Source organism: Streptomyces sp. NPDC048514, from assembly GCF_043199955.1.
Lineage (GTDB): Bacteria > Actinomycetota > Actinomycetes > Streptomycetales > Streptomycetaceae > Streptomyces.
Window position 1 is genome coordinate 381,984 of record NZ_JBICWT010000003.1, and the last position, 57,671, is coordinate 439,654.

Annotated in this window: 44 protein-coding genes and 1 riboswitch (2 of these 45 cut by a window edge); of the genes, 22 read left to right on the forward strand and 22 right to left on the reverse strand. The window is 73.2% G+C overall.

Annotation, left to right across the window (positions count from 1 at the left end; genetic code table 11):
- From ACGFT2_RS07690 to ACGFT2_RS07710, 5 genes are all read left to right on the forward strand, one after another.
- Positions 1-313, forward strand: partial view of a winged helix-turn-helix transcriptional regulator gene (locus tag ACGFT2_RS07690; RefSeq protein WP_393274546.1) — the 3' portion only. The gene continues 158 nt to the left of window position 1, outside the view; the window shows 313 of its 471 coding nt (coding positions 159-471); its start codon lies beyond the left edge, outside the window; the stop codon is at positions 311-313.
- Between the two features lie 229 nt (positions 314-542).
- Positions 543-636, forward strand: a riboswitch (TPP riboswitch).
- Positions 626-2,026, forward strand: a complete 1,401-nt coding sequence (locus ACGFT2_RS07695; RefSeq protein ID WP_393274548.1) for a purine-cytosine permease family protein — start codon at positions 626-628, stop codon at positions 2,024-2,026. (Overlaps the previous riboswitch by 11 nt.)
- A gap of 409 nt (positions 2,027-2,435) precedes the next feature.
- The gene (locus ACGFT2_RS07700; RefSeq protein WP_393274550.1) at positions 2,436-3,101 is read left to right on the forward strand and encodes a response regulator; all 666 of its coding nucleotides are present in this window, start codon (positions 2,436-2,438) and stop codon (positions 3,099-3,101) included.
- Between the two features lie 14 nt (positions 3,102-3,115).
- Positions 3,116-4,231, forward strand: coding sequence for a sensor histidine kinase (locus ACGFT2_RS07705; RefSeq protein ID WP_393274941.1), 1,116 nt, complete (start codon positions 3,116-3,118; stop codon positions 4,229-4,231).
- A gap of 101 nt (positions 4,232-4,332) precedes the next feature.
- On the forward strand, positions 4,333-6,768 hold the full coding sequence (locus ACGFT2_RS07710; protein WP_393274552.1) for a SpoIIE family protein phosphatase: 2,436 nt from the start codon (positions 4,333-4,335) through the stop codon (positions 6,766-6,768).
- A 228-nt stretch (positions 6,769-6,996) separates the two neighbouring features.
- Here the strand turns inward: ACGFT2_RS07710 and ACGFT2_RS07715 are convergent, their stop codons facing one another.
- Positions 6,997-7,254 carry a hypothetical protein gene (locus ACGFT2_RS07715; protein ID WP_393274554.1) on the reverse strand — a complete coding sequence of 86 codons (258 nt, stop codon included), beginning with the start codon at positions 7,252-7,254 and terminating at the stop codon, positions 6,997-6,999.
- Complete coding sequence (locus ACGFT2_RS07720) at positions 7,241-7,498, reverse strand: DUF6400 family protein (RefSeq protein ID WP_393274556.1); 258 nt, start codon at positions 7,496-7,498, stop codon at positions 7,241-7,243. Before ACGFT2_RS07720 ends, ACGFT2_RS07715 begins: the two co-directional genes overlap by 14 nt.
- Positions 7,499-7,776: 278 nt before the next feature.
- On the opposite strand from ACGFT2_RS07720, the gene ACGFT2_RS07725 reads away from it, so the two are divergent.
- Positions 7,777-7,980, forward strand: a complete 204-nt coding sequence (locus tag ACGFT2_RS07725) for a hypothetical protein (protein WP_393274558.1) — start codon at positions 7,777-7,779, stop codon at positions 7,978-7,980.
- A gap of 176 nt (positions 7,981-8,156) precedes the next feature.
- A complete protein-coding gene (locus ACGFT2_RS07730; RefSeq protein ID WP_393274560.1) occupies positions 8,157-8,504 on the forward strand; it encodes a DUF1330 domain-containing protein in 348 nt (115 codons plus the stop codon).
- A gap of 341 nt (positions 8,505-8,845) precedes the next feature.
- Here the strand turns inward: ACGFT2_RS07730 and ACGFT2_RS07735 are convergent, their stop codons facing one another.
- The 6 genes from ACGFT2_RS07735 to ACGFT2_RS07760 form a co-directional block, all read right to left on the reverse strand.
- On the reverse strand, positions 8,846-10,057 hold the full coding sequence (locus ACGFT2_RS07735; RefSeq protein ID WP_393274562.1) for a S8 family serine peptidase: 1,212 nt from the start codon (positions 10,055-10,057) through the stop codon (positions 8,846-8,848).
- Positions 10,058-10,323: 266 nt separating this feature from the next.
- On the reverse strand, positions 10,324-11,118 hold the full coding sequence (locus ACGFT2_RS07740; RefSeq protein ID WP_393274564.1) for an SDR family NAD(P)-dependent oxidoreductase: 795 nt from the start codon (positions 11,116-11,118) through the stop codon (positions 10,324-10,326).
- Between the two features lie 139 nt (positions 11,119-11,257).
- The gene (locus tag ACGFT2_RS07745; protein ID WP_393274566.1) at positions 11,258-12,298 is read right to left on the reverse strand and encodes a LacI family DNA-binding transcriptional regulator; all 1,041 of its coding nucleotides are present in this window, start codon (positions 12,296-12,298) and stop codon (positions 11,258-11,260) included.
- A gap of 63 nt (positions 12,299-12,361) precedes the next feature.
- Positions 12,362-14,803: a glycoside hydrolase family 3 C-terminal domain-containing protein gene (locus ACGFT2_RS07750; RefSeq protein ID WP_393274568.1), complete on the reverse strand. Its 2,442-nt coding sequence runs from the start codon at positions 14,801-14,803 to the stop codon at positions 12,362-12,364.
- A 31-nt stretch (positions 14,804-14,834) separates the two neighbouring features.
- Positions 14,835-16,589, reverse strand: coding sequence for a discoidin domain-containing protein (locus ACGFT2_RS07755; protein ID WP_393274570.1), 1,755 nt, complete (start codon positions 16,587-16,589; stop codon positions 14,835-14,837).
- Between the two features lie 105 nt (positions 16,590-16,694).
- The gene (locus ACGFT2_RS07760; protein WP_393274572.1) at positions 16,695-17,768 is read right to left on the reverse strand and encodes a DUF1996 domain-containing protein; all 1,074 of its coding nucleotides are present in this window, start codon (positions 17,766-17,768) and stop codon (positions 16,695-16,697) included.
- A gap of 292 nt (positions 17,769-18,060) precedes the next feature.
- Here ACGFT2_RS07760 and ACGFT2_RS07765 point away from each other — a divergent pair, with 292 nt between their 5' ends.
- Entirely contained in the window at positions 18,061-19,911 is a 1,851-nt protein-coding gene (locus ACGFT2_RS07765; RefSeq protein WP_393274574.1) for a coagulation factor 5/8 type domain-containing protein, read from the forward strand.
- Here the strand turns inward: ACGFT2_RS07765 and ACGFT2_RS07770 are convergent.
- The 4 genes from ACGFT2_RS07770 to ACGFT2_RS07785 are packed head-to-tail and all read right to left on the reverse strand — an operon-like array spanning position 19,844 to position 24,936.
- Complete coding sequence (locus ACGFT2_RS07770) at positions 19,844-21,136, reverse strand: XdhC family protein (RefSeq protein WP_393274576.1); 1,293 nt, start codon at positions 21,134-21,136, stop codon at positions 19,844-19,846. The two genes, ACGFT2_RS07765 and ACGFT2_RS07770, sit on opposite strands and share 68 nt — an antisense overlap.
- Positions 21,129-23,303: a xanthine dehydrogenase family protein molybdopterin-binding subunit gene (locus ACGFT2_RS07775; protein WP_393274578.1), complete on the reverse strand. Its 2,175-nt coding sequence runs from the start codon at positions 23,301-23,303 to the stop codon at positions 21,129-21,131. Before ACGFT2_RS07775 ends, ACGFT2_RS07770 begins: the two co-directional genes overlap by 8 nt.
- A complete protein-coding gene (locus ACGFT2_RS07780; RefSeq protein ID WP_393274580.1) occupies positions 23,300-24,292 on the reverse strand; it encodes an FAD binding domain-containing protein in 993 nt (330 codons plus the stop codon). The genes ACGFT2_RS07775 and ACGFT2_RS07780 overlap by 4 nt, the downstream gene beginning before the upstream one ends.
- Complete coding sequence (locus tag ACGFT2_RS07785) at positions 24,289-24,936, reverse strand: (2Fe-2S)-binding protein (RefSeq protein WP_393274582.1); 648 nt, start codon at positions 24,934-24,936, stop codon at positions 24,289-24,291. Before ACGFT2_RS07785 ends, ACGFT2_RS07780 begins: the two co-directional genes overlap by 4 nt.
- Before the next feature lie 276 nt (positions 24,937-25,212).
- Between ACGFT2_RS07785 and ACGFT2_RS07790 the strand changes: the two genes are divergently transcribed.
- Complete coding sequence (locus ACGFT2_RS07790; protein WP_393274584.1) at positions 25,213-25,788, forward strand: TetR/AcrR family transcriptional regulator; 576 nt, start codon at positions 25,213-25,215, stop codon at positions 25,786-25,788.
- Positions 25,789-25,905: 117 nt separating this feature from the next.
- On the opposite strand, the gene ACGFT2_RS07795 is transcribed toward ACGFT2_RS07790, so the two are convergent.
- Complete coding sequence (locus tag ACGFT2_RS07795) at positions 25,906-26,463, reverse strand: DoxX family protein (protein ID WP_393274586.1); 558 nt, start codon at positions 26,461-26,463, stop codon at positions 25,906-25,908.
- 124 nt (positions 26,464-26,587) lie between these two features.
- On the opposite strand from ACGFT2_RS07795, the gene ACGFT2_RS07800 reads away from it, so the two are divergent.
- Together ACGFT2_RS07800 and ACGFT2_RS07805 are read left to right on the forward strand one after the other, a co-directional pair.
- The gene (locus tag ACGFT2_RS07800) at positions 26,588-30,010 is read left to right on the forward strand and encodes a BTAD domain-containing putative transcriptional regulator (RefSeq protein WP_393274588.1); all 3,423 of its coding nucleotides are present in this window, start codon (positions 26,588-26,590) and stop codon (positions 30,008-30,010) included.
- 87 nt (positions 30,011-30,097) lie between these two features.
- On the forward strand, positions 30,098-31,510 hold the full coding sequence (locus ACGFT2_RS07805) for an FAD-binding oxidoreductase (RefSeq protein ID WP_393274590.1): 1,413 nt from the start codon (positions 30,098-30,100) through the stop codon (positions 31,508-31,510).
- A gap of 38 nt (positions 31,511-31,548) precedes the next feature.
- Here ACGFT2_RS07805 and ACGFT2_RS07810 read toward each other — a convergent pair whose 3' ends face one another.
- Positions 31,549-34,335, reverse strand: a complete 2,787-nt coding sequence (locus tag ACGFT2_RS07810) for a SpoIIE family protein phosphatase (protein WP_393274592.1) — start codon at positions 34,333-34,335, stop codon at positions 31,549-31,551.
- Positions 34,336-34,471: 136 nt separating this feature from the next.
- Between ACGFT2_RS07810 and ACGFT2_RS07815 the strand changes: the two genes are divergently transcribed.
- On the forward strand, positions 34,472-35,473 hold the full coding sequence (locus ACGFT2_RS07815; RefSeq protein WP_393274594.1) for an NAD-dependent epimerase/dehydratase family protein: 1,002 nt from the start codon (positions 34,472-34,474) through the stop codon (positions 35,471-35,473).
- 1 nt (position 35,474) lies between these two features.
- Here the strand turns inward: ACGFT2_RS07815 and ACGFT2_RS07820 are convergent, their stop codons facing one another.
- Both ACGFT2_RS07820 and ACGFT2_RS07825 read right to left on the reverse strand, forming a co-directional pair.
- Entirely contained in the window at positions 35,475-36,584 is a 1,110-nt protein-coding gene (locus ACGFT2_RS07820; RefSeq protein ID WP_393274596.1) for a sensor histidine kinase, read from the reverse strand.
- Between the two features lie 2 nt (positions 36,585-36,586).
- Positions 36,587-37,318 (reverse strand): response regulator transcription factor, encoded by a 732-nt coding sequence (locus ACGFT2_RS07825; protein WP_393274598.1) that lies wholly within the window; start codon positions 37,316-37,318, stop codon positions 36,587-36,589.
- Positions 37,319-37,430: 112 nt separating this feature from the next.
- Between ACGFT2_RS07825 and ACGFT2_RS07830 the strand changes: the two genes are divergently transcribed.
- The 3 genes from ACGFT2_RS07830 to ACGFT2_RS07840 are packed head-to-tail and all read left to right on the forward strand — an operon-like array spanning position 37,431 to position 39,561.
- A complete protein-coding gene (locus ACGFT2_RS07830; protein ID WP_393274600.1) occupies positions 37,431-38,138 on the forward strand; it encodes a glycosyltransferase family 2 protein in 708 nt (235 codons plus the stop codon).
- A complete protein-coding gene (locus tag ACGFT2_RS07835; protein WP_393274602.1) occupies positions 38,135-38,752 on the forward strand; it encodes a DUF2064 domain-containing protein in 618 nt (205 codons plus the stop codon). The genes ACGFT2_RS07830 and ACGFT2_RS07835 overlap by 4 nt, the downstream gene beginning before the upstream one ends.
- Complete coding sequence (locus tag ACGFT2_RS07840; RefSeq protein ID WP_393274604.1) at positions 38,749-39,561, forward strand: class I SAM-dependent methyltransferase; 813 nt, start codon at positions 38,749-38,751, stop codon at positions 39,559-39,561. The genes ACGFT2_RS07835 and ACGFT2_RS07840 overlap by 4 nt, the downstream gene beginning before the upstream one ends.
- Before the next feature lie 316 nt (positions 39,562-39,877).
- Here ACGFT2_RS07840 and ACGFT2_RS07845 read toward each other — a convergent pair whose 3' ends face one another.
- Entirely contained in the window at positions 39,878-41,164 is a 1,287-nt protein-coding gene (locus ACGFT2_RS07845) for a molybdopterin-dependent oxidoreductase (protein WP_393274606.1), read from the reverse strand.
- Positions 41,165-41,277: 113 nt separating this feature from the next.
- Between ACGFT2_RS07845 and ACGFT2_RS07850 the strand changes: the two genes are divergently transcribed.
- From ACGFT2_RS07850 to ACGFT2_RS07860, 3 genes are all read left to right on the forward strand, one after another.
- Positions 41,278-42,804: a hypothetical protein gene (locus tag ACGFT2_RS07850; RefSeq protein ID WP_393274608.1), complete on the forward strand. Its 1,527-nt coding sequence runs from the start codon at positions 41,278-41,280 to the stop codon at positions 42,802-42,804.
- Between the two features lie 146 nt (positions 42,805-42,950).
- Positions 42,951-44,690 (forward strand): cytochrome c oxidase subunit I, encoded by a 1,740-nt coding sequence (ctaD, locus tag ACGFT2_RS07855; protein WP_393274609.1) that lies wholly within the window; start codon positions 42,951-42,953, stop codon positions 44,688-44,690.
- A complete protein-coding gene (locus ACGFT2_RS07860) occupies positions 44,687-45,064 on the forward strand; it encodes a hypothetical protein (protein WP_393274611.1) in 378 nt (125 codons plus the stop codon). Before ctaD ends, ACGFT2_RS07860 begins: the two co-directional genes overlap by 4 nt.
- Positions 45,065-45,128: 64 nt before the next feature.
- Here ACGFT2_RS07860 and ACGFT2_RS07865 read toward each other — a convergent pair whose 3' ends face one another.
- Positions 45,129-46,415, reverse strand: coding sequence for a helix-turn-helix transcriptional regulator (locus tag ACGFT2_RS07865; protein ID WP_393274613.1), 1,287 nt, complete (start codon positions 46,413-46,415; stop codon positions 45,129-45,131).
- 289 nt (positions 46,416-46,704) lie between these two features.
- Here ACGFT2_RS07865 and ACGFT2_RS07870 point away from each other — a divergent pair, with 289 nt between their 5' ends.
- The 3 genes from ACGFT2_RS07870 to ACGFT2_RS07880 are packed head-to-tail and all read left to right on the forward strand — an operon-like array spanning position 46,705 to position 51,499.
- A complete protein-coding gene (locus ACGFT2_RS07870; protein WP_393274615.1) occupies positions 46,705-48,129 on the forward strand; it encodes an acetyl-CoA carboxylase biotin carboxylase subunit family protein in 1,425 nt (474 codons plus the stop codon).
- The gene (locus tag ACGFT2_RS07875) at positions 48,126-50,138 is read left to right on the forward strand and encodes a PEP/pyruvate-binding domain-containing protein (RefSeq protein WP_393274617.1); all 2,013 of its coding nucleotides are present in this window, start codon (positions 48,126-48,128) and stop codon (positions 50,136-50,138) included. The genes ACGFT2_RS07870 and ACGFT2_RS07875 overlap by 4 nt, the downstream gene beginning before the upstream one ends.
- Positions 50,139-50,146: 8 nt before the next feature.
- Positions 50,147-51,499 (forward strand): MFS transporter, encoded by a 1,353-nt coding sequence (locus ACGFT2_RS07880; protein WP_393274619.1) that lies wholly within the window; start codon positions 50,147-50,149, stop codon positions 51,497-51,499.
- Between the two features lie 154 nt (positions 51,500-51,653).
- Here ACGFT2_RS07880 and msrA read toward each other — a convergent pair whose 3' ends face one another.
- From msrA to ACGFT2_RS07895, 3 genes are all read right to left on the reverse strand, one after another.
- Positions 51,654-52,175, reverse strand: coding sequence for a peptide-methionine (S)-S-oxide reductase MsrA (gene msrA, locus ACGFT2_RS07885; protein ID WP_393274621.1), 522 nt, complete (start codon positions 52,173-52,175; stop codon positions 51,654-51,656).
- Between the two features lie 179 nt (positions 52,176-52,354).
- The gene (locus ACGFT2_RS07890) at positions 52,355-53,077 is read right to left on the reverse strand and encodes an LmeA family phospholipid-binding protein (protein WP_393274623.1); all 723 of its coding nucleotides are present in this window, start codon (positions 53,075-53,077) and stop codon (positions 52,355-52,357) included.
- 53 nt (positions 53,078-53,130) lie between these two features.
- Positions 53,131-55,260 carry an MMPL family transporter gene (locus ACGFT2_RS07895; RefSeq protein ID WP_393274624.1) on the reverse strand — a complete coding sequence of 710 codons (2,130 nt, stop codon included), beginning with the start codon at positions 55,258-55,260 and terminating at the stop codon, positions 53,131-53,133.
- A 235-nt stretch (positions 55,261-55,495) separates the two neighbouring features.
- On the opposite strand from ACGFT2_RS07895, the gene ACGFT2_RS07900 reads away from it, so the two are divergent.
- A complete protein-coding gene (locus ACGFT2_RS07900) occupies positions 55,496-56,128 on the forward strand; it encodes a TetR/AcrR family transcriptional regulator (RefSeq protein ID WP_393274626.1) in 633 nt (210 codons plus the stop codon).
- A gap of 187 nt (positions 56,129-56,315) precedes the next feature.
- Here ACGFT2_RS07900 and ACGFT2_RS07905 read toward each other — a convergent pair whose 3' ends face one another.
- Positions 56,316-57,671, reverse strand: the 3' portion of a protein-coding gene (locus ACGFT2_RS07905) for an NAD-binding lipoprotein (RefSeq protein WP_393274628.1). 834 nt of this gene lie beyond the right edge of the window; the window shows 1,356 of its 2,190 coding nt (coding positions 835-2,190); its start codon lies beyond the right edge, outside the window; it ends in the stop codon at positions 56,316-56,318.

The following is a 57,671-nucleotide window of genomic DNA, read 5'->3' on the forward strand; positions in this document are numbered from 1 at the left end:
CGCCGACCGGCTCCGCAAGCTGCTGGGCGCCGGCATCCTGCGGACCGTGCCGTACCGGGAGGAGGGCAGCAGGACCCGTCAGGAGTACCGCCTCACCCGCAAGGGCCGGGACCTGTGGCCCGTTCTCGTGGCGCTGCGGCAGTGGGGCGAGTCGTACGTCGCCGACCCCGAGGGGCCGGTCCTGGACATCCGGCACAGCGACTGCGGGGCGCCCGTCCGGGTCGTGGTCGAGTGCTCGGGCGACCACCGCGAGGCGCTCGCCCCGGCCGACGTCACGGTGCTGCCGGGACCCGGGGCCCGCCCGCTGGCCTGAGTCCACGGCGCACAACGCCCCGCCGGGGCCCGGGGGTCGGCGACCGTGACGCCGCCGGGGGCCGCGGGCACACCGAGCGGACGAGACGCCGCCGTACCACCGTCACCGGCCGGCCGCCGCCGTACCGGCTCCCGGGTCAGGCAGCGTGCGCGGTGCGGGCCGTGCAGCGCCCGCGGCGCTCTTCCCCCCCGGCCCGTGCCGGTGTCCGGGCCAGCTATCCTTGCCGCCGTACCTGGACACGGGGTGCCCCACGAGGGGCTGAGATCACACCCGTCGAACCTGAACCAGTTAGGACTGGCGGAGGGATGTCACATGTCATTGCCGCATGCCCATGACGCGGCGGCGGTCGCCGAGCCGGAGCACGTCTTCGACGGGCGGATGCCGGCGGCTTCCGGTGATCTGCGGATGGAGGCGCGAGGCATAACGCCGGTGCCGGAGGACGCCCGCTACGGCAGCCCCGGGCGGTTGTTCACCGTCTGGTTCGCCCCCAACCTGACCATGACCGGCGTGTTCACCGGCACCGTCGGCGCGGCCCTCGGGCTGGACTTCGCCACCGCGCTCCTCGCCGTGGTGCTCGGCACCGTGCTGGGCGCGATACCCACCGCCTACCTCGGCACCTGGGGCAGTCAGACCGGTGCGGGGCAGCTGCCCCTGGCCCAACTGGCCTTCGGCCGGGGCGTCACCCTGCCGGGCACGCTGCAGTGGCTGTCGTCCATCGCCTGGGACGCGCTGATCGGCCTGTTCGGCGGGGACGCGCTGGCCCAACTGTGCGGCCTGCCCTTCTGGGTGGGCGTCCTGCTGATGATGGCGGCACAAGGGGTGCTCGGGGTGCTCGGGTACGAGGCGATCCACCGGCTGCAGACGGTGATGACCTTCGCGCTCGCCGCGTCGTTCGCGGCCTTGGCGGTGAAGCTCCTGAAGGGCGCCCAGCCCGCGACGGCGGCGACGGTGCACGGCGCCGACCGGGCCGGTGCGTTCGTGCTGACCTGCACCGTCGCGCTGAGCCTCGCCCTGTCCTGGGCCCCGTACGCCAGCGACTTCAGCCGTTATCTGCCCCGGTCCGCGTCCCGTCCGCGCATGTTCTGGTACACCCTGCTCGGCGTCGCCGTGTCCTTCGTCGCGGTGCAGGCGCTGGGCCTGTGGGGTGCCGCGCGGTTCACCGACCAGACCGCCCGTGGCGTCGACGACCTGCTCGGCGGCGGCGCACTCGGCGCGTTCGGGCTGCTCGCCGTCGCTCTCGCGGCCCTGTGCAGCAACGCCATGAACGACTACAGCGGCTCGCTGGCGCTCCAGACCATGGGGGTGCGGCTGCCGCGGCCGGTGGCCGCCGCCCTCGCCGCGGTCCTCGGGTTCCCGCTGGTGCTGTGGATGCACGCGGCCGACACGACGGCCCGCTTCCAGAACGTGCTGCTGTTCGTCGGCTACTGGATCCCCGCGTTCGTCGCGATCGTGATCGTCGACTGGGTGGTGCGCGCCCGGGCCCGTGGTGGCCGCCCGGTCGACCTGACGGCGGAGACCTCCCGGCCGCAGCCGTGGTGGCCGGCTCTCACCGCGTTCGTCGTCGCCTTCGCCGTGGCGGTGCCGTTCATGAGCACCAGCCTGTACGTGGGCCCGGTCGCCAAGGCCCTGCACGGCGCCGACCTCGCCTACCCGGTGGCGTTCGCCGCGGCACTGGCCGTGTACGCGCCGCTGCGCGCCCGGCGCCGCCCCTGACCCCGCCCCTGACCCCGTCGGAGACGGTGAGGTGAGCCGGCGGGTCGGCGCCGGCGTCCGCCCGGTTACCGGCCTCGGCGGACTGCCGTATCGTGAGAAGAGCCTGCGAAAGGATCAGCGCGATCCGGCCGCGGCGACGAGGGCCGGAGTCGCGGCCCGCAGCCGTCACCCGTTCCCGGGACCTGGGCGGCCGGTGATGATGATCAGTGAGAAACCCGCGAACAGCGCGGAGACCGGCGCGGCTCACCGGTCCCCCTTCCCGACGCACCCCGCCGGCCGGCCGGAGTCTCCGCCGCCGCCGGTCGGCCGGGACCGTACGGCCGATCGGCGGAAACACCCCGGGCATGTTCGCGGAGGGCTCCCCGGGTGGTACGCATCGAACCGCGGACGTGCGAGGAGCGGAGCGCAGGTGATCCGGGTACTGGTGGTCGACGACGAGGCCCTGATCCGGGGCGGCTTCACCCACATCCTCAGCTCGGCGGACGACATCGAGGTGGTTGCGGCGGTTCCCGGCGGTCAGGCCCTCCCGGCGGTGCACGAAGCGCACCCGGACGTCGTCCTGCTGGACATCCGGATGCCGGACGTGGACGGGCTCACCGTCCTGGGCGAGATCCGGCGTATGACCGACCCCCCGGTGGTGGCCATGCTCACGACGTTCGACGCCGACGAGTACGTGGCTGCCGCACTGCGCTCGGGTGCCGCCGGGTTCCTGCTGAAGGACACCGACCCGGAGCAACTCCCGCACCTGGTCCGGGCCCTCGCCGAGGGCGGGACGGTGCTGTCGTCGAAGGTCACCCGCACGGTGGTGGACGGCTATCTCGACCAGGGTGCGCGGGAACCCGCCACCCGCCTCACCGCCCGGCTGACCGATCGCGAGCGGGCGGTCCTCGTGCTGATGGCCACGGGGCTCGGCAACACGGACATCGGCCGGCGGATGCACCTGAGCACCGGCACGGTCAAGGGTCACGTCAGCGCCGTGCTCAACAAGCTGGAGGTCGGCAGCCGCGTGCAGGCCGCCCTGATCGCAGAGCGCGCGGGCCTGCTGGGGCCGGCGCGCGACGAGGACGCCCCATGACATCCCTGCGCCCCATGCCGGCCAGACGACCGCCCTCGCTGCTCCTGGACGCCGCCCTCGTCTGCGCGGCGCTGATCGACACCTGGGTCCACGTCGGTCTCCAGGACCCGCCGGTGGCCCCGATATGCGCGCTGCTCGCGGCGTTCGCCCTCTTCCTGCGGCACCGGCTGCCGTTCGTGACCTTCCTGCTCACGCTCCCGGCCGCCATGGTCTCGGACGCGGTCGTCGCCCCCGTGGCGGCGCTCTACACGCTCTCCTCCCTCAGCCGCCATCGCGTCCTGCTGGCCGGCTGCGCCCTGGTCTACGCGATCAGCGACTTCCTGCCCTGGCCCTGGACCCGCCTGCGGGCGGACGAACTGGCCGACACCCGCAACGTCGTCCACTTCGGCTACAGCCTGGCGACGGCGGCCGCCCCCGTCTTCCTCGGCCAGCTCGTCCAGGCCCGGCGCGAGCTGTCGCTGCGGCTCGCCGAGATCACCGCGGCCCGCGAGTCCGAACGGCTGCTGACCGCGCAGAGCGTCCTGGCGAAGGAGCGCGCGCAGCTCGCCCGGGAGATGCACGACGTGGTGTCCCACCAGGTCAGCCTCATCGCCGTACAGGCCGGGGCGCTCCAGGTCGGCAGCCGGGACGAGGACACCAAGCAGGCGGCGGCCTCCATCCGGCGGCTCAGTGTGCAGACGCTGGACGAGTTGCGGCACATGGTCAGCGTGCTGCGCGCCTCCGGGAGCCGCCCCACGGAGCTGACCCCGCAGCCGTCCCTCGCCGACCTGCAGCGGCTCGTGACCGGCAGCGGCATCGAAGCGGAACTGAAGACGGACCTGCCTCAGGACCTTCCCCCCACCGTCCAGCGCGCCGTCTACCGCACCGTCCAGGAGGCGCTGACCAACGTCCGTAAACACGCCCCTGGCGCGACCGCCACCGTCCGGCTCGTGGACCGGAACGGTGCCGTGCACGCCACGATCACCAACACCGCTGCCACGCGCCCCGCACTGCCGCTGCCCAGCGCCCACCACGGCCTGGCGGGTCTGGGCCAGCGTGCCGAACTGCTCGGCGGCACCGTCAGCTGGGGCCCCACGGCCGACGGCGGCTGGGAACTCCGTCTGGAGATGCCTGTCGAGCGCAACCGCTGACCACGAGGGGGGCTGCGGCGGGGGCTCCGGGCGCGAAGACACACGAGAGGCCATGTGAGACCGTGGTGCAAGGAAACCCGCCCGTGGATGGGGCCGACAGCATGGGTCTCAGCGATACGGTGAACGATCGGCGAGGCGATCCGTTCGACATCACGTCGGCCGCGGTCGCCCTGGTGGACGTGCACGGCACGATCCGGTTCTGGAGCGAACGAGCGGAGGCGCTGCTCGGCCATCCGGCGGCCGAGGTGCTGGGGCGGCCCGTGACGTCCGTCCTGGCGAACCGGGACTCACCGGCGTCCGCGCTCTCCGGAGCCCGCCGCGTCAGGGACGGCTGGGAGGGTCTGGTCGCCCTGCGCCACCGTGCCGGTCACCGCGTGCAGCTCGCCGTGCGGGCCTGCCCGGTGCGCGCTGAGCAGGGCTCCGGCTGGCTCGCCGTGGCCTGTGACGTCGCCGCGTCCCGCCAGTGGGAGCTGGACCAGGCGGTCGTGCGCGGCCTGCTGGAGGAGTCCCCGATCGGCATCGGTGTCCTCGACACGGAACTGCGGTTCCAGTGGGTGAACCGGGTGCTGGCGGCGATGGAGGGCCTGGCGCACACCAACGGTTCCGTCGCCACGGACGGCGCCCGTGGACCGGGCGAGGTGCCGGCGGCCGTGGACCGGCAGGCACGCCAGGCACTCATGTGGGGCCGGGCCACCCCGGCCCTGGAGCGTGTGACGCCCCCGCCCGGCGTGGCCCGGCGCAACACGCGGGACCACCTCAGGCTCCGCTCGTCGTTCCCCCTGCGGGATGTCGCGGGCAAGACCCTGGGGGTGTGCCACACCGCCGTCGAGGTGGACGCCCGGGACCGTGCCCACGAGCGGCTCACCCTGGTCAACGAGGCGGCGCAGCGTATCGGTACCACCCTGGACCTCGACCGCACCGTGCAGGAACTCGCCGAGGTCCTCGTGCCGCAGCTCGCCGACTTCGTCGCGATCGACCTGTTCCGCGGCGTCCTCGCGGTCAAGGACCTGGCTCCCGGCCCCGTCGGCCACGGCACACTGCAGCGGGCGGCACACCTGTCGATCCACGAGGACCTGCCGGAGGCGGTCATCCCGATCGGGGAGCCCAGCGGGTATCCGCCCAAGTCCCCGCAACGCCGTTGCCTGGCCACCGGCCGGTCGATCCGTGATCCGGTGCTGGACAGGACGACGTGGTGGCTCGCCGGCGATCCGGAGCGTCTGGCCAAACTCGGCCAGCTCGGCGTGCACACCCACCTGGTGGTACCGCTGCGGGCGCGGGGCGAGACGATGGGAGTGGTCACGCTGCTGCGCTGGGAGAACCGCGAACCGATCGACGAGGACGACGTGCTGCTCGTCGAGGAGCTGGTGGCACGTGCGGCGGTGTGCGTGGACAACGCCCGGCGTTTCGTCCGCGAGCACAACGCCGCCCTCGCCCTGCAGACCAGCCTGCTGCCACCCGACCTGCCCGATCACTGCGCCGTCGACGTCGCCTACCGCTATCTGCCGACCGACGCCGAGGCGGGCGTGGGCGGCGACTGGTTCGACGTCATCCCGCTGTCCGGCGCCCGTGTCGCCCTGGTCGTGGGGGACGTCGTCGGCCACGGCATCCACGCCGCCGCCAGCATGGGGCGGCTGCGGGCCGCCGTGCAGACCCTCGCCGACCTCGACCTGCCGCCCGACGAGCTGCTCGCGCACCTCGACGACCTCGTCCTGCGCCTGGCGGACGAGGCCGAAGCGGCCACGGACAACCCGATGGTGATCGGCGCGACCTGCGTCTACGCCGTCTACGACCCGATCTCGCGGAAACTCAACGTGGCCCGCGCCGGGCATCCCACGCCCGCCATCGCCCACCTCAGCGAACCGGTCGAACTGCCCGACATTCCCGCCGGCCCCCCGCTGGGCCTGGGCGGTCTGCCCTTCGAGTCGGCGGAGATCGAGCTGGAGGAGGGCAGTGTGGTCGCGCTCTACACCGACGGCCTGATCGAGGCCTCGGACCGCGACGTCGACATCGGTTTCGAGCGGCTGTGCTTCGCCCTGGCCCACCCCGACCGGCCGCTGGAGGAGATCTGCGACACGATGGTCCGCATCCTGCTGCCGGACCACCCACGCGACGACGTCGCCTTCCTCGTCGCCCGCACCCGCGCATTGGCCCCCGACCGGGTGGTCTCGTGGGAGGTGCCCGCCGAGCCGCGGGCGGTGCACGAGGCGCGCGAGCGGACCGCGCGCCAGCTGGCCGCGTGGGGGCTGGAGGACGTCGCCTTCACCGCCGAGCTGATCGTGAGCGAGCTGGTCACGAACGCCATCACGCATGCGTCCGGACCGATCGGGGTTCGGCTGATCCACGAACGGACCCTCATCTGCGAGGTGTCGGACGCCAGCAACACCTCCCCACGCCTTCGCCGGGCACGGAGCACGGACGAGGGTGGGCGCGGCCTGTTCCTGGTCGCGCAGATCGCCCAGCGCTGGGGCACGCGGTACACGGCCACGGGCAAGACCATCTGGACGGAACAGCAGCTACCCGAAAGCCCCCTTGACTGAGACCCGTGGACTCGGCTGGCCCGTGGGCTCGGCTGGCTCGTGGGCTCGGCTGGCCCGTGGGCACGTGGGCTCACATACTCGGGGGCACGTGGGCTCACATAGACGCACGCACACGCACACGCACACGGCGGGGCATCGCCACGGGCAGCCCCTCGGACGGCGGTGCGCATCGCCACGGACAGGGCACACGCGCCGCACCCGTTCACGCCGGGTGGTGGAAGCCCGTGGTCAGCGTCGTCGCAGGCCGCTCGTCGTGCGTGTCCAGCGGGTGCGCGTGGCACCGAAGCCCGTCTCGTGGTCCCAGATGTGGGTGCACGTGGGGCACTGCAGGTGCAGGAGGCTGCCCGTGTTGGAGAGCAGATAGCGCCAGTGGTCCGTGCACCTGCGCCGCTGCTCGCACGTGGGGCAGCCGCGGTGGTCCTGGCAGTTCGGGCAGGTCACCCAGGCGCGGCGCCCGATGTCCGCCTGCGGATCAAGCGGAAGCACGGCCGTCCCCGCGCTGCGGGAGGACACCGGCCGAGACGAGGGCGTCGTAGACCCGCTGCTGTTCCTCGTCGAGTCCGGAGTACAGCAGGTCGTACGCCGCCTCCTCGCGACGCAGCATCTCGACGGGGTCCCAGCCGGGGCCGAGCGCCTCCATGACGTGGGCCCGCCGGACCATCTCGTGCTCGGTGAGGTCGACGGCGAAGTCGACCGGCTCGCTGGGAGGGGTGTGGTCATGGGGGGACATACGACCGAACTTAGGTACGCCTTCCCCGTGACGACAAGAGCAGGTGGGGCACATCACAGCGGACCGGCGGTCGCCGCAGGGGCCGGGGCAGGGCAAGTCCGGCACCGTGTCCCGGTGCTTCTGCGGCCTCGACGCAGGGCATAGGTCATGTCTGCCGCGGACCCGGCGCAGTGCGTAGGTCATGTCCGTCGCGGGCCCGGCGCAGGGCGTGAGGTCAGGCCACCCGGTCGGCCCAGCGGCGGGCGTTTCCCACCCGGGCCTCGGTCGTTAGGCCGAACATGATCAAGAAACTCGCATGTGTCACCGTCCTCGCCGCCTCCCTCCTGGCCACCGCGCCCGCCGCCGAGGCCGCCCAGGCCCCCGCGCCCTCCACCGGGGCTCCCGGAGCGTCCCTCCTGAACGGTCTCCTGGGCACACTGGAGATCGGGCACCCCGCCACCTCGCTCCAGACGCTCCTGCCCACGGGCCTCGTGGGCAAGTGAAGGGTCGGAACGGCGTCCGGACGTCCCCCGCGCGCCGGGGACGGCGTTCCACGATCCGGGTCGCGCCGTTCCCCCATTACCTGACCCCCATTACCTGACAGGTCATCGACCCGGCGCCGCCCCGGTGACAGAGTCGTGGACATCGACACCAGCCGACCAAGGTTCCGGAGGATGCCATGTCCGCCTACGCGATAGCCCACCTGCGGGAAGCCGCACCGCACGCCGACCTCGCCGAGTACATGGCGCGCATCACGGGGACCTTCGCACCGTACGGTGGCCGCTTCCTCGTGCACGGCAGTACGCACGAGGTGAGGGAGGGCAGCTGGCCCGGACACGTCGTCGTGATCGGCTTCCCGTCGATCGAGCGGGCCCGGGCCTGGTGGGACTCCGCCGCCTACCAGGAGATCGCCCCCTTGCGCTCGCGGCACATCGCGGGCGACATCATCCTCGTGCCCGGGGTGAGCGAGGACTACGACGCGGCCGCAACCGCCAAGGCGATGCTGGACGGCATGGCGGCCCGCTGAGGCCCACGCCCCGTCACGCACCGCCCGGCGCCATGCCCGCCGCCACCCACGCACCGGCCCCACCGGCTGCCTGCATGCCCCGCCGACACCCACGGACCGGCCCCACCGGGTGACGGCATGCCCCGCCGACACCCACGGACCGGCCCCACCGGGTGACGGCATGCCCCGCCGACACCCACGGACCGGCCCCACCGGCTGCCGGTATGCCGCCGGCGGGGCCGTCGGCCCCCTGTGGGAGCGCCGAGGAGCGCGAACCCCGCGGCTCGGTGGTGGTGCCGCCGCGCCGGGCGGGGTTGGCCACCGGGCCGCGGGGTTCGCGCGATGCCGGGCGGGGCGCAGCCCTACTCGGTCACCTTCAGCAGCTTGTTGGGCGTCCCGGCGCCCGGGTTGCCGATCTTGTCGACGGTCGCTCCGCCGGTCAGTGCCGACGCGACCTGGGCCGGGGTGGCGTCCGGGTGTGCGGCCAGGTAGACGGCGGCCGCTCCCGTGACATGGGGGGTGGCCATGGAGGTACCGGAGATCGTCTTGGTGCCCTGGTCGCTGTCGTTCCAGTCGGAGGTGATGTCCGAACCGGGCGCGTACAGGTCCACCACGGAGCCGAAGTCGGAGAAGTCCGACTGGGCGTCGTCCTTCGTGCTGGAGGCCACCGTGAGGGCTTCGGGCACTCGGGCCGGTGAACTGTTCTTCGCGTCCGCCGACTCGTTGCCGGCGGCGACCGCGAAGGTGACGCCCGAGGCGATGGCCTTGGCGACGGCCGCGTCGAGAGCGGGGTCCACGCCTCCGCCGAGGCTCATGTTGGCCACCGAGGGCCCCTTGTGGTTCGCGGTCACCCAGTCGATGCCGGCGACGACCTGCTCGGTGGTCCCGGAACCGTTGTCGTCGAGCACCCTGACGGCGACGATCTTGGCCTTCTTCGCCACCCCGTGGGCGGTGCCGGCGATGGTCCCGGCCACGTGGGTGCCGTGGCCGTTGCCGTCGTCGGCGGATTCGTCCTTGTCGACGGCGTCGAACCCGTACCCGGCGCGCCCACCGAAGTCCTTGTGGCTGATGCGCACACCGGTGTCGATCACGTACGCGGTCACCCCCTCGCCGGCCTTGTCGGGGTAGGCGTACTCGCCGTCGCCCGTCGTGTCCTTCTGGTCGATGCGGTCCAGGCCCCAGGACGGTGGGGCGTCCTGGGTGGCGTCGATGTGGAACTTCTTGTTCTGCACCACCTTGGCGACCGCCGGATCGGCTGCCAGGCGCTTGGCCTCCGTCCGGGTGAGATCGCCGGCGGAGAACCCGTCGACCGCCGAGCCGTAGGTCCGGTTCACCTCGCCGCCGTACTCGGCGGCCAGCTCCTTCTTCTCGTCCCGGGAGGCCTGCCGGTCCAGCAGGACGATGTAGCTGCCGGCCACGGCTCCTTCGGCGTCCAGGCCGTACACCGTGCCCTCCGCGGGGCGTTCGGCGTGCGCGACGGGCGACACGTACAGGGCCGTGCCCACGACGGTGGCAGCGGCCGCGATCGCGGTGACGGTCCTGGCCCTGCCTATGCGTTTGTGATGCGCCGTCAAGAGGGGTCTCCTCGATCGTGTGTGGGGGGATTCGCGCAGGCAGCGATGTCCTGCGCGTGCTCTGGAGCGTGCCGTCTTGGCGCGAACAGATCAATGCCCTGGCCGAAGCCATGACGTCCCACACACGGTCGATCTCCACAGGACTTACGCACTCTCGAGGCAACCCGATCGCGAAGGCGCAGCCCGTCTCACTGGTTGAATCACCAAGGAACGGCCGAGAAGGATCGGTGCCGATCTCTTCACCGGCCGTCCATACCCGGCGCTCGTCAGGGCAGGATGGAGTCGATGTACCCGCCGTCCACCCGCAGGGCCCCTCCGGTCGTGGCCGACGCCTGTGCTGAGCTGAGGTAGACGACCATGTGGGCGATCTCCTCCGGCTCGATCAGGCGCTGCAACAGGGACTGCGGGCGGTGCTCGCGCATGAACGCGCGCTGTGCCTCGTCCCAGGGCAGTGCGCGGTCGACGAGTTCGTAGACGAAGTCCTCGACGCCGCCGGTGTGTGTGGGCCCGGCGATGACGGAGTTCACCGTCACGCCCGTGCCCGCCGCCTTCTTGGCGAAGCCGCGGCTCACCGCGAGCAGCGCGGTCTTCGACATGCCGTAGTGGATCATCTCCGCGGGGATGACGACGGCGGAGTCGCTGGCCACGTACTGCACGCGCCCCCAGCCGCGTTCGGTCATGCCCGGCAGGTAGAGCCGGGTCAGCCGTACGGCTGCGAGGACGTTCACCTCGAAGTAGCGCCGCCATTCGTCGTCGGTGATCTCCAGCGGGTCGGCGGCGCCGAAGACACCCAGGTTGTTGATGAGGATGTCCACGTCCGGCAGCAGCTCCGCCACCCGGGCCGCGCCTTCCTCCGTGGCCACGTCGGCCGCGACCGGCACCAGCTCGGCGCCGGGTGCCAAGCCGGTCAGCGACTCCACACTGTCGGCCACCCGCCGTTCGTCGCGGCCGTTGACACCCACGCGGGCTCCCGCCCGGGCGAGGGCGACGGCGACGGCCGCTCCGATGCCCTGCGTGGAGCCGGTGACCAGGGCGGTTCGTCCTGTCAGGTCGATCTGCATGAGCGGGCGGGTTCCCTTCGTTCGCGACCGGATGCGCCGGTCCGCCAAGTGTGGCGGTCCCGCACGGCGAACAGCGGAAGGGCACGAGCACGCTCGGCCTTTCGGGGGGCTCACAGCAGCTCGGGCTCCGCCCGCGCCGTCACGCCGACTCCCGCACCACCAGCTCGGGGTCGAACACGACCGACGTGGGTGCGGTGCGCGCGCCGTGGATGTGTTCGTCGAGCAGCCGGGCCATCTCGGCGGCCATGTCCTCGACGGGCTGGCGGACGGTGGTCAGACCGGGCCGGCAGGTGACGGCGACGGAGGAGTCGTCGAAGCCGACCACGGCCACGTCCTGGGGTATCCGCCGGCCGCGTTCCCGCAGCACCTGGCAGGCGCCCTGGGCCATGAGGTCGTTGGCCGCGAACACCCCGTCCAGGTCCGGGTGTTCGGCCAGCAGGCCGGTCATGGCGGCGACGCCGCTGCCCAGGGTGAAGCCGCCCTCGGCGACGGGGACGTGGACCTGGCCGTGCCGGGCGAGGGTGTCGCGGAAGCCGGCCAGCCGTTCCTGGCTCGCGGAGACCGCCAACGGGCCGCTGATCGTGGCGAGTCGGCGGCAGCCCCGGGCGAGCAGGTGCTCGGCGGCGAGCCGGCCGCCGTCCCGGTGGGCCAGGTCGACATGACTGAGCGGTACCGGGCGGGAGGGGCGGGCGAAGAGCACGGCCGGCAACCGGGCCCCGGCCAGCATCGCGGGCAGCGGGTCGTCCGCGTGACTGGAGACCACCAGCGCGCCGTCGGCCCGCCCCTGCCGCAGATAGGTCAGCACCTCACGGCGGGACTCGGCCGACTCGGCGAACATCAGCACCGGATGCACCGAGCGGGGCCGAAGAAAGCCGACGATCCCGGCGACCACCCGGCCGAAGAACGGGTCCGCGAACACCCGGGCGGCGAAGGCGGCCTGGTCCCCCTCCGAGGCGTCACCGGCCCCGGACACCACCAGCGCCACGGTCTCGGCCCGGCGCGTGACCAGCGAGCGGGCGGCCCGGTTGGGTGCGTACCCGGTCCGCTCGATCGCGCGGCGGACCAGTTCCTGGATCGCCGGGTCCACATTGCGCACGCCGTTGACGACCCGGGACACGGTCGCCCGGGAGACACCCGCCTCCCGGGCGACGTCCTCGAGCGTCGGGGCCTGTCTGCTCATGCCCGCACCCTAACGGCCCGGCGGCCTGCGCGGATAGAGCGCTCTCCGCAGTGGGCGCGGCTCTCAGGTCCGTTCGCGCACCTGTACCTCCAGGGTCAGCGGCAGCTCGCCCGCCGAGCGCCCGGCCAGCACCCGGCACGGTCCCGGTTCGGTGCGCCAGTCCCCCGCACGGACGTCCCAGTGGCTCAGGCCGCGTGCCGGGATGCGCACCCGCGCGACGACCGACTCGCCGGGCCGAGCCCGCACCGCCGTCCACCCGGCGAGCCATCGCTCCGGGTACTCGACGGCGGTGGGCGCGCGGCGGGCGAGGTACACCTGCACCACCTCACGTCCGGCCCGCGACCCGGTGTTGCGCAGCCGCACGGTGACGGTGACGTCCTCGCCCGCCACCGGCTCCGCGGGCCCCGACAGCTCCTCGTAGGCCCATGTCGTATAGCCGAGTCCGTGCCCGAACCAGTAGGCCGGCGTGCGTGCGGCCCGCAGCCAGCCGCGGTGGCCGATGTGCAGGCCCTCCTCGTAGCGGAGGCGGCCGGCCTCCGGGCGGGTGCGGGTGACGGGGGCGTCGGCGAGACGGGCCGGCCAGGTGGTGGGGAGCCGGCCGCCGGGCTCCGTACGGCCGAGCAGCACGTCGGCCAGTCCGCCGCCCCCTTCCTGACCGGGGAACCAGGCCAGCAGCAGCGCCCCGACCTCGTCCCGCCAGGGCAGTTCCACCGGGCCCCCGCTGTTGACCACGGCCACCGTGTGCGGGTTCGCCCGGGCGACGGCCCGGACCAGGGCGTCCTGGCCGGGGCCGAGCGCGAGGTGCTTCCGGTCGCGTCCCTCGGACTCGTGCTGTTCGCCGGTGCCGACCACCACCACGGCCGCGTCCGCCTCGCGGGCCGCCCGGAACGCGCTCGCCAGGGCCGCGGGGGCGTCGGGGCCGGGCGGGGCGGCACCGACGACGGTGGCCCGGCCGGTACCGGGGGCGAGTTCGCGGCGGGCGACCAGCAGCGGGGTCGTGCCGGCGGTCAGCTGGGCGGTGACGGTCTGGGTGGGCGGACTCACGTGGATCACGGCGGGATCGTCCGTGCTGGTGGCGAACTCGCCGTCCAGGAGCGGGCGTCCGTCGAGGTGGAGGCTGAGGCGGCCGAATCCGGCGAGGCCGATCCGCCAGGCGCCCGAGATCCGCGGGTGCAGCCGCGCGCTGATCTCCACGGTGTGCGCCCCGGCCGGCACGGGCGGCTCCAGCTGGCGTCCGCTGCGCCGGTGTTCGGCACACAGTTCGGTGCCGGAGGCGTCGAGGACGCGCAGCAGCACACCGGGGAGGGTGGTGCGCGGGTCGGAGCCGAGGACCATGTCCACAGGCGGGGGCGGGCCGTCCGGCGCCGGGCCGGGTACGTGCACGACCCGGGCCCGGCCGCGCAGGCCCGCCCGCAGGCCGTCCAGGATCGACACCTCGTCCTGCGGGAAGACGCCGGCGCTGCCGCCGCCCTGGGTGCGGGTGCGGGCGGCGGGCGCGCCGATGACGGCGATCGTGCGGAGGCGGGTGGGGTCCAGCGGCAGGACGTCCCGGTTGGCCAGCAGGACGGCTCCGGCCGCGACGGCCCGCCGGGTCAGGGCCCGGGCCCGCCGGGAGGGCAGATGCGGCCGGGCCGGTCGGTGCGGTCTGCCGAGTACTCCGCACCAGGCGGCCAGCCGCAGCAGCCGGCGCACCTTGTCGTCCACGGCCGGTTCCCCGATGTCGCCGGCCTCCACGGCCCGGACCAGTGCCTCGCCCCACTCCCCCGCGGGCCCCGGCATCTCCAGATCGAGTCCGGCCCGCGCGGTGTCCCGGGTGCCGCGGACGGCGCCCCAGTCGGAGACGACGACGCCGTCGAACCCCCACTCGCTCTTCAGCGGTGCCGTCAGCAGTGGATGGGCCGTCATGGTGGTGCCGTTCACCTGGTTGTATCCGGCCATCACCAGCCGGACGCCGGCCCTGACCGCCGCCTCGAACGGCGCGAGGTGGACTTCGCGCAGCGTTCGCTCGTCGATCCGCGCATCGACCGTCAGCCGGTCCGTCTCGGCGTCGTTGGCCACGAAGTGCTTGGCCGTCGCGGCGACGCCGTGTGCCTGCACACCCCGGATCAGGGCGGCCCCCATCCGGCCGGTCAGCAGGGGGTCCTCCGAGAAGCACTCGAAGTGCCGGCCGGCCAGTGGGGTGCGGTGGAGGTTGAGGTGGGGGGCGAGCACGACGTGCACGCCCTTGCGCCTGGCCTCCGAGGCGAGGAGACCGCCGAGTTCCTCGACCAGCCGTTCGTCCCAGGTGGCGGCGAGCGCGGAGGCCGAGGGCAGCAGGACGGACGTGGCCCGTTCGTCCCAGCCCTCCCCGCGCACGCCGGCCGGGCCGTCGGACAGGACCAACTGACCCAGACCAAGGTCCGGTTGGGCCGCCGTGCGCCAGGTGGTGGCGCCGGTGAGCAGCCGGACCCTGGAGCGCAGGGTCAGTTTGTCGAGCAGCCGGTCGAGTTCGTCCTCGTCGGTCATCCCCACCTCCTGTTGTGGCCGACCACCGGGGTCAGCCGTAGACGCCGAACTCGTAGAGCGAGTAGCCGTAACCCGTGCCGCGGGCGGTGCCGTTGACGCGGACGTAGCGGCCGGTGCCGGTGACGTCGAAGTCGTCGACGCCGCCGTTGCCGTCCGTCACCGTGCGCAGGGTCTGCCAGTTCTGCCCGTCGTCGGAGGTCTGCACGGTGTACGCCTTCGCGTACGAGGCCTCCCACAGCAGCTGGACGTGCCGGAAGGTGGTGCGGGCGCCGAGATCGACCCGGATCCACTGCGGGTCGCTCCAGTCACTGGCCCAGCGCGTGGCCTGGTTCCCGTCGACCGCGTTGGCGGCGGTGCACGGGCAGTCGCCGTAGCTCGGCTGGAAGGAGGAGGCGGTGGCGGGCTTGCCGAGCGCGATGTTCGTGCCGCTCGGGGTGGGCGGGACCACCCTGATGGACCGCGTCTCGACGCCGACGTTGCCGTGGCCGTCCTTCGCCTTCACATACACCTTCCACACCCCGGGCCGGTCGGGTGCGGTGATCTTCAGACGGCCGCCGCCGAGGTCGGTGAAGGGCAGTGAGGCGAGGTTCTTGCCCTGGTCGATGTACATGCTGTTGTCGAGGACCTCGTAGGTGATCGGGTCCCCGTCCGGATCGGTGGCCCGGACGGTCAGGGTCAGCTGGCGGCCCGCCTGGACCTTGCCCGGGTCGCCGCCGACGGTCAGTTCGGAGATGACGGGCGGGGTGTCGTCGTGCGAGGAGTCCCCGCCGTAGGCGCGCTTGACGGCGTAGTAGGAGAGCCGCTTCTCTCCGGCGGGCAGCAGGTTGAACCAGATGCCACCGAAGTCGTACTCGGTGCCGTAGTGGAACATCGTGGCGCCCAGCGCGACGCCCTTGTGCCCGGTGATGCAGCCCCAGGCCCGGGTGTATCCGTCGGCCTTGGCCCGGTCGCCCGGCTCCAGGGGTACGCCGTTGGCGTCGTCGGGCACCTCCCACTCGCCGGCCGGGCCCGTCTCGGTGACGATGTACGGCTTGCTGTACCCACCCTGCTGCCAGGCCGACTTCACGTCGCAGACCGCGTTGTAGGAGTTGACGGCGTAGAGGTCGAGGTCGGGCGTGTTCTTCTTGAAGTACGGCCATGCGCCCACCCATGCGTCCGTGGAGGTCACCGGGTGGTTGGGGTCGACGGCGTGGATCTTCTTGGTGACGTCGTTCACGAAGGTGGTGTACGCGTCGCGCTGCCGCTCCAACTCCGTTCCGCTGTAGCAGTTCTGGAGTCCGAGCACCGATTCGTTGCCGACGTCCCACATGAGGACTCCGGGGTTGTCCTTGTAGGTCTGCACCCACTTGGGGAACTCGTCCAGCATCTGGTTCTTGTAGGCGGTGTCGGTCACGTAGTTCACACAGCCGCCGCTGCCGGGCCCGCCGCCGGGCTGGAGCCAGAATCCGGCGATGACCTTGATGCCGTGCGCGGCGGCGGAGTCGAACAGCGGTTTGCTGCCGGCGTCGGTGCCCCAGGTACGGATCGTGTTGACGCCCATGGACTTCAGGTCGGGCAGGTACCGGTCGGCGTCGGCCACGGACGGACCCCAGGTCAGGCCCTTGACCTGGTACGGCTGCCCGTCCACGGTCAGCTGCCAGTTGCCCTGGGTGCCGGTCACCTTGACGACGCTGCCGGCCGCGTGGGCCTGTGCGGCCGGCAGGGCGCTGAGGACGCCGACGGTCAGCACGCCGGCGGTGAGGGGGGCGGTGAGGAGGCGCGCGCGGGTGCGTGGTGGTGGGGTCATGGTGGTGGGTTCTCCGTGAGGTGTGCGGGTGTCGCGGGGAGTGGGGGCCGGGGGCGAGCGGGGGTGGCGCGAGAGGGTGGCGACGCGCGGGGCGAGGGACGCCCGCTACGGCAGGCGGTAGTCGGCGTTCAGGGCGGCGCCCGCCTCCGGGTGGGTCTCGTCGTAGCCGCGGGCGTCGCACTGCAGGCCGCCGACGACGCAGTGGTCGACCAGCGCCTTGAGCGTGCGGTCGTCCCAGGCGTTGAAGAAGTCGTAGTGGAAGCTGTGGCCGGAGCCGCTGGCCAGCCGCACCTGCGACATGTCTCCGTTGACGGGGAACGCCATCTTGAACTCGATCATCGGCAGCGCCACCGGATGGTCGGCAGGGCACATGTTGTCGTTCGTGCCGGGCTTGACCACGGGGTAGGCCATGTGACTCCGGTGGTCGGGGGTGTCCAGGTACCTGCCGTCCCAGCAACTGGGGGCCTGGAAGCGGATGTTGAGCTGGACGTCGGCGCGGTTCGGACAGGTCGCCGGGAACTCGGTGTTGAAGTAGCTGTCGCCGCACTCCCAGCCCTCGACGAAGCCGCGGTGGTGGCGGAACTCGTCGGCGGTCTGCATCGGGTCGCCGACCACGAACCTCAGCCCCTTGGGGAAGGGCCGGACGCTGGTGTAGTCGGTGATGCCCGCCTTGTAGTAGATGACCTGCGGTCCGACGGGCAGGATCTGCTTGTCGCCTTTGTAGAGGGTGGGCATCCAGTACCCGGACAGGTCTCCGGGTGCCTTGCAGGTGGTGCCGCCCGCGCTCAGGGAGGCCGTCGAACTGCTCGCGCCGGTGGTGGTGTTGCCCATGAACGTGTGGTCGTGGGACTTGCCGGGTTGCTGCGGGTAGACGATCGGGTCGTCCGGCCTGGTGTGGCTGACCGCGCAGTTGGCCTGGAACTCGTGGAAGTAGCGGTGCGGCGGCACCTGCGTGGACGGGGTGCCGCTGACGGGCGGGTTGGCGGGGATGTAACCGTCGCCGTCGGGGTCGTCGGGTGAGGAGGCCGTCGACAGCGCCATGGTGTGGCCGGTGTGCGCGGCCGCCCCGACGGCGGACTGCGGGGTGGACGACGCGGCGACCCCGGTGACGCCGTACGAGGCGAGCACCAGGGCGGAGGTGATCAGTGCGCCCGGGAGGATCTTCGATCTCCGTGACATGGGGGCTCCTCGGCAGGAGGCGAGATGGGGGGACGGAGCTGGGAGAGCGCTCTCCCACCGCTGGAGTGTTGGGGCGGCGACGGGAGGGTGTCAAGGCAACCGACCAAAGGATCAGCAGACCCGTTCGCTCACTTCCCGAAAGCGCGACGAGGAGATGACGCGCGATCAGGCGGCGGACAGAGAAGTTCGGTTGCGACTCTTGACGCATCGTTCACGTCGATGAAACATCCAACGTCGAGAGAGCGCTCCCCTCACCCCGCTTCGTTCATTTCCTGAACAAGGAGAGCCGCGCATGCCCCCCGCATCCCCCGCATCCCCCGCCTCGCCCTCTTCTCCCTCCGCGCCTTCCTCCCCCGCGTCCGGCACGTCCCCCGTCTCCGCGCCGTCCGTCCGCCGCCGGGCCGTCCTCGGTGCGGCGGCGGCCGTGGTGCCCGTGCTGGCCGGTGTGTCCACGCCCGCCCGGGCGGCCGGCGCGGCGCGCGCCTCCGCCCGCGCCCTGCCCGGTGGCGGCGACCTCGGCCCGAACGTGGTCGTGTTCGACCCCGCAACACCCGGCATCCAGGCCAAGCTGGACCAGGTCTTCCGGCAGCAGGAGTCGGCGCAGTTCGGCACCGGCCGGTACGCCCTGCTGTTCAAGCCGGGCACCTACAACGGCCTCAACGCCCAGCTCGGCTTCTACACCTCCGTCGCGGGCCTCGGCCTCTCCCCGGACGACACGACGATCAACGGTGACGTCACTGTCGACGCGGGCTGGTTCAACGGCAACGCGACGCAGAACTTCTGGCGTTCGGCGGAGAACCTGGCCCTGGTCCCGGCGAACGGGACGAACCGGTGGGCGGTGGCCCAGGCGGCGCCGTTCCGCCGCATGCATGTGCGCGGCGGGCTCAACCTCGCACCGTCCGGCTACGGCTGGGCGAGCGGCGGCTACATCGCGGACAGCCGGATCGACGGTCAGGTCGGGCCGTACTCGCAGCAGCAGTGGTACACACGTGACAGCGTCATCGGCAGCTGGCTCAACGGCGTGTGGAACATGGTGTTCTCCGGCGTTCAGGGCGCGCCTGCGCAGGGCTTCCCGAACCCGCCGTACACCACGCTCGACACCACCCCGGTCTCCCGCGAGAAGCCGTTCCTGTATGTCAGCGGCAACGAGTTCCGGGTCTTCCTGCCGGAGAAGCGGACGGGTGCCCGGGGGGTCACCTGGGGCAACGGGACCCCGAGGGGCACGTCCCTGCCGCTGTCGCAGTTCTACGTCGCGAAGCCGGGCGTCAGCGCGGCGACCCTGAACCAGGCGCTCGCGCAGGGACTTCACCTGCTGCTGACGCCGGGCGTCTACCACGTCGACCGGCCGATCCAGGTCGACCGGCCCAACACCGTGGTCCTCGGCCTGGGGTACGCGACGCTCGTACCGGACAACGGGGCCACGGTGCTGAAGGTCGCCGACGTCGACGGGGTGCGGCTCGCCGGGTTCCTCGTCGACGCCGGGCCGGTCAACTCCGCCACGCTGCTGGAGGTCGGCCCGGCCGGCGCCTCGGCGGACCACTCAGCCAACCCGACCACCGTGCAGGACGTCTTCGTGCGGATCGGCGGCGCCGGCGCCGGCAGGGCGACCACGAGCATGGTGATCAACAACCGGCACACCATCGTCGACCACACCTGGGTCTGGCGTGCCGACCACGGCACCGGGGTCGGCTGGGAGACCAACCGCGCCGACTACGGAGTCGTGGTCAACGGCGACGACGTGCTGTGCACCGGCCTGTTCGTGGAGCACTTCAACAAGTACGACGTGCAGTGGAACGGCCAGCGCGGGCGCACGATCTTCTTCCAGAACGAGAAGGCGTACGACGCCCCGAACCAGGCCGCCGTCCAGAACGGCTCGGTCAAGGGCTACGCGGCGTACAAGGTCGGCGACGCCGTCACCGCGCACGAGGGCTGGGGCCTGGGCAGTTACTGCTACTACAACGTCAACCCGTCGATCGTGCAGCACAACGGCTTCGCCGCGCCGAACCGGCCGGGCGTGAAGTTCCACGGCCTGCTGGTGGTCTCGCTCGGCGGCAACGGCCAGTACGAGCACGTGATCAACGAGACGGGAGCCCCGACGTCGGGAACGGCCACGACTCCCTCCACGGTGGTGTCGTACCCCTGAGGGCGGGCGGGGGCTCCCCGGGCGGCGGTTCCCCCCGTCCGGAGCCGTTCTCGGGCGGGGCACTGCTGTGGGCGGCGAAGTGCCGGGCGCGGTCCGCCGGTTCGGCAGGCGGCCGGTCGTGATGGATCGGCGTGTGTGCGCCGGTGAGGGGGACGCCCGTCCCGCCGCGGCGGGCGGCGACGATCTCCGCCGCGATGGACAGGGCGGTCTCCTCGGGTGTCCGCGCGCCGAGGTCCAGTCCGATCGGGGACCGCAGCCGGGCCAGCTCCCGCTCACTCACGCCCTCGTCCCGCAGCCGCCGCTCGCGGTCCTGGTGGGTGCGGCGTGAGCCCATGGCACCGACGAACGACACCGGCATGCCGAGGGCCTCTTTCAGCAGGGGCACGTCGAACTTCGCGTCGTGGGTGAGCACGCACAGGACCGTGCGGGCGTCGGTGGTGGTGCGCCGCAGGTAGCGGTGCGGCCAGTCGGTGACGACCTCGTCGGCCTCGGGGAAGCGGGCCGCCGTGGCGAACACGGGGCGGGCGTCGCAGACGGTGACGTGGTAGCCGAGGAACTTCCCCGCCCGCGCCAGCGCCGACGCGAAGTCGATCGCGCCGAAGACGATCATGCGCGGGGGCGGGATGTGGGTCTCGACCAGCAGGGTGAGGCCGCCGGGGCAGTGCGAGCCGTCCGCCGAAACGTCGACCGTGCCGGTGCGCCCGGCCTCCAGCAGGGCCCGGCCCTCGGCCGCCGCCGCCGAGTCGAGGTCGGCATGGCCACCGAGAGCGCCGTCGTACGTGCCGTCGTCACGCACCAGCAGGGGCCGGCCGAGGAGTTCGGCCGGGCCCCGGGCCACCCGGACCAGTGCCGTCGGCTCACTCCGGCCGGCGGCCGCCAGCGCCGCCGCCAGGACCGTCCGGTCCGGCCCCTGCCCGCGGACCGGCGTGACCAGTACGTCGATCGTGCCGCCGCAGGTCAGCCCCACGGCGAAGGCGTCCTCGTCGCTGTAGCCGAAGCGCTGCGTGACGCTCTGGCCCGTCTCGAGGGCCTGCAGGCACAGGTCGTACACCGCGCCCTCCACGCAGCCGCCGGAGACGGAGCCGACGGCCGTGCCCTCGGAGTCGACGGCGAGGGCGGCGCCGGGGCCACGCGGCGCGCTGCCGCCGACGGACACGACGGTGGCGACGGCGAACTCCCGCTCCTCCCGCATCCACAGGCCCAGTTCGCCGGCCACATCAAGCATCCGGCGCTCCCCCGTTCGCCGGCGTCGCCGTTCCGGGCCTCGCTCGGCCGGTGCCCGCCAGAACGCGGTCCGGGCGGATGGGGAGGTCGCGGTGGCGTACGCCGGTCGCGTGCCAGACCGCGTTGGCGACGGCGGCCGCCGCACCCACGATGCCGATCTCGCCGATGCCCTTGATCCCGACCGGGTCCCGCGGGTCGTGGTCCTCGATCCAGTCGGCCTCGATGCGCGGCACGTCGGCGTGCGTGGCCACGTGGTACCCCGCGAGGTCGGCGCCGACGTTGCCGCCCGAGGCGCGGTCCCGGACGGCCTCCTCGTGCAGGGCCATGGAGATGCCCCAGATCATGCCGCCCAGGAACTGGTTGCGTGCGGTGAGCGGGTTGACGATCCGGCCCGCGGCGAAGATGCCGAGCATCCGTCGCACGCGCACCTCACCGGTGGCGGTGTCCACGGCCACCTCGGCGAACTGCGCCCCGAAGGAATGGCGTTCGGCGGGAGCGAGGGCGCCGATGGCCGCCGCGGTGTCCGAGCGCACCGTGATGCCCTCGGGCGGGATGTCGGCGCCGAGGGCCAGGCGGTCGAGCAGTTCGCCGGCGGCGGCCGTGACCGCCCAGGCCCAGGAGCGGGTGCCCATCGAACCACCGGCTATCATCGCCGGCCCGAAGTCGCTGTCCCCGATGAGGACCCGGACGCGTTCCGGGGTGACGCGCAGCGCGTCCGCGGCCAGCAGGGTGAGCGCCGTGCGGGCGCCGGTGCCGATGTCGGCGGCGGAGATGCGGACGCTGAAGCCGCCGTCCGGGTGCGCGGTCACGGTGGCCGTGGACGGAGCGGCGCCCGCGGGGAAGGACGCCGCCGCGGTGCCGGTGCCCAGCAGCCAGCGGCCCTCCCGGCGCAGTCCCGGGCGCGGGTCCCGGTCCGCCCAGCCGAACCGCCGGGCGCCCTCCCGGAAGCAGGCGGGCAGGTTGCGGCCGGCGAACGGCAGGCCGGAGACCGGCCCCTTGGCGGGTTCGTTGCGCAGGCGCAGCTCGATGGGGTCGAGCCCGCACTGCTCGGCGAGTTCGTCCAGCGCGGCCTCCAGTGCGAACGAGCCCGGCGCCTCGCCCGGGGCGCGCATCCACGTCGGGGTCGGCACGTCGAGCCGTACGACGCGGTTGGCCGTGTGGTGCGCGTCGGCGTCGTACATCACCCGGGCCGCCCCGGCGCTCGGTTCGATGAACTCGTGCACGGTGGAGGTGAGGCTGAGCGAGCCGTGCTCCAGGGCGCGCAGCCGTCCGTCGGCGTCGGCGCCGAGCCTGACCCGCTGGGCGGTGGGGCTGCGGTAGCCGGCCAGCGAGAACATCTGACGCCGGGTCAGCACGACGCGTACGGGACGCTGCAGGGCGGTCGCGGCCATCACGGCGGCCACCTGGTGGGCGCGCACGCCCTTGCCGCCGAAGCCACCGCCGACGTGTTCGGAGCGTACGCGTACGGAGGCCGGGTCGAGCGAGAAGAGGTTCGCGAGTTCGCCGACGACCCAGGTGGCGCCCTGGTTGGAGTCGATCACCTCCAGCCGGCCGCCGTCCCAGCGGGCGGTCGCCGCGTGGGGCTCCATCGGGTTGTGGTGTTCTTCGGGGGTGGTGTACTCGGCGTCCACGACGAAGGCCGAAGCCGCCAGCTGGGCGTCGAGGTCTCCCTTCTCCGTGACCGCCGGTCCATGGCTGTCCAGCGGGTAGGCGTCCGGGTGGTCGCCCCGGAAGCCGACGTCGTGCGGCTCCTGTTCGTAGTGCACCACGAGTGCCTCGGCGGCCTCCCGGGCCTGCTCGGACGTCTCGGCGACGACCAGCGCCACCGGCCAGCCCCGGTGCGGTACCCGGTCGTGCTGGAAGACGGCGATGGTCGGGTCCGGCCGCGTGCCCAGCAGGCTGGTGTAGTCGGTGTCGACGCGCGGGGCGTTTCGGTGGTCCAGGACCGCGAGCACGCCCGGCATGGCGAGCACGGGTTCGGTGTCGAGGGCTCGGATGCGGCCGCGGGCGACCGTGGAGAGCACCAGCCAACCGTACGCGAGGTCGGCGAAGGGGACCTCGCCCGCGTAGCGGGCCGCTCCGGTGACCTTGTCGCGGCCCTCGATCCGGGTGTGCGCGCGGCCGACCGAGCGTGGCTGCGTGGGTGTGCCGGTGGTGACGGTGGTCATCGGGCGGCCTCCTCGGCGAGTTCGGTCAGTACGGCCACCACCAGGTTGCGCATGAGGGTCACCTTGTAGGCGTTGTGCGGCAGCGGCCGTGCCGCGGTCAGTTCGGCGTCCGCGGCGGCCGCGTAGGTCTCGGCGCCGGCCGGGGCGCCGGTGAGGGCGCGTTCGGCCGCGAGGGCCCGCCACGGGCGGGAGGCCACCGCCCCGAAGGCGAGGCGGGCGTCCCGGACGACACCGTCCTCGATGTCGAGGGCGGCGGCGACCGAGCCGATGGCGAAGGCGTACGAGGCGCGCTCGCGCACCTTGCGGTAGCGGGAGTTCACGGCGATGGGCACGGGTGGCAGCGTGACGCCGGTGATGAGCGCACCCGCCGGCAGAGCGGTCTCGCGGTGCGGGGTGTCGCCGACGGGCAGGTAGAACTCGCCGAGCGGCAACTCCCCCGGTCCGGAACCGGTTTCGTACTGGACGACGGCGTCGAAGGCGGTGAGCGCGACGGCCATGTCGGAGGGGTGTACGGCGACGCAGTGCTCGGAGGCGCCCAGGACGGCGTGGTTGTGGTGTTCTCCCTCGACGGCCGGGCAACCGCTTTTGGGGACGCGCTTGTTGCACGGCTGGGTGATGTCGGTGAAGTAGCCGCAGCGGGTGCGCTGCAGCAGGTTCCCGCCGACGGTGGCCATGTTGCGCAGCTGCCCGGACGCCCCGGCCAGCACGGCCTGCGCGAGTGCCGGGTAGCGGCGCCGTACCTCGGGGTGGGCGGCCAGGTCGCCGTTGGTGACGGTGGCTCCGATGCGCAGCCCGCCGTCCGGTGTCGACTCGATGCCGGCGAGCGGGAGTTCGCGGATGTCGATGAGCCGAGCGGGGCGTTCCACACCGGTCTTCATGAGATCGACGAGGTTGGTGCCGCCGCCGAGGAGGCGCGTGTCCGGGTCGGCTCCGAGCAGCGCGACGGCGCCGGCGACGTCGGAAACCCGCTGATAGCCGAACTCCCTCATGCCACGGCCTCCTTGGTCCGGTCGGTCCCAGGGGCGACGCGCGCCCCGGGGTCGCCGTCCGGGGGCGCCTCGGTGTCCCCGTCCGAGTACCACCCGGCGTCCCCGTCCGGGTTTGTCGCGGCCTCGGCGGCGCGAGCCACCGCCTCGGCGATCGAGACGTACGCGCCGCACCGGCACAGGTTGCCGCTCATCCGCTCCCGAATCTCCTCGGCGGTCAGGGGCTGGGGTCCGGCTTCAGGGCGGACGTCACCGGTGACGGCGCTCGGCCAGCCCGCCGCGTGTTCCCGGATCACCCCGATCGCCGCGCAGATCTGGCCGGGGGTGCAGTAGCCGCACTGGTAGCCGTCCAGGTCGAGGAACGCCTGCTGCACCGGGTGCAACCGCTCGCCGTCGGCGACGCCTTCGATGGTGGTGATCTCCCGGCCCTCGGCGGCCACGGCCAGTTGCAGACAGGCGACGGCCCGGCGGCCGTCCAGCAGCACGGTGCAGGCGCCGCACTGTCCCTGGTCGCAGCCCTTCTTCGTGCCGGTCAGATCGAGACGCTCGCGCAGTGCGTCGAGCAGGGTGGTGCGGTGGTCGACGGGCAGCGTGTACCTCTCGCCGTTGATCTTCAAAGTGATGACACTGGACGTCGATAGGGCCATGATCAGCTTCTTTCGCGTTTCCAGGACAGATGCGGGGTCCGGCGGCCGGACGGAGTCGGCCGTCGTGGAAGGTGCGTGGTGCGGGCCTGGTGCCGCAAGGGCCGAACGGGTGCGGTGTCCCCGGCGCCGCCGAAGGTGGGGGCCGGCGACTGCCGTGAGGTGGCGTCCGCGGCTATCGTGGACGTAACCGGACAGCTGTCCGCTCTATGGAACCGTAACGGACACCTGTCCGGTTAGCAAGGCCGGGGTTCAGCCACGGACCCTCGAGGAGGACGAGTGCCGAAGAAGGACGCCCCCCTGCGCTCCGACGCGCAGCGCAACCGTGAGCGCATTCTGGAGGTGGCACTCGCCGAGCTGACGCACTGCGCCGACGCACCGCTGAGCGTGATCGCCAAGAAGGCCGGGGTCGGACAGGGCACGTTCTACCGCAATTTCCCCAACCGCGAGGCCCTCGTCCTGGAGATCTACCGCCACGAGATGCAGCAGGTCGCCGACAGCGCGGCCCATCTGCTCGCGACCCGGGATCCCGAACGGGCACTGCGGGCCTGGATGGACCGGCTGGCCGAGTTCGCCCTGGCCAAGGCGGGCCTGGCCGACGCCCTCCGCCAGGTCACCAGCGCACCCGGAAGCCCGTCCAAGCCCGCCCACACGCCGGTGTCCTCCGCGGCGGAACTCCTGCTCCGGGCCAACGAACAGGCCGGCATCATCCGCCCCGGAATCACGGCGGACGACTTCCTGCTCGCCATCGCCGGGCTGTGGCAGCTCGCCCCGCACGAGGACTGGCAGCCGCGCGCCAACCGGCTCCTCGACCTCGTCATGGACGGCCTGCGCACGGGGGCACCGGGCCGCTGAGCACGCCGCGGCGCCCAGGACGGCGACGGCGTCAAGGCCGGCCCATGCCGACGGCTCGCGGCGAGACCGGCGGGCACGGCTTCCAGCCGGACGGGGTGAGTACAGGGGCCGGCCGTTTCAGAGGCTCAGCGTGATCGCGGCGCCGACACCGCCCAGGCCGAGGGCGACTGCGCCCTCCCACCAACCGCCGGTGCCCCAGGGGAAGAACCGGTCGACGGCCAGGCGGCCGGGGCCGATGGCCGCGAGGGCCAGGGCGACCACCGAGATGCAGACGCTGTACTCCACGCCGCCGTCCGTTTCCCACAGGCCGTGGCCGCCGGTGACGGTCGCCATCGCGTTGATCATGACTCCGATCAGGGCCGCGGCCGCCAGCGGAGTCAGCAGCCCGACGGCCAGGCCCAGGCCGCCCAGGAACTCGGACAGGCCGCCGATCACGGCGAAGAGCTTGCCAGGGCGGAAGCCGAGCCCCTCGAAGCCCCGGGCGGTCGCCGTCAGGCCGCCTCCGCCGAAGAGCCCGAACAGTTTCTGAGCCCCGTGCCCCGCCATCAGCAGGCCGAAGGTCAGCCGCACGAGCAGCAGGGCCCAGTCGGTGACGTCCGCCCTCGGCACGGTGGTGCCGTTCGCCCGCGAGCCCGCGGGGCTCGGAGTGCGGTTCGGGAATCGTTCTGCATCCATGGCCATGCTCCGTCAAGCGTGCCCGAACGGGCGTTGCCCCGGTCCCGATCCTTCCGCAGCGACCATGATCATGCATCTGGGGCGGGGCGGCCTCGCCGGCGGTAGCCTGCTCGTGAGGGCAGCCATGACCGATCAGGTACACATCCGGCTCCTCGGCGGGTTCGCCGTGGCGGTCGACGACCGCCCGGTCGCCGCCGGGGTGTGGCGCCTGCGCAAGGCCCGGAGCCTGCTGAAGCTGCTCTGTCTGGCACCCGGCCACCGGCTGCACCGGGAACGGCTCTACGACCTGCTGTGGCCGGGCCTCGACGGGGCGGCCGCGTCCAACAACCTGCACCAGGTGCTGCACGCGGTGCGCCGCGCGCTGGCCGCCACGGGGGCGGCGGGTGACGTCGTCGTGCTCCGCGACGACATGGTGCTGCTCGGTCCAGATGGTGGCGTACGCGTCGACCTCGACGACTTCGACGAGGCGGCCCGGCGGGCCGCCGGCGGCGGGAGCGCGGGCCACCGTGCCGCGCTCGCCCTGGCCGGCACGGGCCTGCTGCCCGAGGACCGTTACGAGACCTGGGCCGGTGCGGCGGCCGACGTCCTGGACACGCGGTGCAGGGCCCTGCGGTTCGGGCTGGGCGAGGCGCTGGAGCGGGAGCACCGCACGGCCGAGTCCCTGGAGGTGCTGCGGGCGCTGACCGAGGAGGATCCGCTGCACGAGCCCGGATGCCGGGCCCTGATGCGGGTCCTGGCCCACGCGGGACGGCGCCGGGAGGCGCTGGCCGCCTACGAGCGGTTGCGGGACGCGCTCCGCCGGGACACGGGCACCGACCCCGACCCGCAGACACGCCGCCTCTACCGCGAGTTGCTGGCCGACTCGGTCGAAACGCGCGAACCACCGGCTCCGGCCGCACGAGCCGACAGGGCCGGGCCACGTGAACCACCGGCCCCGGCCGCACAACCCGACCCGGCCGAGCCAGGCGAACCACCGGCTCCCACCTCCCGGCCCCACCCGGCCCAGCCGCTCGAACCAGCGGCCCGGCGCTACCGGCACCGCTCGGTCGAGGCGGGCGCAGCGCGGTCCCTGCCCTCACGGGGCCGGCTGCCCGCGCCGGCCACGGAACTGATCGGCAGGGAGCGCGAGGTGGCCGAGGTGGAGGAGATGCTCGGCCGGAGCGGACTGCTCACGCTCACCGGGGCCGGCGGCTGCGGCAAGACCCGGCTCGCGCTCGCCGTGGCAGCCCGCCGGGGCGACGGCTTCCGGGACGGGGCGTGGTTCGTGGACCTGGCCGGGCTGGCGGAACCGGACCTCGTGAGCGAGGCGGTGGCCGCGGCGCTCGGCCTGCACCTGCCGTCGTCCGGCGGTGCCCGGGACGCGCTGATCGCCCAGCTCGGCGGCCGGCAGCTGCTGCTGGTGCTGGACAACTGCGAGCATCTGATCGACGCGTGTGCCGCCCTGGCTTCCGCGGTGATCGCCCACTGCCCGGACGTCTTCGTCCTCGCGACCAGCCGGGAGGCACTGCGCAGTTACGGCGAGCGGACCTTCCGGGTGCCTTCCTTGAGCCTGGCCGATCCGCGCCGGCTGCCGTCGGTCGCGGAGCTGGGCCGCTTCGCCTCCGTGCGGCTGTTCGTGGAGCGGGCCGCCGACGCGGCTCCGGGGTTCCGGCTCACCGCCGCGAACGCGGCCGCGGTGGCGCAGATCTGCTTCCGGCTCGACGGGATGCCGCTGGCCCTGGAGCTCGCGGCGGCCCGGGTGCGCGTGCTGGCCCCGCGGCAGATCGCCGAACGCCTCGACGACGCCCTGGCCCTGCTCGGCCGGGGCAGCCGGCGCGGCGCGACCCGCCAGGAGACGCTGCTGGCCACGCTGGAGTGGAGCCACCGGCTGCTCGACGACGAGGAGAAGCGGCTGTTCCGCCGGCTCGCGGTCTTCGCGGGGGGGTTCTCCCTCGCGGCGGCCGAGCAGGTGTGCGTGGACGGTGCCCGCGCCGACTCGGTGCTGGACGTGCTCGGCCGGCTGGCCGACAAGTCCCTGGTGTCGGTGGAGCCCTGGCAGGACGAGGTCCGCTACCGGCTGCCGGAGACGATCCGGCAGTACGCGGCGGACCGCCTGCGGGCCTCCGGGGAACCGGCGGCCGTCGAGGCCCGGCACCGGCGTTTCTACCTGGCACTCGCCGAGGCCCGCGACCGCGAACCGCCCACCGGCGTCTCGGGGGCGACGTCACTGGAACTGGAGGCCGACTACGGCAATCTCCGGGCCGCCCTGCGCTCCCTGCTGCGCGACGAACCGGACAGCGCGCTGCGGCTCGCCGTCGCCCTGCGGTCGTTCTGGCCCGAGCGGGGCCGCCTCGCCGAGGGCCGCCGGTGGCTGGACGACGCCCTGGCCGCCGCCCCGCAGCCCTCCCCCGAGCGGGCACGGGCGTTGATGGGGCGGGCCGTGCTGGCGATCCGTCTCGGCGACGGCTCTCCGCTGGAGGGCATCGCCGAGCAGATCGTCGGGATCCACCGGGACCGGCCGGACCCGGCGGCGCTGGCGTACGCCCACTGCCAGCAGGCGGTCCTGCTCTGGATGCGGGGTGCCTGGGACCGCGCCCGCGCCGCCCTCGACCTGGCCCGCGCCCTGGCCGGCACGGCCGGCGACCCCTCGGTCCTCGCCGTCGCGGCGCATCTCGAGGGGGTGTGGGCCGTCTGCCGCGGCGAGGGGCAGGTGGCCCGGGCGGCGTGCGGGGAGAGTCTGCGGCTGCTGGACGGAGTCGCGGCGGGCGGCGGCCCGTTCTTCCCTGTCATGACCCCGGGGTACACGCTGCGGGACGACGGCACGGGGCCCGTGTCGCTGTTCTTCGAGGAGACGGTGCTCGCCGGGCGCACGGTCGGCCCGTCCCGGGCGCGCGGCTACGCGCTCGCGACGCTCGCGTGGGCCGACCGTCTCGACGGCGACACCGCCGCCGCCACGGCGGCGGCCGAGAGCAGCGCGGACCGCTTCCGCGCGCTCGACGATCCGCACGGCGAGTCCCTGGCCCTGAACGTCCTCGGCAACATCCACCGCGGCCGCGGCGACCACGATGCGGCGCGCAAGTATCTGGACGCGGCACTGTCGATCAGGCGCCGGCTCGGTGACCGCCGGGAGGAGGGCATCACCCTGGGCTGTCTGGGCCTGCTGCACCTGGCCCGCGGAGACCCCCGGACCGCGGAGGCGACCATCGCCCGTGTCCTCGCGGGCTTCGAGGAGGCCGACGACATTCCCGGCGTCACCAACTGCCTGCTCCACCTCGGGCTCGTCGCCCGGGCCACCGGTGACTCGGCGCGGGCGCGTGCCCTGCTGGCCCGGGCCCAGGGCCTGGAGCAGGTCGCGGGCTCGACGTTCGCCTCCGGGTGGGTCGCCCTGATGCTGGCGCGGCTGCACCGGGAGGCGGGCGACCGCCCGGCCGCGGCGGCGACGGCGGCCCGCGCCGCCGGCCTCTTCGCCCGCCTCGGCGACGCCCGTGGCCCGGCCGCGCTGAGGCGGGCGGTCCCCGCCGAGCCCGCCGAGCCCGCCGAGCCCGCCGGCAAAGCCGCTGCTGAGTGAGTGCTAAGCGGCACCTCCTAGCGTCCGGGATGTCGGTGCACACACTCACACCGTCGTGGTGCAGACACACACACCAAGGAGCCGACCATGTCGATCGACACGGCAAAGGGCGTCCTGGGAGACGCCACCATCGCCGAACTGGAGGCCGGCCTGCGCGGCAGCGTCGTACGCCCCGGCGACCCCGACTACGAGTCGGCACGCGCGGTCTGGAACGCCGCGCACGACAAACACCCGGCGCTGGTGGTGCGCTGCGCCGGTACCGCGGACGTCATCCGCGCCGTCGAGTTCGCCCGCAGCCAGGACCTGCTCGTGGCGGTGCGCGGCGGCGCCCACAGCATCGCCGGTTTCTCCACCTGCGACGACGGGATCGTCATCGACCTGTCGCCCATGAAAGGCGCGATCGTCGATCCGGTCCGGCGCCGGGTGGTGGCCCAGGCCGGAATGACCTGGGGGGACCTGGACCACGAGACGCAGGCCTTCGGCCTCGCCGTGACCGGCGGCCTGATCTCCACCACCGGGATCTCCGGGTTCACGCTCGGCGGCGGGGTGGGCTGGCTGCTGCGCCGCCACGGCCTGGCCTCCGACAACCTGACGGCCGCCGAGGTCGTCACCGCGGACGGCCGGGTGGTGCGCGCGGACCCGCACGAGCACTCCGAACTCTTCTGGGCCCTGCGGGGCGGCGGCGGCAACTTCGGGATCGTGACCTCGCTGGAGTACCGACTGCACCCGGTGGGGCCGCAGATCCTCGGCGGGCTGATCGTCTACCCCCTGGAGCAGGCGCGGCAGGTGGTCACGGGCTGGCGTGAGCTGATCGACGGCGCTCCCGACGAACTGACGACCGTGGTCAACCTGACGACGGCGCCTCCGCTGCCGTTCCTGCCCGAGGAGGTCCACGGCACCCGTGTCGCGGTGGTGCTCGGCATGTACGCGGGCGACCTCGCGGCCGGCGAGCGGGCCGTGACTCCGTTGCGGACGCTGGGCACGCCCATCGCCGACCTGATGGGCCCCATGCCGTACACGGGGATGCAGTCACTGGTCGACCCGCTGTGGACGGCCGGTCACCACAACTACTTCACGTCGGCGTTCGTCGAGCCGTCCGACGCCGCGCTCGACGTCGTGCTGCGACGTCACCTGACGACACCCACGCCCTTCAGCGAGCTGCACATGCACCAGCTCGGCGGTGCCTTCGCCCGGGTGCCCGCACAGGCCACGGCCTTCAGCCAGCGGGACGCGAGCGTGCTGTGCAACGTGGTCGTGCGGTCGCCCGAGGCTGCGGGTTTCGACGCGCACGTCGGCTGGGCCCGGGAAACCCGCGAGGAGATCGCACGGCACGGCCGTGGAACCATGTACGTGAACTTCACGGGGGACGGCGCCGAGGACAAGGTGCGCGCCTCGTACCCCGACCCGGTGCGCGAACGCCTGGTCCGGGTCAAGGACGCCTACGATCCGACCAACCTGTTCCGGCTGAACCAGAACATCCGCCCCTCCGGCTCGGGCTGACCGGTCCGCGGCGGGCGTCCGGGCACGCCGGCGGTGGGTCAGAGAGCCAGCTCGTCGAAGAGCACGGACGTGTCGGCTGGGGCGGCGCCGTCCAGCGTCTGCTCGGCCCAGATCACCTTCCCCCGCGGCACGTAGCGGGTGCCCCAGCTCTCCGCGAACTGGGAGACGAGGAACAGGCCGCGGCCGCTCTCGTCGGTGGTGGCCGCGTACCGCAGCCGGGGGGAGGTGTTGCTGCCGTCCGACACCTCGCACACCAGGGTGCGGCCGAGCAGGAGCCTGACGCGTACGGGCGGGGCGCCATAGCGGATGGCGTTGGTGAGGAGCTCGCTGAGGATCAGTTCCGTGGTGAACGCCTGCTCCCCCATTCCCCACTCGGTGAGCCGCCTGCCGACTTCGCCGCGTGTGCGCGACACGGCCGTCACGTCGAACGGCACGTCCCAGGTCGCCACGTGGGACGGATCGAGGAGCCGGGTCCGGGCCACCAGGAGCGCCGCGTCGTCGTCGGGGTGTTCGGGCAGCATCGCCTCGATGAGGGCGCGGCAGGTCTCCTCCGGTGCCGGGCCGGCCCGGGCGATGGTGTCGCGCAGCAGCTCCAGGCCCTCGTCGATGTCCCGGTCGTGGTTCTCGATCAGGCCGTCGGTGAACAGAACGAGGCGGCTGCCCTCCGCGAGTTCCAGCTCACCGGCCTCGAAGGGATGCCCTCCCACGCCGAGCGGCGGGGAGAGCGGCAGGTCGGGGAAGGTCACCCGGCCCTGCGGGTCGGCCACGGCGGGTGCGATGTGTCCCGCGCGGGAGAAGCAGCAGTGCCCGCTCACCGGGTCGTAGACGGCGTACAGGCAGGTCGCGCCGGTGAGCGGCACCTGGTCGTCGTCGGCCTGCCCGCTCTGTGTGTCCAGCCGGGCGACCATCTCGTCGAGATGCCCGAGGAGTTCCTCCGGAGCCAGGTCCAGTGAGGAGAAGTTCAGTACGGCGGTGCGCAGCCGGCCCATGGTCACCGCGGCCTGCAGGCCGTGTCCCACGATGTCGCCGACGACCAGGGCGACCCGGAAGCCCGGCAGGGGGATGACGTCGAACCAGTCGCCGCCCACGCCGGACTGCGCCGGGAGGTAGCGCGAGGCGATCTCCAGGGCGTCCTGTTCGGGCAGGCCCCGGGGCATCAGGCTGCGCTGCAGGGTCACGGCCATCGCGTGTTCGCGGGAGTACCGGCGCGCGTTGTCGATAGCCACGGCGGCCCGGGCCACCAGCTCCTCCGCCACCGCCACGTCCCCCTCCTCGAAGCGTGGGGAGCCCGCGGCCCGCCAGAAGTTGACCATGCCGAGGACGACGCCGCGGGCCCGCAGCGGCACCGTGATCAGCGAGTGGATGCCGTAGTCCAGCGCCCGGCCCGCTCCCGTCGGGTCCTGGGCCCGCCAGTCCTGGGCGGTGTGCAGGTCGGGCACCAGGACGGCGGTACCGCCGCGCAGTGCCGCCGCCATCGGTGTGTCGGCCACGACGAACCGGATCAGCTCGCCCACCGGCTGCAGGGTGTGCCCGTCGAGCGAGGCGCGCAGCGCGGTGCGCCGCATCTGGTGCACCGCACCCGTGGGCTCCTCACCGTGCAGGACGGATTCGAGGAGTTCCACGGTGACGATGTCGGCCATGCGCGGGACCGCCACCTCGGTGAGTTCCTCGGCCGTACGCCGTACGTCGAGCGTGGTGCCGATCCGCATGCCGGCCTCGTACAGGAACGACAGTCGGCCCCGCGCCAGCTCGGCCTGGCCGGTGAGGGCTCTCAGCTCCGTGGTGTCCCGGAAGGTGGCGACCAGGCCCTGGGCGCCGCTCCCGGACGCGACGGGCCGGGTGCTGACGGCCAGCAGCCGTTCTCCCGCCGGCACCACCACGTCGGTCGCGGGCTCGGCCGACAGCAGCAGGCGCGTCACACCGAATCCCAGCCCCAGCTCGGTCACCCGCCGCTGGTCGGCGTTCTCGGGCAGGCCCAGCAGCCGGCGTGCCTCGTCGTTGGCGAGCAGGACCCGCCCGTCACCGTCGGTGATCAGCACGCCCTCGCGCACCGAGTGCAGAACGGCGTCGTGGTGCTCGTACATCCGGGTCATCTCGGCCGGCCCGAGTCCGTGGGTCTGCCGCAGCAGCCGTCGGCTGACGAGGGCGGTGCCGCCGGTCGCCACCAGGAGCGCCCCGGCCGCCGCTCCGAGCAGCATCGGCAGCTGCTTGTCGAGCACGTTGGCGAGAGTGGCGTACTGGATCCCGGCGCTGACCATGCCGACCACGCGCCCGCTCGCGTCCCGCACGGGGACGACCGCGCGCACGGCGTCGCTCGGCCGGCCGTGGAACGTCTCCGTGAAGGCCTCGCCCGCGGCGGCCCGGCCGACGCCCTGGGCCTTCGTGCCGAGCAGGGCGGGTTCGGGGTCGGCGACCCGGATGCCGTGTTCGTCCAGAACGCTGATGAAGTCGACCTGGGCGGCCTTGCCGGCCTGCTGCGCCGGCGTCTGGAGCCGGGCCGTGGGATGGGGCGACTGCAGGGCGAGTGCCGTGCCGGGGCCGTGGGCGAACGTCTCCGCGACGGCCAGCGACCGTTCCCTGGCGCTGCGCTCGCCGTCGTAGCGGCCCTGGATCACCAGGGCCGCCGCCGCCACGGCGACCAGGACCAGCACGATCAGGGCTTGCAGCAGGAACACCTGCGCGGCGAGCGTGCGGACGCTCAGGGACGGCGAAAGGCGGCGCCCGTGTGACGGCCGGGGCCTTGGCCCACGGGACGGACCGGATGACCGCGGTGTGCCGGGTGGCGGCGCCGCTCTCGCCCATGGCCGGCGGGAACGTCCGCTCATGCACCTTTTGTAGCATTTGGTCTGCGTGCCCGGCGACCGGTGTGCCGCCCCGACGCCGCGGACCAGGTCTTACGTACTCCTGACGTTCCGCGCGCGTGCGCGTGGGCGGAGCACGGTCGGCTCTAGCGTGGGCCGTATGCGCGTACTGGTCACCGGCGGTGCCGGGTTCATCGGGTCCCATGTCGTCGAAGCACTCCGGGAGAGCGGGCACGAGCCGCTCGTCTACGACGTCAGGGAGGATCCCCGCGCGGACGTGCGGGACGCGGAAGCGGTGGCGGGGGCGCTGGCCGGGGTGGACGCCGTCTGCCACCAGGCGGCCATGGTGGGGCTCGGCGACGGTGTCGCCGACGCGGCGGAGTACGTCTCGCGCAACGACCTGGGCACGGCGGTGCTGCTCGCCGCCATGGCGGCGGCCGGGGTGCGGCGCCTCGTGCTGGCGGGTTCGATGGTCGTCTACGGCGAGGGCAGGTACGAGTGTCCCCGGCACGGTGTCGTGCGGCCCGGGCCGCGGGCCGTGGCCGACCTCGACAGGGGGTCGTTCGAGCCGCGGTGCCCGAGTTGCGGGCAGGACCTCGCCCCCGGCCTGGTGGGCGAGGACGCCCCCACCGACCCCCGGAACGTGTACGCGGCCACCAAACTGGCCCAGGAGCACCTGGCCGCCGCCTGGGCCCGCTGCACGGGCGGGTCGGCGGTGTCCCTGCGCTACCACAACGTGTACGGCCCGCGGATGCCCCGCGACACCCCCTACGCCGGGGTCGCCTCCTTCTTCCGCTCGGCACTCGCCCGCGGGGAGTCGCCCCGGGTGTTCGAGGACGGACGGCAGCGGCGCGACTTCGTGCACGTGCGGGACGTGGCCGCGGCGAACGTGGTGGCGCTGGAGGCGCAGACCGCGCCGGGCGCCCTCACGGCGTACAACACCGGCAGCGGTGAGCCGCGTACCGTCGGCGAGATGGCGCGGGCGCTGGCCGCCGCGTACGAGGGCCCGCGGCCCGTGGTCACCGGCGAGTACCGGCTGGGCGACGTGCGGCACATCACGGCGGACTCGGCGCGGCTGCGCAGCGAGCTGGGCTGGCGGCCGCGGGTCGGTTTCGCGGCGGGCATGCGGGAGTTCGCGCGGGCCGGCCTGCGGGTGGAGTGAGTCAGGGCGCGGCCGGGATGGTCACCTCGAAGCGGCAGCCGCCGGGGATGTTGCGGACGGTCGCCCGGCCCCGGTGGGCCTCCACGATGCCCCGCACGATGGCCAGGCCCAGGCCCGCGCCGGCCGGGGGGGTGCGGGCGTCGGTGCCGCGCCAGCCGGTGTCGAAGACCCTCGGCAGGTCCTCCTCGGGGATGCCGCCGCAGCCGTCGGTGACGGACAGCAGCACACCCTCGTGGGTGCGCTCGGCGGCGATCGCCACCGTGCCGTCGGGCGGGGTCCGCCGGATGGCGTTGATCAGCAGGTTGCCGAGCACCCGGCTCATCTCCTTGCCGTCCACCTCCACCGGCAGCGGCTCGACGCGGTCTCCGACCAGCCGCACCCCGTGTTCCCGGGCGAGCGGGTCGGCACCCGCCAGCGCGTCGCCGATCAGGTCGTACAGCGAGATGCGGGTGGGGCTCAGCGGGAGGGTGCCCGCGTGGATGCGGGAGAGTTCGAAGAGGTCGCCGACCATGTCGTTGAGCCGTTCGACCTCGGTGCGCATCTGCTTCAGATAGCGGTCGGGGTCGGCCGCCACGCCGTCCTCCAGCGCCTCCGACATGGCCCGCAGGCCGGCCAGCGGGGTGCGCAGGTCGTGCGAGATCCAGGCGACCAGCTCGCGCCGGGAGGTCTCCAGCGCCCGCTCCCGTTCACGCGATTCGGCGAGCCTGGCGCTGGTGGCGGCCAGCTGGCGGCTGAGCGCGGCCAGTTCGGCGGTGGCCGGGGCGGCGGGCGCGGCGAACTCGCCGCCGTCACCGAAGCGGCGTGCGGCTTCGGCGAGTTCGCGGCTGCGGGCGACGACCCACCGGCCGAGCAGGAGGGCCGTGGCCAGCGAGACGGCGGCCGCCATCGCGACGACGGTGGTGACCACGGTCAGGTCGTGCGGGGACAGGAACATCGCCCAGGCGACGGCGAGCGTGCCGGTGAGCATGGCGACCACGCCGACCGCGGCGACCACGGTGAGCGAGGCGGTGAGCGAGCGGCGCCGGATCAGGCGCAGCACCCCCGCTCCGGCGAGGCCGGTGGCCGCGGCGCCGGCGAAGGCGTACAGGGCGATGAGAAGCGTGTCGCGCATGGTCAGTGCACCGCCTCGGCGGGCTCGAACCGGTAGCCGACGCCCCACACGGTCTGGATCAGGCGGGGCCGGGCCGGGTCGTCCTCGACCTTGCCGCGCAACCGGCGGACGTGGACGGTGACGGTCGACAGGTCGCCGAAGTCCCAGCCCCACACCTCGCGCATCAGGTCCTCCCGGCTGTAGGCGCGGCCCGGATGCCGCAGGAAGAAGGCGAGCAGATCGAACTCCCTGAGTGTGAGGGCGAGTTCGCTGCCGCCTTTGGTGGCCCTGCGGCTCTCGACGTCCACGGACAGTCCCGCCGCGGCCAGCCGGGGCCCGGCGGTGACGGGGCGGCTGCGGCGCAGCACGGACTCGACGCGCAGGACGAGTTCGCGTGGGCTGAAGGGCTTGGTGACGTAGTCGTCGGCGCCGACCTCCAGGCCCAGGATGCGGTCGTCCTCGTCGCCGCGGGCGGTGAGCATGATGACCGGCACCGGGCCGTCGTCCCGCATCCGCCGGCACACCTCCAGACCGTCCATGCCGGGCAGCATCAGGTCCAGCACCACGAGGTCGGGGCGGTGGGCGGCGGCGCGGTCGAGGGCCGTCGGCCCGTCGTCGGCGCGGTCGACCACGTAGCCGGCGCGGTGCAGATATCCGGTGACGACCTCGGCGACGGTCGGGTCGTCGTCGACCACCAGCACCCTGGCCGCCTCGTCGGTGGCTGCGCCCCCCTGGAGCGCGTACGGCGATTGCATGACCCCAGCCTCGCACCGCGCGCCACCCGGCGTCGGGCCGGCCGGTACGGCGTCCGCGTTTCGTAAGGAGCGCTCGTCCGGTATGTCCGACTGTGCTTCGTAGGGTGAAGCCGTGACGACCACTTCAACGGAGATCGACGTGGTGCTCCCCTGCCTGAACGAGGTCGAGGCCCTGCCCTGGGTGCTCGCCCGGATTCCGGCCGGGTGGCGCGCCATCGTCGTCGACAACGGTTCCAGCGACGGCTCCGCCGAGGCCGCCCGTGCTCTCGGTGCGACGGTGGTGCACGAGCCGCGGCGCGGCTTCGGCGCCGCCTGCCACGCCGGACTGACCGCGGCGACCGGCGACATCGTGTGCTTCTGCGACTGCGACGCCTCCCTGGACCCCTCGCTGCTCATCCCCTTCGTGCGCGAGGTCCGGCGCGGCGAGGCCGACCTGGTCCTCGGCCGCCGGCGTCCGCGGGGCCGGGGCGCCTGGCCCGCTCACGCGCGGGCCGGCAACGTGGTGCTGGCGCGCATGCTGAGCCGCCGGACCGGACTGCGCCTGCACGACCTCGGACCGCTGCGTGCCGCCCGCCGCGAGGCTCTGCTCGGGCTGGGCCTGACCGACCGGCGCAGCGGCTACCCGCTCCAGATGGTGGTGCGCGCGGCCGACGCCGGCTGGCGGGTCACCGAGCACGACGTGCCGTATCTGCCGCGCACCGGGGCCTCGAAGGTCACGGGCACCTGGCGGGGGACGTGGCAGGCGGTACGGGACATGAGCCGTGTGCTGGCCGAGGCACCGGCCGCCGGGGCTCCGGCCGACCGGAGGACCGTACGGTGACCACACTTCTCGTCATCGCCAAGGAACCGCGTCCGGGACGGGTCAAGACCCGGCTCACCCCCCCGTTCAGCCCGCACGAGGCGGCGGAACTGGCTCAGGCGGCACTCACCGACACCTTGCACGCCGTGGCGGCCACGCCCGCGACCCGGCGCGTCCTCGTCCTCGACGGCGCTCCGGGCCCGTGGCTGCCGCAGGGCTTCGAGGTCCTGCCGCAGTGCGGCGGCGGCCTGGACGAGCGGCTGGCGGACGCCTTCGCGCACTGCAGCGGGCCGGCCCTGCTGATCGGCATGGACACCCCGCAGGTCACGCCGGAACTGCTCACCGTCGACTTCGGGGAGGGCGACGCGTTCCTCGGCCCGGCGGAGGACGGCGGGTTCTGGGCGCTGGGGCTCTCCGAGTCCGACCCGGCACTTCTGCGCGGGGTTCCCATGTCGACGCCCGAGACCGGCGCCGCGCAGCGGGCGCGCCTGGTCGCCGCCGGGCTGCGGGTACGGGAACTGCCCCGGCTCCGCGATGTCGACGTGGCCGCCGACGCCCGTGCCGTGGCCGCCCTCGCACCGCACAGCCGATTCGCCGCGTGCCTCGCGCGCTGTACTCCGGTCACCGGCCGATGAGCAGCCCGCCCACCGCCCGTGTCGCCTGGGCGGCCGCCGACCCCTACGCGACCGCGCTGCGCAGTGGCCGGGGACCGCTGTTCCTGCGCCGTGCCGACGGCTGGCTGCTGCCGCTGGAGGTGGAGCGCTGGTGCGCCCGGGCCGACCGGATCGACCGGGAGGTGCTGGACCGCTGTGAGGGCGCCGTCCTCGACGTCGGCTGCGGTCCGGGCCGGCTGGTGGCGGAACTCGCCGCCCGGGGCCGCAGCGTGCTCGGCATCGACGTCAGCGACGCCGCCGTCGAGCACACCGCGCAGCGCCTGGGGTCCGCCGTGTTCGAACGGGCCCTAGAGGGTGGGGTCGGGCAGGCGCTGCGCCGCTCCGTCTTCGAACCGCTGCCCGGCGAGGGCCACTGGGACACCGTGCTGCTCATGGACGGCAACATCGGCATCGGCGGCGATCCGGCCGCACTGCTGGAGCGGGTGACCGGGCTGTTGCGCCCGGGTGGTCTGCTGATCGCGGAGACCGTGCGGGGTGACGTCGACGAGCGCGCCCGGGTCCAGGTCGTCGACGTCGTCGACGCCCCGCGTGGCACGGGCGTTCCGTTCCTCTGGGCGCGTCTCGGCACAGCGGCCCTGCTGCGTTACGCGGGCAGGGCCGGTTTGCGGGCCGTGGCTCAGTGGGAGAGCGGCGACCGGTGTTTCGCCGCCCTGCGCGCCCGCAGCGCCCGCAGCGCCAGCAGGAGCGCCGAGCCGCCGAAGAGTACCGCGGTGATCAGCAGCCAGCGGGCGAGGAAGCCGCTCGGCGACAACGTGGTGGCCGACCGGTAGCGCTCGCTCACCATCCCGCTGATCAGCGGGAACCAGACCAGCAGAAGCAGCCCGGACAGCGCTGCCGGCACCCGTACGTACGTCGTCCGGCCGCGCCGCCCGGCCGCGCCGAGCCCGCGCGCGACCATCCGGTCCGCCACCGTGTACAGCGGCAGCAGGACGAGATCGTGCAGCAGCGCGGCGCCCACGATCCACAGGGCCACGCCGAACGGGTCACCGGCGAACAGCCGTACACCGGCGTACGCGGCGAGCGTGAAGGAGCAGGCCAGCAACAGCAGTTGCAGCGGGCTGCCGAGCGGCGGAAGCAGGCGGGGCATCACAGGTCTCCGAACGTCAGTCGGGCCACCCACTTGGTGTTCAGCACACCGGGCGCGGCGGGCACGATGATCCGCGCCGGGTAGCCGTGGTCGGGGGACAGCTCCTCGCCGTTGACCTGCAGGGCGAGCAACGAACGCGGGTCGGCCACCTGGTTGGCGCGCAGGGCCGCGCGGCGGAACGCGCCGTGCCGCTGCAGCGACTCCACGAACACGTCCGGCGGATCGCCGTCGTGGCCGACGAGCGCCGCGAGATCGCGCAGCCGCACCCCGCGCCACCGCTGGTCGGCGCTCGACCAGCCCTCCACGCAGGCGATGGGCAACGACGAGCTGTGCAAGGGCAGTCGGAGCAGCCCGGCGCGGCTGAGCCGGACGGTTCCGGTGCGGCCGGTGACGACGAGCCGCCAGGAGTCCTCGTGCGTGTCGGCCGTGGTGATCCCGGCGTACCGGGCCGTCTTGTTGATCTGGAAGCCGTTCGGGCCGCCGCCGGGCTCGGCCGCGCCGTGCGGCGCGAGCAGGGCGGTGCGGCGGAACGGCCCGCCCAGGCTCTGTCCGACCGTGGTCAGCGACAGCAGCAGGGAGCCGCCGCCGACCAGAGCCAGCGCGCCGCGCCGGGAGACGGTCGGCGGCTCCGGGCGGGGCGAGACCAGATCGTCGCCGGGCACCGTGTCCGGGCGGGGCGGGACCTCGTCGTCGCCGGGCACCGTGTCCGGGCGGCGGCGGGCGTGCCGCACGTTCCGAACGGCGGCGGGTGCCTTCAGCGCCGCGTGGGCCACGAACGCGGAGAAGAACACCCATGCCCCGTAGAAGTGCAGCGGGTAGAACGAGCCGGGGAAGACGTAGTCCAGCTGGACGTTGAGCACGCCGGTCGTGAACTCGAACAGTCCGCCTCCGACCAGCAGCAGCAGCGAGACCCGCTCCAGCGCGTGGGCGACGGAGCGGGCCGGCGGCAGCGTGAACAGCTTCGGCACCACCGACCACAGCTTGGCCAGCAGGACGGGGATCAGCGTGACGCCGAGCGTGACGTGCACCCCCTGGGTGAGCCGGTACAGCCACACCGGGTGGGTCGGCCAGGCGAAGAGGTAGAGGCCGAGGACGCCCTTGTCCGGGGTCTTGTCGTTCGCCGGGGACAGGCCCGGGTTGTAGGCGGCGTACGAGGCCAGGCCGGTCACGAACAGCACGGTGACGCCGACGAGCAGGACGAGGCCGAGCACCGACGTGAGCCACGGTCCGCGCAGCGGGCTGCGCCAGAAGCCGGGAGAGGTGGGGAGCCGAGGATGGTCGCTCATGTCCCGACCGTAGGACGGAAAACACCCGGTCATGGGCCCGCGACCCATGACGAAACTCTGACGTCCGGCCCGGGTGGCGGCCCGCGACGGCCACTGCGGCCTAGCGTTTGGGCGTGACCCGCTTCCTCCGCCGCGACCTGTACGCCGTCGCTGCCTCCGCCCTGCTCGTGACGGCGGCCGTACTGATCGGCCGCCACATCCAGGACACCCGCCACACGTTGTCCGTGCACTGGCCGCCGGTCCTGGCCGAGTGGGATCCGCACGTCGGCCCCGGGACCCCGGCGGCCCTGGCCGTGGCGGTGGCCGTCGTCGTGTACGGCCCCGCATCGGCCGCCCGCCTGCGCTGGCGGACGCTGCTCGTGGCCGCCTGGGCGGCCGCCCTGGCGTGGATCCTCTCGCTGGCGCTCGTCGACGGCTGGCAGCAGGGCATCGCGGGCAAGCTGACCAGCCACAACGAATACCTGCGCGTCATCGGCCGCTTCCACGACATCCCCGCCACGCTCCGCGACTTCACGCACCACATCGTCAGCGGCACACCCGACCCCTGGCCCGCCCATGTCGCCGGCCATCCCCCGCTGGCCACGGTGACCTTCGTCCTGCTCGACCGGGTGGGGCTGCGGGGCGGCGGCTGGGCCGGGATGTGGTGCATCACCGTCGGCGCGACGGGATGTGTGGCCGTGCTGATCGCGATCCGCGCGCTGGCCGGGGCGGCACTCGCGCGGCGGGCCGCGCCCTTCCTGGTGCTCGCCCCCGCTGCCGTGTGGATGGGCGCGTCCGCCGACGCCTACTTCGCGGCCGTCGCGGCGTGGGCCGTGGCCCTGCTCGCCCTCGCCCTCACCGCCCGGTCCCTGCCGTACGCGGCCGCCTCCGGCCTGCTGTTCGGCCTGACCTGCTACCTCTCCTACGGCCTGACGCTCTTCGCGCTGATCGGCGCCGCCGTGCTCGTGCTCGGCCGGCAGGGCCTGCGGGACCGACCCGCGGTGCTGCCCGCACTGCTCGCCGGACTGGCCGTGACCCCCGTGGTGCTCGCCCTCATCGGGTTCGACTGGTGGGAGGCCTACCATCTTTTGATCACCCGCTACTACCAGGGTGTGGGCGGCACCCGCCCCTACGGCTACTGGGTGTGGGCCAACCTCGCCTGCACCGTGCTCATCACCGGCCCCGCGACGGCAGCGGGCCTGCGGCGGACGGCGGCGGAACTGCTGCGCCCCCGGGGCGCCTACGCCGGCCGTGACGGGAGCGGTGAAGGGACCGGCGGGGCCAGGTGTGAGCGAACCGGTGAGGGGAGCGGTGAGCGCATCGGTGAGGTGAGCGGTGAGCGCATCGGTGACGGGAGCGGTGCGGGGACCGGCGGGGCGAGGCGCGGGCGAACCGGTGAGGGGAGCGGCGAGGGGAGCGGTGAGGCGATCGGCGGCGCCACGGCGCGCTTCCGCCTTGCGGCCCTCGTGGCGGCGGCGCTGCTCGCGCTGCTCGCCGCCGACCTGTCCGGGATGAGCAAGGCGGAGACGGAGCGCATCTGGCTCCCGTTCGCCCTGTGGCTGCTGCCGGCCTGTGCGTTCCTGCCCCGTCCCCGTGTCTGGCTCGCCGGGCAGGCGGTGCTGGCGCTGCTGCTCAACCATCTGCTGCTGACCGGCTGGTGAGCGCGGCCCGCCGTTGCTCCAGTCGGGTTCGTCTGTCATGCCGTAGGGGGTACGCCGGTCGTTCAAGGATGCGGGCCCGCCCCCGGCGAAGCCAGGATGGCGCCTTACGCACGACGTGAAGCGCGAGCCTCGGGAGACCCCTACTTGTGAGCATCCTCAACGAACCCCACGGTGCGACGCCGGCCGAGGACTCGTACGAGAACGAACTGCCGGTCAGGCGCAAGCAGCCCGGCAACGTCGTGGTGAAGTGGCTGACGACCACCGACCACAAGACGATCGGCACGCTGTATCTGACGACGTCGTTCGCGTTCTTCCTGATCGGCGGTGTGATGGCGCTGCTGATGCGCGCCGAGCTGGCCCGGCCGGGTATTCAGATCATCTCCGCCGAGCAGTACAACCAGGCTTTCACGATGCACGGCACCGTGATGCTGCTGATGTTCGCCACCCCGCTGTTCGCCGGATTCACGAACTGGATCATGCCGCTGCAGATCGGTGCGCCCGACGTGGCGTTCCCGCGGCTGAACATGTTCGCCTACTGGCTCTACCTGTTCGGCTCGTCGATCGCGGTCGGTGGCTTCCTCACCCCGCAGGGCGCCGCCGACTTCGGCTGGTTCGCCTACTCCCCGCTGTCGGACGCGGTCCGCTCGCCGGGTATCGGCGCCGACATGTGGATCATGGGTCTGGCCTTCTCCGGCTTCGGCACCATCCTCGGCGCGGTCAACTTCATCACCACGATCATCTGCATGCGCGCACCGGGCATGACGATGTTCCGCATGCCGATCTTCGTGTGGAACGTGCTGCTGACCGCCGTCCTGGTCCTGCTCGCCTTCCCGGTCCTGGCGGCCGCGCTGTTCGCCCTGGAGGCCGACCGGAAGTTCGGGGCGCACGTCTTCGACGCCGCAAACGGCGGCGCACTACTGTGGCAGCACCTCTTCTGGTTCTTCGGCCATCCGGAGGTGTACATCATCGCGCTGCCGTTCTTCGGCATCGTCACCGAGGTCATCCCGGTCTTCTCCCGCAAGCCGATCTTCGGCTACATGGGCCTGGTCGCCGCCACCATCGCGATCGCCGGTCTGTCCGTGACGGTGTGGGCGCACCACATGTACGTCACCGGCGGTGTGCTGCTGCCGTTCTTCTCCTTCATGACCTTCCTGATCGCGGTCCCGACCGGCGTGAAGTTCTTCAACTGGATCGGCACGATGTGGAAGGGCAGTCTCTCGTTCGAGACACCCATGCTCTGGGCGACGGGGTTCCTCGTCACCTTCCTCTTCGGTGGTCTGACCGGTGTCATCCTGGCCTCGCCGCCGATGGACTTCCACGTCTCGGACTCGTACTTCGTGGTGGCGCACTTCCACTACGTGGTCTTCGGCACGGTCGTCTTCGCGATGTTCTCCGGCTTCCATTTCTGGTGGCCGAAATTCACGGGCAAGATGCTCGACGAGCGCCTGGGCAAGATCACCTTCTGGACGCTGTTCGTCGGCTTCCACGGCACCTTCCTGGTCCAGCACTGGCTGGGCGCCGAGGGCATGCCGCGTCGTTACGCCGACTATCTCGCGGTCGACGGCTTCACCGCCCTGAACACGATCTCCAGCATCAGCTCGTTCCTGCTCGGCCTGTCGATGCTGCCGTTCCTGTACAACGTGTGGATGACCGGCAGGTACGGCAAGCCGGTCGGCGTGGACGACCCGTGGGGCTACGGCCGCTCGCTGGAGTGGGCGACCTCCTGCCCGCCGCCCCGGCACAACTTCGTCACCCTTCCCCGCATCCGCAGCGAATCCCCGGCGTTCGACCTGCACCACCCCGAGATCGCCATGGCGGAGCAGGAGGCGCACCACGGCAAGCGCGACGCGCTGGAGACGCCGGGGCGTGAAGGCGGCCGCCCGTGACATCGGCGAGCCGGCACGGCGCCCCGCTGGACCGGCAGGGTCGCGCGCTCGCCAACGAGGTCGAGGGTTATCTGCTCCTGTGCGCGGAGCAGGAGCGGGCACAGCGCGAGGCGGAGGCCCTCTGCGCGCGCCTTTCCTGGCTCACCTCCGGGCAGGCCGAGGACCTCGCCCACCATTACACCGAGCTGCGCCGCGAACTGACACGGCAGATCCTGCAGGCCACGGCCGACCGGGCCAAGCGTCTGCGCGCCGAGTACGAGGACCGCTACGCGGCTCTGCGCCGCACCCTGCTCAGACGGTACGCCGCCTGCGCCTGTCTGCTGTTCGCCGGTTCGGCCACGATCGGCGCGGGAGCGAGTGTGCTCGTGCGGTGACGGGGCGGTGGTCCTCGGGTGGTCCCCGGGCGGTTGGGGGGACCGGCGGACCGAGCGGTGCCGCTCATACCGGGCTCAGCGGGTGTGCCGCCGTGTCGGACCGCGGCGGCCAGGCCTGCGGGGAGAGGATGCCCAGCACATAGGCACGGGCGACCAGGGCCGGGCGGGTCGCGGCGCCCAGGAGGTCGCGCAGGCGGCTCAGGTGGTAGTCCACCGCCTGCCGGGACAGATGCAGCGTTCCGGCGACGTCCGCGTTGCTGCGCCCGGCGGCCAGCAGGGCGAGTATCCGCACCTGGGTGGCCGTCAGGGGCGGCTGCGCCTCCTGGCGCAGGCCGAGATGGGTGATGACGGCCCACACACTCGACACGCGCTCCGCGGTGCGGCAGACGGTGCTCAGGTGCACCCGGGCCCGGCGCTGCCAGCCGTCACCGTCGACGAGCACGGCGGAGGCACGCGCGCTCCTGCGGCGTCCACCGACGAGGTCGTCCCAGATCCGGTGCAGGGCGCCGCGTTCCGGTGTCTTCGCCAGCAGGTCGTCGGCCGGCAGCCCGACGAGGTCGGAGAGGCGGACGCGCAGGAGTTCGGCGACCGCGGTGCCGGCCTCGCCCACCCGGCCGTCCGGGGACAGCCGTAGGCAGGGCAGCCCGCTGTGGTCACGCAGGGCCTGTAAATCCTCCTCGGCTCTGCGCCGCTGGTCCAGCACCCGGGTGTAGTCGGTGACGTCGACATAGATTCCGGCCACACAGCGGTCCGTGCCCCAGCGGACGGGGAACCGATAGCCCGCGGCGTGCCCGGGGGTGCCGTCGGCACGCCGGTAGGTGAGGGTGTGCCGGACCGGCCGGCCCTGTGTCAGGACGTCCCTGTCCAGGGCGAGGAACCGGGTGACGTCCTCCGGGCCGTCGAGGTCGGCGAGGTGGCGGCCGATCACGTCCTCGCGCGTGGTGCCGTACAGGTGGGCGTAGGCGTGATTGGCCCACAGGTAGTGGCCGGAGGCGTCGCGGACGAACGCCGCGGCCGGTGTGAGGTCGGCGAACGAGGCGTAGGGGCCGTGGTCCGGCCGGCCCGCCACCTCGACCGCCACCCCTCTGCTGCGGTGCCGGTCGGCGCCTTCGTCGCGGGCCGGCCAGTTCACGTCGAACGTCCGGCCCTCGAAGCTCGCCTGGTAGGGGCCGGCGCCGGCCGGGCCGGCCGGGCCGCCGTGGTCGGCGCAGAGGGTCTCCAGGAAGCGGCGGGCGGTGCGCTCGTCGTCGAACGCACCACCCCCGCTGTCGACCACTCTCAGTCCGCCGTCGGCCTCCCACCAGGACACCGGAAGGGGCGCGAGCAAGGCTTTGAGATCGGACTCGTTCACGGCCCAACTCCTTCAATTGTCCACCACATTACGTTGAGTAACACCTCATGCGTATCCCGTCGCGAGTCAGGCATGCGGAGCGGGTCTCCCCCGGGCCCCTTGGCACCCGACGGGCACTACCGCATCACCGGACCTTCACATGTCGGTGATGCCGCGCACCAGTTGGGCATTTGCCTGAGCCGTTCGGGCGGCACGGCCGCCCGGGCGGGGGCCGAGGCTGGTTCGCTTGAAGGAGACGGCGCGGTCCGCGACCGCTCCACCCCGAAGTCATCGAAGGAGTTGGGTATTCGTGAGCAAGGTGCTGTACGTGCATGCCAAGGGCGGACCCCCCGTGGGATACGCCCTGACGCGGGTGGCCGCGAGGGCGGCGGTGCACCTGCTGGCACTCAGCGAACTGCCCCCCACCGTGGCGGCGGACGCCGAACGGCGCTGCGCCTCGATCGTCTCGGCCCTCGATACACCGGGAGGTGACGGCTTCGCGAAGACACCGCGGGGCGGCCCCGCCGAGGAACAGCAGGGCGACCTCGTCCAGCTCATCACCGACCGAGCCCGCGAGGTGGGCGCGTCCGCGGTCGTGACCTTCTCCGAGTACGCGGTGGTGGCGGTCGCCGAGGCGTCCCGGCGGCTCGGGCTGAGGGGCGCCGGGCCCGCCGCCGCGCTCGCCCGCGACAAGCGGCTGATGCGCGCCGCCTGGCAGCGGCACGGCATACCGCAGCCGCGGTTCCGTGCCGTCACCGACCTCGCCGAACTGGAGCGCGCAGCCGCCGAGTTGTCGTTCCCGCTGTTGCTGAAGTCCGCGTGGAGCGCCGGTTCGACCGCACACCAGATCATCGCGGGGCCCGGGGAGGTACGAGAGGCCTGGCGGCGGTCGCGGGAGGTGATGGCGGAGTCGGCGCTGCTCGGCTTCGCGGAACTGCACGTGGCCGGTGCCTGCGAGGACTTCATCGTGGAGGAGATCGTCAGCGGGTGTGCCGAGGAATGGTTCGACGGTTCCGGCTGGGGCGACTACGTCAGTGTCGAGGGCGTGGTCGTCGACGGTGACTTCCGGCCGGTCTGCCTGAGCGGCCGGATGCCGACGGTGGCGCCGTTCACCGAGCGGGCCGGCATCGTCCCGGCCGCGGTCGGGAGCGAGGCCCAGAACCGGATCGTGGAGCTGGCCCGGCGTTCGGTGGACGCCCTGGGTCTGGAGAACTGCGGTACCCACACGGAGATCAAGCTGGGCGCGGACGGCCGGATGTCCGTGATCGAGACGGCCGCCCGGTTCGGCGGCGCGATGACGGTGCCGCAGATCGAGGAGGTCTTCGGGCTCGACCTGATCGGGATGTTCACCGACCAGCTGCTCGGCGGCTCTCCGGCATGGCCCGCACGGGCGCTGACGCCCGGGGACGCCGAGGGTGCGGCGGGCTGCCTGGTGGTCCTCGCCGTGCACGGCGACGGTTCCCCGTGGCCGCGGCGCCATCGGTGGGACCCCGCCGCCGTCGTCCGCTGCGCGCCGATCGGCGAGGGCAGCACTCTCGCGGTCGTCGGCGAGAGTTCACTGCCGGACGGGCACCCCGTGCCGGTCTACGACCCCGCCGCCGGCGCCAACACCATGGCGGGTCTGTGCCTGTTGTCGGCGGACCGGCCGCAGTCCGTGGTCCGTGACTTCACCGCCCTGGTGGACGCCCTGCCGGACATCCTGCCCACGGACGTCACCGAGGGGGCCTGGGCATGACTCTCGCACTCGAGGAGGAGGGTGTGCCGGACGCCTCGGGCGACCGCACCGTCGTCGGCGCCAACCTGTCGCTGCCGTTGTTCCGCGCCCTGTCCGGGGTGCTGGCCGGGCACCCGTACCTCAAGGTCGTGGTGGACCGTGCCGAGCACACGTGGCACCTGCTCGACACCCGTGTGCACCCCTTCCACGTCAACTACATCGCGACCCGGGTCCTCGGCCTGACCCTGGCCGAACTGGACGCCGACCTGGACGCGTTCAACGCCTCCGTGTACATGGACCCCGAACGCCGGTTCCTGCTCGGCGTGCTGTCCCTGCACACCGACGAGGAACCCGACGGCATCGAGCGGCCCTTCCTGGTGCTGGAGACGACCGAGGCGGACACCATGCACGGCGCGTTGCTCGAGGAGTTCTACCTCTTCGTGCGCGGCCGGGTGGACGGGCGCCTGCCCCTGCTGCTGAAGCCCGCCAACCACGGGCAGGAGAACGAGCTGGCCGCGGTCAGCGAGGTGCGCGTACCGCGCATCCTCAGCCACGAACTGTTCGGCGACCGGACGCGCACCTGCCTCAATCCGGGCGAGGCCGAGGGCCGGCTGCGCTATTTCCGCGGGACGGCGGAGTACGAGCGCGCCGCCGCGGAGCTCGGCTGGTCCGACATCGTCGCGATGCCCACTCTGCCCGACGACGTGCCCCGGATCGCCGGATTCATCAACACGGTCCCCACCACTCCGCTCTCGCACACCAATGTCCTGGCCTCGGGCTGGGGCATACCGAACGCGATAGTCCGCGACCTGGACGAGCTGGTGGAGCGGGACGGTCTCGACGGCGCCTGGGTGCGCTACCGGGTGCGGGAGGACGCCATCACCCTGGAGCGGCTGTCCCGTAAACCGGCGCTGCAGAGGCCGGCCTGGCACCAGCAGCGCATCCGGATCGAGACACCGCTGCTGGACGACGCGCCGGTCCTCGAACTGCACCGGCTGCGACTCGCCGACCGGGACAGCTACGGCACCAAGGCGGCCCACCTCGGGGAGCTGCATCACGTCCTGGACAGCCGTTCGGCGGACCTGACGGCCTTCTACCGGCGGCCGCGTCCGCCCCGGCCCGATCTGCTCGGCCATCTCGCCGCCCGGCTCGGCGAACCGGGCGCGACCACTGAGCGGTTGCGGTTCGCGGCGGCCGAACGCGTGGCGGAGACGGTCCGGGCGCCCGAGGGCGTGGCGCTGCCCTTCCGCCTGCACCATCTCTTCCTGACCTCGTCGCCCGCCCTGCAACAGGGCATCGGCAAACTGAAGATGGCCCTCGAGCTCGAGGCGTTCGACGTGATCGACTCCCTGTCGCTGAGCCTGCAGAGCCTGGTGCGCGGTACGCCGGTGCCCGACGAGGTGGCGCGGGCGATCACCGGATCGGTGGCGGACCTGCTGGCCGACGGGCGCCGGCTGGTGGTGCGCTCCTCCTCGAACGCCGAGGACCTGCCCGGCTTCTCCGCCGCCGGTATCTACGACTCGGTCACCACGGTGCGCGGCGCGGAGCAACTCATGGACGCCGTGCGGCAGGTGTGGGCGTCCCTGCTGTCGCCGCGCAGCGTGCGCATGAGGCACCAGGTCGGCATCTCCCTGGACGACACCTACATGGGCGTGATCGTCCAGGAGTATGTACCGGCCGACCTCGGGGGTGTGCTGGTGACGTGCAATCCGACCCGCCGCGACGACTTCCGCAACGTGTATCTCAACTGCACGTCCGGCTCGCCGGAGCGGGTGGTCGACGGCACGGTCCTGCCGCACCAGTACCTCTACAACACCGTCGAGGGCGGCGGGCGCACGGTCGACGTCGGCTCGTCGGGCGAGGACCTGCCGGCTGCCACCCGGACGTCGCTCGCCCGACTGTCGCTGGTGGGGCGGCTGTTGCAGTCGCACTTCGGTGCGGGCGATCCCGACGAGGCCCTGGACATCGAGTGGCTCATGACCGCCGAGGGGGCCTTCCACCTCGTCCAGGTCCGCCCCTACGCCCGGTGAGGCGCCGTATGCCCGCCCTGTGGCCCTCTTCCCCCGGGCCGGTCCCGACTCCGGCCGCGCGGCGCATCATCCGCCTCAACAACGGCTTCCAGCTCCTGTTCAACCTGCTGTGGTGGATGCCCGTCTTCTACGCCTACCAGCGTGACGCGGGCCTGTCCGACGGCCAGATCTTCGGCATCCAGAGCATCTACTACATCGCCTTCTGCCTGTTCGAGATACCGACGGGGGCCATCGCCGACCGTATCGGTGCCCGCAACTGCCTGCGCGCGGGCGCGGTGGTCATGACGGCCGCGAACCTGACGCCGGTGCTGGCGCCGTCGTACACGGGCTTCCTGGTGCACTTCCTCGCCATCGCCGCCGGGCGGTCCCTGACGTCGGGCGCCGCTAGCGCCTACCTCTACGACGGGTTGCGGGCGGAGAAGGCGGACGCCCACTACCTGAGGGCGGAGGGTACGGCGCGTGCTCTCGGGCTCGCGGCCAAGGTGGTGTGCTGGCCGCTCGTCGGGCCGCTGATGGTGCTGGCCCCGCAGACGCCGTACGTGCTCAGTGCGGCGAGCGCGGCCGCCTCGCTCGGTTGCGCCCTGGCCCTGCCGCGGCTCGCCGCGGACGGTGCGGGCACCGGGCGGCGGGCCCGTACCGGGCGCGGTGGAACCCTGCTGCGCGACGCGGGCGCCGCCTGGCACACCCTGCGGTCGTCACCGTGGCTGGTCCTGTTGATGGTGCAGGGGGTGGCGGTCTTCACGCTGTCCCGGATCTGCCAGGTCAACCTGTTCCAGCCGGTGCTGCTGGAGCACGGGATCGGGGAGGGTGCGCACGGCGGTGTGCTCGCGGCGATGACGGTCGCCGAAGCGGTGGCGTCGGCCCGCCCCCAGTGGCTGGGGCGCCGGCTGCCGCCCGCGGTGTGGGTGTCGGTGCTGAGCGTGGCGCTGGCCGCCACCCTCGCGGGCACCGCCCTCGGTGGGCCCTGGGCGGTGGTGGGGCTGTTGTGCGCGTTCGCCGCGATCACCGGGTTCGTCTATCCGGTGCAGCGCAAGCTCGTGAACGATGCGATACCGGCCGACGCTCCGCGGGCCACGCTGCTGTCGGTGGAGAGCATCGTGGACCGAGGGGTGTGCGCGGTGGCCGCGGTCGCCGCGGGCGCGTATCTCGCGGCGGGCCGGCTCGACGCGCTGCTGTGGCACAGTGCGGCGGTCACCTGTGTGCTCATACCGGTGCTGCACGTGTGTCTGCACCGGACGCGTCCGGGACGGGTTCGGGCCGGGGCCCGTGGCACGGGTGCGGGACGCCGGGACGCCGGGGTGGGGGCGCCGGAGGAGCCCGTCGCGCTGCCCGTCGACGAGGGGGCGGCACCACGGACGTGAGCCGGTCCCGGGCGGTGGGCGTCCCGCCTGACCCGCGGCCGTGAGGCGGCCCCCGGCGGCCCCTACGGGAGTGCCCGGGCGGCGAGTGTGCCGCCCGGGCGCACGGGATCCCGTCGAACGCGTCCCGCGCTCGGCGCCGGCTGTCGCTCCAGGCTCAGTTCGCCGTGGAGGAGGCGCGGCGCGGCAGCTTCCAGTTCGGCCGCGGGAAGTGGCAGGTGTAGCCGCTGGGGTAGCGCTCCAGGTAGTCCTGGTGCTCGGCCTCCGCCTCCCAGAAGTCGCCCACGGGCTCGACCTCGGTGACCACCTTGCCCGGCCACAGGCCGCTCGCCTCGACGTCCGCGATCGTGTCGAGGGCGACGCGGTGCTGCTCCTCGTCGGTGTAGTAGACGGCGGACCGGTAGCTGCGCCCGAGGTCGTTGCCCTGGCGGTCCTTCGTGGTCGGATCGTGTATCTGGAAGAAGAACTCCAGGATGTCGCGGTAGCTCGTGGCCGTGGGATCGAAGAGGATCTCGATCGCCTCGGCGTGGTCGCCGTGGTTGCGGTACGTCGCGTTCGGGGTGTCTCCGCCGCTGTAGCCGACGCGCGTGGACACGACGCCCGGCTGCTTGCGGATCAGGTCCTGCATGCCCCAGAAGCAACCGCCCGCCAGCACGGCTCGCTCTGTTCTCCCGGTCATCGGTCGCTCCTTCACGTTCGGGCCCGGCGCGCTCGGCGGCGTGCCGGTCTCACGATCACTCAGCCTATTACCGTCCCGGAGCGCCCGGCCGACGGCCGCTCGGGGATCTGCTGATGGAACCGGACAGCGGCTCGGATGATTCCCGGTCGACGCTCCCGCCGGCGCTGCCGCCCGGACGGTCAGGCCGCGTTCCCGCCGGCGCCCGGGGCGGGTCCCGGGGCGACGGAGAAGGACAGGACGAGGCCGTCGGGGGCGGCGTGCGCGGAGGTCAGTGCGACGCCGTGGGGCAGGCCGGTGACGGGCACGGTCCGGGCCCGGAGCCGGTCCCGCAGTTCCGGCGCGGCGGGCAGGCCACCGAGGTCGTCGACCGCCACGCTGCGGCCGAGGACGCTCACCGTCGTGGGCGTGACCGTGAACGTGTCGGACGTGGTGGACAGCCCGGCCCGCACGGTGACCGGCAGGCCCAGGCGGCCGACGCTCCCGCCGAGGATCAGGTCGCCGTCCCGGCCGCCGGCCGTCAGTCCGTCGCCCAGCGCGCCCAAGCGCCGGGTGACCTGGTCGTATCCGATGGTGGCGGTGCCGGTGCCGCCGGCGCTCGCCCCCTTGGTCGTGACGTCCTCCAGACGGACGCTCACATCCATCACGGTGTGCTGACGGTGGACGTCCTCGGCGTCGACCTCGACGTCGCCGACGTCCCCGCCGAGGGTGCGCAGCCCCGCGAACGGCGTGGTGAGATCGGCGTGCACGGGCCCGTGGGGCCGGAGCCGGTGTACCGCCCGGGCGACGACGCGCCGCTCGGTCCGGTGCTCGACGAGCAGGTCGGTCGCGCACACGAGGCCGGCCAGGGCCGCGGCGAGCGCGAGGAGGACGCGAATCTTCGTCGTCCGGCGGTTCGATGTCACGTGGTCACTTGCTCCGGATCGGTCGGGACGGGAACGGGGACGGGCGGGGACGCTCAGGCGTGCAGGCGCGGCAGGATCCGGTCGAGGCGGCGGGGCAGCCACCAGTTGGCCCGGCCGATGAGGAACATGGCGGACGGCACCAGGATCAGGCGGACCACGGTGGCGTCGACCACCACGCTGATGGCCAGTCCCAGGGCGAGCATCTTCACCACGACGGTCGGCGAGGTGGTGAAGGACAGGAACACCGCGGTCATGATGAAGGCCGCGGCGGAGATCACCCGCGCGGTCGCGGAGAGTCCCTCGCCGACGGCGAGCCGGTTGTCACCGGTGCGGTGCCAGGCCTCGGCGATCCGGGACAGCAGGAAGATCTCGTAGTCCATGGACAGTCCGAAGACGATCGCGAACATCATCATCGGCACGTACGACTCGATGGGCACCGGCTCGGAGAGCCCGAGCAGCGCGTCGCCCCACCCCCACTGGAAGACCGCGACGAGCACGCCGTAGGACGCGGCCGTGGTGAAGAGGTTGAGGACCACGGCCTTGAGGGGGATCACCAGGCTGCGGAAGACGGTCATGAGCAGCAGGAAGGCGAGGACCAGGACGATGCCGATGACGACGGGCAGCCGGTCGCCGACGGTGTCCCGGAAGTCGGCCTGGCCGGCCACGCTGCCGGTGAGGTAGGCCTCGGCTCCGCTGCCGTCGAGGGCTCGGGGCAGCGTCCGCCCGGAGAGGGTGTCGAGGAGGACGTCGGTCGCGGTGTCCTGCGGCCCGGTGGCCGGGGTGACGGTCGTGACGAGGATCTTCCCGTCCGTGCTCGCCCTGAGCGGGGTGAAGGAGGCGACGCCGCGGGTCTTCTCGAGCGCAGTGGTGACGTCGCCGGAGATCCGGTTGACGGGCGTCCGCGACCCGCGCACGTCGATCACCGTGACGACCGGGCCGTTCGCGCCGGCTCCGAAGCCCGGCCCGCCGGCCTGCGCGATCCAGTCGTACGCGCTGCGGGTGCTGCCGCCCGGCCGGTCGGCCCCGGCGTCGACGTGGCCCAGGCGCATCGACAGCAGCGGTGCCGAGAACACGGTCAGGAGGGTGAGGCCGAGCGCCAGGAAGGTCCACGGGCGACGGGCGACGAGTTCCGCGTAGCGGTGCCGGCCGTCGTGCGCTCCGCTGTTCTCGGCGACGGGCCGGCGCAGCCCGAGCCGGTCGATGCGCCTGCCGACCAGGCCGAGGGCCGCCGGGACCAGGGTGAGGGCGGCCGCGGCGGTGACGGCCACGGCGAGGACGGCGGCCAGACCGATCTTGCCGATGAAGCTCAGCCCGCAGGCGTACAGGCTCAGCATGGCCACGGCCACGGTGACGGCCGCGATGAGCACCGCACGGCCGCTGGTGCGCGTGGTGCGGGCGGCGGCGTCCACCGGATCTCGTCCGTCGATGAGGTCCTGGCGGTAGCGCGTCGTCAGGAACAGGGCGTAGTCGATGCCGACACCCAGGCCGATCATGCCGGCCAGGGTCGTGGCGGAGGTGGCGAAGGAGAGGGTGGCGGCGACGATGCCCACGATGCCGAGGCCGACGCCGACGCTGATCAGGGCGGTGACCAGCGGCAGCAGCGCGGCGAGAACGCTGCCGAAGGCCAGCAGGAGGATGACGAGGGCCGTGAGGACGCCCACGCCCTCGCTCAGTTTGTCGTCGGCCGGCTCACGGACCACCTGGTCGAGGTCGCCGCCGTAGGCGACGCCGAGTCCGGCCGCGCGAGCGGGGTCGGTCGCCGTGTCGAGTCGATCGGTGTAGTCGTGGCCGAGGTTCTTCAGTTGCTCGTCGAAGGAGACGGTCGTGTAGGCGGTGCGTCCGTCGTCGCTGGTCACGAGCGTGGACGCGGTGGTGACATGCGGCAGGCCACGCAGAGCCGCGAGTGTCCGGTCGACCGCGGGCTCCTGGTCGGCCACCGTGCCGGTGCCGGTGTGGAACACCACCTTGCCGTTGGGCGCGCCCGCTTGTGGCATGGAGCCGGTGAGCAGGTCGGCCCCGGTGTGCGAGGGCGTGCCGGGCATGCTGATCTGATCGCTGAAGGTGGGCGCGGCGAGGTGCCGCCCGGCCAGCGCCGTGGCGAGGACCAGCAGCCAGGCGGCGATGACCATGAGCGGATGCCGGGCGCACCAGGCGCCGAGACCACCGAGGCCACCGCCGTCCACGGGAGCGGGGCCCGCGGGAGGGAGCGCGCCGGGGCGCGTTCCGGCCGTTGTTTCGGGGTGCTGCGAGGGTCCGGGCATCGGCGCCTTCCGGAGTGGGTGTCACGGGTGACAGGCACTCTAGAGATAAAATGGCATGCATGACAATTGGCATGACTGACAGAAGCCCGTCCATGGTGGTTAGGTGTGACACGCATGCCGTTTGACAGCCGCGACACCATGGCGGAGGCTTCGCCTCATGCCGAGTGAGACCACCCCCGCCGGACTGCGTGAACGCAAGAAGGAGGAGACGCGGCGCCTGCTGCTGGAAGGGGCCGCACGGCTGTTCAGGGAGCGCGGGTTCGAGGCCACCACGGTCGCGGACATCGCCGCACACGCGAACGTCTCGGTGCGGACGTTCTTCCGCTACTTCGAGAGCAAGGAAGCGCTGCTGCTCCCGGACGGCGTCCAGATCTTCGCCTACGTCGAGAACGCCCTTGCCGAGCGCCCGGCCGGTGAGGAACCCCTGGAGGCCGTGTGCAACGCCCTGCTGGCAGCGGCCGCACCGTTCGCGGCCTCCACCCTGACCGCCCTCGGCCATCCCGTCGAGGACATCGAGCACGTCGTCACGGCCCGCCTCGTCCAGGCCTTCTCCGACTTCGAGGAGCGCCTCACCGTCCTGGTGCAGCGCAGACTGCCCTCGGACACGCCGGACGCCGACCTCAGGGCGGCCGTGATCGCGTGCGCCGCGCTCTCCGCGGTGCGGGCCGTGCTGCGGACGCGCCGGGCGCGGCGCGCGTCCGGCATCACGGACAGCGGCCCGGCGGCCCTGCTGCGGGCCTTCGGCTTCCTGCGCGAGATCGGATCTCCCGTCACGGGTCACGGCACCTGAGCGGAGAGCCGCAGGCGAGCGTCCGTCGTTCGGGCGCCGCTGTCGCGGGACGCGGCCGCCGTCGGCCGGGACGCGACGAGCGACCGCCGTCCAGCCCGGACGCGGTACGCGGCCGCCGTTTCCGCCAGGGTGCCGCACGTGACCGCCGTTGGCCCGCGCCGCCCGTGGCGGCACCCTCGCGCGGTTGTCATCCGGCCACGTGGTCCGGCGAGTCGTCCTCCCGCCGTTCCTGCCTCATGCCGGGCAGCCGGCCCTGGGCTGTATCCGCGGTGCGGCTCACGTCCGGCGTCGGCAGCAGCACCAGGACCTCGTCCCCGGCGGCCCAGACGCGCCGTTCGGCCTTGCCGGGGCAGAGCCGAAGGCCGTCGTCGCGGCGCACGCCGTGCGCTCCGGAGATGCGGTAGCCGATCGCGCACTCACCACGTCGCGACGCCGCCGCGACCACCGTCGCGAAGGAGGCCTCGCGCCCCGGCGGCACGTAGTGGGTGGCCGGACGCAGATCCAGTGCCCCGCCCCGCGTGGCGAAGATTTCGGCGAACACCGGGGCGAGAGCGGGACGGTGGGCGATCTGTGCCATCAGCAGCGCGGTCAGCTCACCCCGGACGACCGCGTCGGACACCGGTCCCAGCGGGGCCAGGGCCCGGCTTCGGTGGTCGCACAGCTCCGCCACCGCCGGCAGCGCCCGGCCCGCTTCGTCCTCCCGCGACCTCAGCATCAGCAGGATCAGCAGGGTCCGGTCGTCGGGCCGTTCGCAACCGGCGCCGGCGCCCGGATCCGGCCCGAGCACGATGACGCTGTCGTAGCCGAAGACGTCGAGGGGGCGCAGGGTCTCCGGGCGGAGCAGGTCGCCCACGTGGTACGCGACGTCGAGCACCGGGGTGTCCGGGGGGCCGGCGGCCCGCGTCGCCGCCGGGCCGGTGCCCGAGCCGGCGTCCGAGCCGGTGACCGGGGCGGCGTCCGAGCCGAGGCCCGAGCCGGAGCCCGAGCCAGTGACCGGGCCGGTGACCGGACCGGCGTCCGAGCCAGTGACCGGGCCGGTGACCGAACCGAGGCCCGAGCCGGCGTCCGAGCCAGTGACCGAACCGAGTCCCGGACCGAGGCTCGGGCCGGTGTCCGCGTCGGTGACCACGTCGAGTCGGGAGCCCGGTGGGGAGGTTCGGCGCAGGACGTCCACGATCAGCGGGGCGCGCCGGTTCCAGCCCAGCAGCAGTGTCCGGCGGCACCTCTCGGGCTCCCGCGCGGCCGGAGCCGGCGCCGTGAGGTCGACGTACTCACGGCAGTCGGCGAGGGCGGCGGCGGTGTCGTCGTCGTGTGCGACGACCACCAGCCGGTCCCCCGCCGTGAAGACGGTCTGCGGCGCCGGGGTGAGCAGAGGACGGCCGTCGGCCCGCACCAGGCCGACGACGCAGGCCTCCGCGAAGCGCAGCACGATCTCCGCGAAGTCCAGCCCCGCCAGTTCCGGGGCGTCGACCAGATGGAACTCGGCCCCCGCGAAATCGAGGAGGTCGCGCAGCGCGGCCGGCAGTCCGGGACGCCGGGCGGA

Excerpts from the sequence above, each read along its gene's own strand:
- ACGFT2_RS07765 (WP_393274574.1), top strand. The coding sequence starts at position 18,061 with ATGCCCCCCGCATCCCCCGCATCCCCCGCCTCGCCCTCTTCTCCCTCC.
- ACGFT2_RS07740 (WP_393274564.1), bottom strand. The coding sequence starts at position 11,118 with ATGCAGATCGACCTGACAGGACGAACCGCCCTGGTCACCGGCTCCACG.
- ACGFT2_RS07760 (WP_393274572.1), bottom strand. The coding sequence starts at position 17,768 with ATGTCACGGAGATCGAAGATCCTCCCGGGCGCACTGATCACCTCCGCC.
- ACGFT2_RS07695 (WP_393274548.1), top strand. The coding sequence starts at position 626 with ATGTCATTGCCGCATGCCCATGACGCGGCGGCGGTCGCCGAGCCGGAG.
- ACGFT2_RS07780 (WP_393274580.1), bottom strand. The coding sequence starts at position 24,292 with ATGAGGGAGTTCGGCTATCAGCGGGTTTCCGACGTCGCCGGCGCCGTC.
- ACGFT2_RS07730 (WP_393274560.1), top strand. The coding sequence starts at position 8,157 with ATGTCCGCCTACGCGATAGCCCACCTGCGGGAAGCCGCACCGCACGCC.
- ACGFT2_RS07785 (WP_393274582.1), bottom strand. The coding sequence starts at position 24,936 with ATGGCCCTATCGACGTCCAGTGTCATCACTTTGAAGATCAACGGCGAG.
- ACGFT2_RS07725 (WP_393274558.1), top strand. The coding sequence starts at position 7,777 with ATGATCAAGAAACTCGCATGTGTCACCGTCCTCGCCGCCTCCCTCCTG.
- ACGFT2_RS07815 (WP_393274594.1), top strand. The coding sequence starts at position 34,472 with ATGCGCGTACTGGTCACCGGCGGTGCCGGGTTCATCGGGTCCCATGTC.
- ACGFT2_RS07900 (WP_393274626.1), top strand. The coding sequence starts at position 55,496 with ATGCCGAGTGAGACCACCCCCGCCGGACTGCGTGAACGCAAGAAGGAG.
- msrA (WP_393274621.1), bottom strand. The coding sequence starts at position 52,175 with ATGACCGGGAGAACAGAGCGAGCCGTGCTGGCGGGCGGTTGCTTCTGG.
- ACGFT2_RS07770 (WP_393274576.1), bottom strand. The coding sequence starts at position 21,136 with ATGCTTGATGTGGCCGGCGAACTGGGCCTGTGGATGCGGGAGGAGCGG.
- ACGFT2_RS07825 (WP_393274598.1), bottom strand. The coding sequence starts at position 37,318 with ATGCAATCGCCGTACGCGCTCCAGGGGGGCGCAGCCACCGACGAGGCG.
- ACGFT2_RS07805 (WP_393274590.1), top strand. The coding sequence starts at position 30,098 with ATGTCGATCGACACGGCAAAGGGCGTCCTGGGAGACGCCACCATCGCC.
- ACGFT2_RS07720 (WP_393274556.1), bottom strand. The coding sequence starts at position 7,498 with ATGTCCCCCCATGACCACACCCCTCCCAGCGAGCCGGTCGACTTCGCC.
- ACGFT2_RS07750 (WP_393274568.1), bottom strand. The coding sequence starts at position 14,803 with ATGACCGACGAGGACGAACTCGACCGGCTGCTCGACAAACTGACCCTG.
- ACGFT2_RS07755 (WP_393274570.1), bottom strand. The coding sequence starts at position 16,589 with ATGACCCCACCACCACGCACCCGCGCGCGCCTCCTCACCGCCCCCCTC.
- ACGFT2_RS07880 (WP_393274619.1), top strand. The coding sequence starts at position 50,147 with ATGCCCGCCCTGTGGCCCTCTTCCCCCGGGCCGGTCCCGACTCCGGCC.
- ACGFT2_RS07820 (WP_393274596.1), bottom strand. The coding sequence starts at position 36,584 with ATGCGCGACACGCTTCTCATCGCCCTGTACGCCTTCGCCGGCGCCGCG.
- ACGFT2_RS07795 (WP_393274586.1), bottom strand. The coding sequence starts at position 26,463 with ATGGATGCAGAACGATTCCCGAACCGCACTCCGAGCCCCGCGGGCTCG.
- ACGFT2_RS07710 (WP_393274552.1), top strand. The coding sequence starts at position 4,333 with ATGGGTCTCAGCGATACGGTGAACGATCGGCGAGGCGATCCGTTCGAC.
- ACGFT2_RS07775 (WP_393274578.1), bottom strand. The coding sequence starts at position 23,303 with ATGACCACCGTCACCACCGGCACACCCACGCAGCCACGCTCGGTCGGC.
- ACGFT2_RS07840 (WP_393274604.1), top strand. The coding sequence starts at position 38,749 with ATGAGCAGCCCGCCCACCGCCCGTGTCGCCTGGGCGGCCGCCGACCCC.
- ACGFT2_RS07810 (WP_393274592.1), bottom strand. The coding sequence starts at position 34,335 with ATGAGCGGACGTTCCCGCCGGCCATGGGCGAGAGCGGCGCCGCCACCC.
- ACGFT2_RS07800 (WP_393274588.1), top strand. The coding sequence starts at position 26,588 with ATGACCGATCAGGTACACATCCGGCTCCTCGGCGGGTTCGCCGTGGCG.
- ACGFT2_RS07745 (WP_393274566.1), bottom strand. The coding sequence starts at position 12,298 with ATGAGCAGACAGGCCCCGACGCTCGAGGACGTCGCCCGGGAGGCGGGT.
- ACGFT2_RS07875 (WP_393274617.1), top strand. The coding sequence starts at position 48,126 with ATGACTCTCGCACTCGAGGAGGAGGGTGTGCCGGACGCCTCGGGCGAC.
- ACGFT2_RS07705 (WP_393274941.1), top strand. The coding sequence starts at position 3,116 with ATGCCGGCCAGACGACCGCCCTCGCTGCTCCTGGACGCCGCCCTCGTC.
- ACGFT2_RS07845 (WP_393274606.1), bottom strand. The coding sequence starts at position 41,164 with ATGAGCGACCATCCTCGGCTCCCCACCTCTCCCGGCTTCTGGCGCAGC.